Here is a 57,671-nt window from a genome sequence, read left to right on the forward strand (position 1 = left end):
CGTCATAGAAATACGTCGCGAGACCTGAGCTTTTTCCGTAACCCGCGCCACTGTGAATGAATGTTAATTTAACTTGCTCGGCCAGCCGCATTCTTTTAATGAAGGAAGCCCTGCGCATATATGTCACTGAGGGCATTGGTGGCATGAGTTTGGATTGAATAACGGGTTTCACTTGCATCTGTTCATCACCTCCACTTGGTTGTTTATGTCTAGTTTACCATAGGAAGGTTCTGAATTGGATGACATTACACCGTTTATTAGAATCGTTTTGAAGAGAGTACAGTACACAACGTGAATGCAGATTCTGGAAAAATGAAAAAAACCATTGCAAGATCGCAATGGAAGTCGAAGTCTCTCTTATGAATGGCTTTAAGTAATCTCAGTTAGCAATTGCTTTTTTCAACACTTTCACATCAAGCGTCAGCTCGTCCATACGCGTTGTCATAGCCGTCATCTGTGGAATGTACTCACTTTTCATGACCTTTTGTTTTTCAATTTCCACAAGCCGTTCCGTATTGCTTGCTACTTGTTCAGAAATCGATGTTAGTTTGGCATCTACTTCTGCGAATTTCGTTTCCATAAATGACTCAAGTCTATCGAATCGAGTTTCATGTTTATCAAACCTGCCTTCAAGATTGTCGAAATTTCCTTCAAGTTTATCAAATCTTCCTTCGAGTTTATCGAATCTCGCTTCAATCTTATCGAATCGCTCATAAAGTGGTTGAATTGCTTCCTGTATAACAGATTGCAGCATTTCTTTTAATTCATTGTTCATCGTTGTCCTCCTTTCCTTTCTTTGTTAGTCCGTACAATGCTCTTAGTTAATAGGATACCACTTTTCGACATCTTTTTCCTTAAGCAAATTTTGGTTCATGCTTAGCTATCCGACAGAAATATATGTTCTGTATTAAAATGAACTATCCGAGTACTGACTTGTCAATTTATTCGGTCAACTGTCAACATCAAACTGTAGAAGTAACAATGAGGTGATTAACTTGCTAGATGTCATTAAATACATGAAATTAATTTATTATTCTAAAAACCAAAGAAAACATGCTTCCTGGAAAATTCTCAAAATACCCCTTGACCTTGAAACGTTTCTGAATTATGATAAATCTAACTTTCAGAAAGCAGGTGATTACTATGGCAAACTTCAACTTGACAATTGCAACTTGGATCGGACCCATACTTTCACCTGCCATGCCTTAAGTACAGGCATGTTTCTTCTGGTATGCGCGTGAAAGCATGGTGTCCGATCATACACACGGACCCATGCTTTTTTTATATGCCCATATTTAGGAGGAATTAAATTGAATACACTACAGAACTATGGTTGGAATGAAACTTTTCAAACACATTGGGATGAACAACATCACATCCTCAAATCAAACGATTGTAAGATTGGACGCGTGACATTAGAACACAAGCATATGTACCGGGTAATAACAGAACAAGGCGAGTGGCTAGCGGTCTGTTCCGGCTCTTTGCTTCATCATGCAATCGATCGGCGAGATTACCCTGCTGTCGGCGACTGGGTAGCGATTGAGCGAATGCCGGGCGAGGAAAGAGGCATTATTCACGCCATTCTCCCGAGAAGTTCTGTTTTCTCTCGTAAAACCGCTGGGGGTTCCATGACTGAACAACTGATTGCTGTTAACGTCGACATCGTATTTCTCGTCACTTCCATGAACGATGATTTTAACATCCGTAGATTGGAAAGGTACTTGGTCGCCGCCTATGACTCTGGTGCAGTTCCAGTGATTGTGCTGACCAAAGCTGATCTCTGCGATTCTCCGGAAGATTTTATTGACCAAGCACGCGATATCGCTTTCGGAACGGAAGTACTCGCTGTTAGCAGTAAAACTGGCACAGGGATCGACCAAATCTGCTCGTTGTTGAATGATGGTAAAACTGCTGCACTATTAGGTTCGTCAGGTGTCGGCAAGTCTTCTTTAATCAATGCGATCTGCGGAGATTCTACTATGACTGTACAAACGATCCGCGAAGACGATGCGAAAGGTCGTCATACAACGACCCATCGCGAACTGATCTCTTTGCCTGATGGCGGTGTACTAATTGACACACCAGGGATGCGTGAATTTCAGCTTTGGAACGATAGTGATAGTGTTGAAGGCGGGTTTTCAGATATTGAGATACTTTCTGAATCATGCAAGTTCAATGATTGTAGCCATAAATCTGAGCCGGGCTGCGCCATTCAACAAGCGTTAGAAAACGGTGAACTTGCTGAAGACCGTTTCGCGAGCTATGTCAAATTGCAACGGGAAATTGCATACTTGGATCGTAAGACGAACACACAATCACAAATCGCTGAACGGAAACGCTGGAAAGCAATCACAAAATCGCAGCGAAAATGAAGTAATAAAAAAGTTGATTTCAACTATTATTGGAGGTACGAGATGCTTACAGCTAAACAACTCGAAGGAATACGACATTTACAAAACCAATGCGAACAAAATGATAAGATTAAACTGAAATTGAATTGGGAAATGCTACGTGAACGACAAGATGAATCACTGGATTTCTTTGTTTGGGAAGATGATGAACTGATCGCCTATTTAGCACTTTACGGATTCGGTTCCACAGTCGAAGTATGCGGCATGGTGAAACCCGGCGAACGAAGAAAAGGACACTTCACGACTCTTTGGAAGCAGGCGCAACAAGCGATTCAGAGTAAGAGATTCAATAAAGTGCTATTCAACGCTCCAGGAACTTCGGAGTCCGCAAAGGGATGGTTGGCAGTTCGGCCATGCACTTATTCATTTTCAGAATTCCATATGCATTGGAAGCAGAAAGAACTTGCTGAAATAGTAGAAGTCAAGCTACGTGAGGCTACTCTACAAGACAAAGAGTTTGAAACTACATTGGATGCAGAAGCCTTTTCCCTTTCGATAGAAGATGCTGTATCATACTACGACGAAAGATTGTCCCGCGAAAGAGAATATAGGTACATTATTGAAATCGATGAAACGCCAGTCGGTAAAATCCGAGTGATGCGAAATCAGGACGAATCCTATCTCTCCGGCTTTGCAGTGCTAGCTGAATGCAGAGGTAAGGGTTATGGCAATCAAGCATTACAGTGGATTGTTAAACAAGAACTGCCTACAGGGAACATTATTAAGTTAGATGTAGAAACAAAGAATGATCAAGCCTTGAAATTGTATGAACGGATTGGATTTGTGCAGCAGGAGCGGCAGGACTATTATGAGGTCCCACTAGCTCAGACTTGATTAAGTAATATAAAATTTGACCGTAGCTAGGTGGATTTAAACAAGAAAACGTCAGCGCGACTAAAAGCTTACGCTGACGTTTTTATTGTTATTGAACATTTTCATCCTGCTCAGAAGAAAAAACCATCTTCTGTTTATGCAACACATGCTTCTCTCCCCACTCATGCATCGATTCGAGAATCGGGGCAAGTGTCCTGCCGTAATCCGTCATGGAATATTCCACTTTTGGCGGAACTTGCGGATAGATGACGCGCTGGATAATATCCTCATCCTCCAGTTCACGCAGCTGCTTCGTCAACATTTTCTGTGTAATGCCCGGCATACTTCTTTTCAACTCGCTGAACCGTTTCGTTCCTTCATGCAAGAGATGCAACAGAATGACCGGCTTCCACTTTCCTACGACAATCTCCAAAGCCTCTTCCACTTTACATTGCGACACTTCAACAGACATCACGATTCCTCCTTAGTATCCTTTTGTATACTATAGCACTTAAAAGTGCGTACTTACATAATGAATCTTTACCATCTATACTAACAGAGAAGCATCTACACTGCTTGACAAATTTAAATTTGGAGGTTTTATTCATGACGAAAACATTTTTGGATTCCGTACAAAGTCGCCGCTCGATTTATGCAATCAGCTCTGAGCAAGTTATTTCAGATGAGCGTATTGAAGAAATTGTGAGCCACGCTGTTAAACATACCCCTTCCGCGTTTAATTCCCAGACGGGCCGCGTCGTCGTCCTATTAGGTGAGCAAAGCGACAGACTGTGGAAGATAACAGAAGACACATTGCGTAAAATCGTGCCTGCTGAAAACTTCCACAGTACAGAAGAACGTATGGCCACTTTCGGTGGAGGATATGGAACAATTCTATTCTTTGAAGATATGGCGATTGTCGAGTCAATGATGGAGCAGTTCGTAGAGTACAAAGATAACTTCCCTGTCTGGTCACTACAATCGGCAGGCATGCTACAATTCGTCATTTGGACAGCACTTGAAGATGAAGGATTCGGCGCAAGTCTTCAGCACTACAATCCATTGATTGACGAAGATGTGAAAAAAGAATGGGAGCTTCCTGCATCGTGGAAATTGCTTGCTCAAATGCCATTCGGTAAACCGTTGATGGAAGCTGGCGAGAAGGAATTCATGCCTGTGGAAGATCGGATGAAAGTGATTAAATAAGTCATTTTATGAGAAAGGTATTGCTCTTGAGCAATGCCTTTTCTTCATGGATTTCCACACTAAAAAGAACCTGCAATAGATGCAGGCTCCCATTTTTATTATTTTATTAGAATGATTCATTTTTATTGTTCGAACGCATCGTCGGTTCATTCAACTGATTACCTTCCACATCGACATCACCTGTTTTATTAAACCGCGCTTCTTCATGTCTCACCGTTTCATCTACTCGCTCGGTATCCTGAACAGTTCGCTTACCTACAACAATCTCTTCCGCGACATATGGTATTTTCGTTACTTCAACCCGTTCTTCCATGACCGGCACACGGATTGTTTCATCGTCTTCTTGCATCCTGAAGTCATCAGTTTCCGTTTCGTTTACTGGGCGCCGTTCGATATATACTTCTTCTCGTGAAACTGGGACATCGAAAGACTGTTGTTCAGAGACGACATCTTTGTGAAGCGAGACTTCACCTTGCTCGACTTGTTGTTTGTCAACACGAAGCCGTTCTTCACGAAGTTGCATACTCTCTTCTTCTGTATGATCAGTGAAGCGGTTTGTTTCTGTGTTTCGGCTATTTGGAGGCGTTCTGTAGCTCATATCGTCACGAAGCGCCTCTCCGCCTACTCTCCCGAAGCTTTCATTCCTACCTTCATGGATAGGCGTATCCTGATAAGCACCTGTTGTGCCCATATGAGGCTGACCCACTTCTCCAGTCAAACCGCCTTCATCGTATTCTGAAACTGCATTCGCTCCAAGATTAGGATCTGTCGCCATCGTATTCGAAGTGAAACGGTTACGGTCAGTAGCATGTAATCTGCTTACTTCACCTTCGTCCACATACAGCAGCTTACCGCCATTACGGATTTCCGTATGGTAACGTTCCAAATCCGACTTTGGAACTCCCGCTTGATGTAACGTTCCGTGCACGTGATCCTCACCAGTTATGAAATCCATGAAACGGTCCAGCCATGATTCGGAATGCCTGTCATTCTCTGCATAAGCCTTTCCTTTGAACATCGAAACGTCTGATTCGTGCTGTGTGACAACATACATATTATCATCATCGATTCCTTGTCTTTTCAAATCATCAATCTTCGTCATTAACTGCGCGTCGTTATTATACATTCCTACAAAACGTTTTTCATTCATCATTATAATTTCCTCCTCATAATTTGAAAGTCTGTTCGTCGTGCTCTACTTCTTAGTTACCCGGGATGAAAGATTTACAATCTTACAGTTGTGTTACAGAGGAGGAAAGTGAGGATTCATGGAGTGTCAACGGGAAATTAGTTTGTGTGTGTGCCAGTCACTCACACAACTCACACACAATTATAAAAAGTTGAGTAATGCACACTAAAATCCAAACCTTTTGCACGTGAGCTTCGTTTAGTATGTAAATGAGGAGGTGGGATATTGTTTAACCTTGCCAACTTGGAAAACTTGATCGATGACAATACGGATGATTTGTTGCGCTTGGCTTTTTATTATGTGAAAGATCTTCAAGCGGCTGAAGATATAGTGCAAGATGTGTTCATCAAATTTTATGAAACGCAAAATCTATATAAAGAACAAGGGAAGTTGAAGGCGTATTTAAAGAAGTTGACGGTGAATAGAAGTCTAGACTATTTAAGAAGCTGGAATTACCGAAAAGTGTTTTTGCAAAATAAATTGGTTTCACTTACAAAAGGAAAGCGGTCGGATTATCTTGTCAAAAAAGATGAGCAGACTTTAATTGGTGACGCCATTTTGGAATTACCTCTTAAGCAACGGGAGGTTTTAGTCTATTTTTATTTTGAGGAATGGACGATTGCTGAAATTGCAGCGTTTTTAGCCATCCCGCAAAGCACGGTGAAAACAAGGCTTCGGCGTGGTAAAGAACTGCTTCGTCCCAAACTTGAGGGCATTGAATGGGAGGTGCTTATGCATGAGTAAATATGAACCGCAAGAACTGAAACACATGGATGAGAGTAAGCGACGAATTAAACAGAATGTCCTCCAACATTTTGAAAAACCGGAGAAAAAGCCGAAATTCAATTGGACAGTTGGCTTTGTTACGGTCATTTTACTGGGATTAAGCGTGTTTTTCACGATTACTATGCTAACGGGGCAATATACGCAAACGGGATTGACGCCAGGCAAAGAAATGCCGACTCCGAAACCACCTGTAAACGAGCCCGTCCCTTTGGTGAAAGACGAAGGCAGTGAGTTTCCTGAAGTGATCGAGAAGGAAAATCGATTCTATGTAAATGGCATTACAATCGGAATGTCACAAGAGGAAGTGCAGGCAATTTTAGGCGATGCCTTTGAACTGACAGAACCGCCGGAAGACGCGTGGCGTGAAGATTTCGACATGCAATATGGCAATATAAAAGTCTCAATTTACATGGACAAAGTTGCATTCATCGTCATAAATGACGTCAACCAACCTCATTTCGATGCACTCTTTGAATCCTATCATGGCGAAAGATATATAGGCTGGACCGATAGTCGTAAACAACATATTGCTGTACGATTGTTCTATATTCCTGAAACCGCCCATGAATTAGTAGCAAATGTCGAGGAGAATAAGGGGCTGACAGTGCGTTTGGATGTTACCCATGGGGATTTCTATACCGACATTGAAACAGCTGGGATTGAGCGGGTACAGGACGAGTGACAATATGAAATTGTATCGGGACGCCAGGTCTACTAAAACAAAAGTCGATGAACATATATGATTTAAACAGATAGAAGGAAATGCATTGTCGTATATAAAACAATGCATTTCCTTCTTTTCATTTTGTTTAGTTTTGTTAACTAATATAAGAAAATCGGTTGTCACTTCACTTCACATATTTCCAATAAATAACTTTGGTTAAATAGGACCGGCACCGTTCAAGTTCGAGCCAATCAACAACTTTCCATTTTCAAGGATGGTTTGAACTGGGCAAACGACTGTAACGCATCACTTAGTGTTTATTATAACGGGATCATCTCAAGTAGTAATCTCACCTGTAATCGACCCCTTGATAAAGCTTTCCAAAGAGGATGCGACCCATGTTCTGCTGTCATCCTCGTGGTTCCATACATAAATATCATCTGTCTGAATACAACCATTCAATATTCTATATCCAAACAAATCACCACATCCGTTATCAGAGAAAAATAGCAAGTGATCAAACGGCATATACATCTCCTTATAGTCATCAAAATTCCTGAAGAATAGATTGTCCTCTACGATTCGTTCGGTTGGCCATATTAAATGGCACTCGAAAATATCATATACACCATTTGTTTCATTATATAATTCTAGCAATTTTCTTGGCAGCTCGACATTTAGTTTCTCAGTAATTTGTGCAATTTCAACTGTGGATGCTGGTTGTTTGAATGAATAATCTTTTGAAATTGTACTTATGTAATCCTTCCACATCTGTATAGCACATCCTTATTAGTATTTATAGTTTAATAATTAATAACGCGGAAGTACTTTTAATTCAAGAAATATATCACACCTAGTCAACTTGGATTTCCTTGATACACTTTATTAAAACATCCGGTCTATCTAAGTAAATTAAGTGACCAGAGTTTTTAGCGTAAAATAATTTGGATTGGCTTGTTAGACATACTTGCTCAGAAATAAGTTCTTCCCATTTGTCTTCATACAACCGTAGTTCCCATTCGGGCAAACCTTCATCTACACCAATCCTGATACAATATTCTTTATCTCTTCCAATAACAATTAAAGGTACGTCAGGAAAGCTTTCTAATTCCTTTATTAGTTCAGCATCCCTTTTCCAATGAGTTATTTCTGACCCCATTGCCTTGTAAAGTGTTGAATTCACTTGAAATTCCATTAGTCTCTGCTGAATGTGAGACGGGAATTGTTTTTGCTTCTCCGATAATGATGGATTGATAACACTTCGCAAATCCTCTGTAGTCATTGAAGAATATAGCTTACATTTTTTAATCCAATTCTCATCTGTATTATCATCATCTAAAACAGGTAGCTTTAATGTATTAAGAATGGCGAAGTCAACAGAAGTCGAATCTACTAAAATGATTCCTCTTATAAGCTTTGGATATACTTTTGCAAAATGCTGCGCGCACAAACCACCATAGGAATGTCCGACAAGAATAATGGGCTCGTGAATGGCTAACTGTCGCAACACCTCCTTCAATTCTTGAGCAGAAGCTTGAGTTGTCCTACTCTCATCCCCTATCTCACTCATCCCTAGACCAGGTCTATGGAACATTATAATTCTATTATCTATGCTCAGTTCTTCAGTAATTTCATGCCAGTCATCAAAAGAGCAACCTAGTCCTGTTAAAATAATAATAGGAGTTCCATGACTTCCTTTTTGCTGAACTTCTAGTATTTTGTTATTGATAAATATTTTTTGATTAATTTTACTCATCCTTTTCTTGAGTTGTTTATAATTCATACTCTACGCAATAGTTGGCGGAATCTATGTATTTTCATTAAAGACCATTCATCTAATTAAAATTTCTTCCAATCCAACTTTTTCCCCTTTATTAGTTCATCAAAGTAAGTGTCTAAAATTTATTAAATCCTAAAACTTATCAATCAATCCTTCTTTTAAACTATCGTCACTTATAAACTTTCCTGCTATACTAGTCAATGCAATTCCAATAAAACCCCAAGCATCTAGCAACTAGGAGGATACAAGTTTGAAAGTACTACTGAAAGGTCTCTCTATACTCATATTACTAGGTTTGATTATTAAATTCCCTCTTTTCTTCATTGGCATCGCAATCGCCATCTGGGGTGTCTACCTGTTGAAGAAGCAAAAGAGACAAAACCATAAAACGAAATTGGCTCCCGCGATGCTGATGATCGGCCTTGTCCTGGCATTGACAGGGTGTGTCGATGGAATGGATGAGGAGAATACACAGCAGGAAGCACCTGCTACGGTAAAAGAAGTGACGCAGAAGGAAGATGATCAAACGCAAAAAGAAGTTCAGAAAGAAGATAAAGAAGAAGCTTCCAACACAGAACCAGCACAAGAAGCGGAAAAGAAAAAACAGGCAACTGTAACACCGACCGTCACTTCATCAGAACAAAAGAAACCAGCCGCAACAACAAAGCCAGCGCCAAGCAAGAAGGTCGATACATCTGGCACTACGGCACAAGTGCCGGTCAAACTCGTGAAAACAATAGACGGCGATACTATAAAAGTCCTTTACAACGGACAAGAGATCAATGTCCGTTACTTGCTCATTGACACACCGGAAACAAACCATCCCCGCCTCGGCAAGCAGCCGTTCGGCGAAGAGGCGAAAGAATTGAACCGACAGCTCGTCAACAGCGGGAAACTAACAGTGGAATTTGATATCGGTGAACGCTACGACAAATACGACCGGCTTCTCGCCTATGTGTACGTGGACGGCAAAAGCGTGCAGAAATCATTGCTCGCGGCAGGTCTTGCCCGCGTCGCCTATGTTTACCCGCCGAACACCCGCCATTTGACGCCATTCGAGGAGTCGCAGGAAGTGGCGAAAAAGAAAGGGATCGGCATCTGGTCCGTTGAAAACTACGCGACTGATTCAGGATTTGTCAGCAGCGCAGTGCCAGCGAAGAAACCGGCTGCGCCTCCCGCTGTGAGCAAACCCGCACCAACACCTCCGGCGAATACGAAAAATCCGGTGGCCAGCACTGGTGGCAGTGAATGGTTCCAAAACTGCACGGAGTTGCGCAAAAAGTATCCGAGCGGCGTGCCACAGGGGCATCCAGCATATCAGTCGAAGATGGATAGGGATAAGGATGGATATGCGTGTGAGCGATGATAGAGATTGAAAGAAGGAAATGCATTGTCCAAAAAAGACAGTGCATTTCCTTTTTGCTATTAATTGTGTGCCAGTCACTCACACAATTCCACTGCAAGTAATGGATAAGAAGGTCTTCATCAATTTCCAAGTACTTCTCTCACGATGGATTTCTCCTTTATCCTTAATCGACACAAACCAGATCAACAAAGAATGGTTTAGATTCTTACAAGTTTAATAAGTAGTCAGCACACCGCCATTTTATCCGCGCATCAGTTCCGACAGTAACCGAAAAGCCATAATGACCGCCACAAAAATTGCTCCTGTGGCTAAGGTTTTCCTGTCCAAACGCTTTTCGTCCCTCTTCAGCGCAATGATCCGTGCCATGAAAAGAACCGTAGCAGTCATGAGCGGCAACAGCACAATTATTTTGATATGCCTAGAAAAAACAGGAACCGTAATACCAGAATCACGTGTATAGATGAATAAACCGAAAAATACTAAGGTCATCACTGCGCACAGAAGCGTAGTCCAATTTGCTGCCTTGAAACTCATTTCTCTCTCCTCCGATGACTATTCTAGCTTGGTATCAGCAAGTTCATGTTTCTGTCATGCTAGTTACCTACTATCTTTAGCATGGAACTCATCCATTGTCAAAATAGTTTTAGAAGAATGTGAAATTTGACTGAATGAAATAAATCACCAATCAAAACGCCTTCCGTTCATAGACTACAGCTGAAACCGCCCATGACAAACCGGAAAGCAGCAGGGCGACGACTATGAATACCGAAAAAGTCTTTTTCATCCACGCAGCAACGCCCGCCACTCACGCTCCGCCATGAAATCTTCCGCCAGCGTATTCGCCCGCTCCGTCATGTCGGATGGGTAAGCTAACAGTTCAAGAAGTTTTATGGCATTCCTTGAGTTTGAAGGACCACTATGAATCGTATAATCGAAATGGATATCGCCATCTTCGAATGTCTCCGTGAAATGGTAATTGTCATAAGTGCCTTTCATGATTTCGGTCAATTCGAAATCATGCGTGGCGGTAATGTTCATGCCATTCCCTGTTGACAGCCACTCCATCATGGCAGCGGAGGCGGCGATCCGTTCAACAGTATTTGTCCCTTTCAACAGTTCATCGATGAACGACAGACACGGTTTGTCCTCCTCCAACATTCGAATGATCCGTTTCAGTGATTTGATTTCTGCGATGAAGTAACTGTCTCCTGCCAGCACGTTATCCTGCACAGCCATGGATGTCGCGACGTAACTCGGCGGCATGGACCACTTTTCGGCTAGTGTCGTATGAATCGTCTGAGCGAGAATTGCGTTGATGGCGACGGCTTTGATGAACGTCGACTTACCGGAGGCATTGGAGCCCGTTATCAAAGTGTTGCTACTTAAATTCGCAGAGTTCCTTACGGGCTCGTCAATTAAAGGATGAGCCATATTCAAGAATGAAATCTTTTTCGCTTCCGTAAAAGTGAAAGTAGGCGTGCAATAAACGGGGAGCGTATGACGGTAAAAAGCCACCGCGATCGCTGCATCGATTCGCCCGAGAACCTCCCACACGACCCGATAGTTTTCTTTATGCTTCGTCACCGTCCCGATGATTTGATTGTAGGTAACGAAGTCGAGAAGGAACAGGATGCGGATATATTCAAAGATGGCATCAAAATCACCGCCGCCTTTCGTTCCCATCGAGACGAAATTATTGAGGAATAAAATCTTCTTAAGCGGTTTCAAATTGGTTTTCAAACGGTCCGTCTCTGCCAAAAGCGAAGACTCATTGACAGCAGCTGCCTTATTCGCCGTATGAATGATACCCGCAACATAACCGACGGAATGCAAACCGTACTCCAGCAATTTCTTATGACGATAATACATGACGCCATTAATAATGAATGCAGTAAACAGGCAAAGCAGTCCCACTTGCAACTGAAAGAACATTAGGACAATCGAAGCGACCGGTAGTAAAGAAAGCACACAGAAGACGGACGGATTTTTCAATCCCTTCGTATGTTCCCCATAGAAAAATGCAGAGGAATCTGTGTAATCACCTTTTCCAAGCTTGGATAAGATGAGCAGAAGTCTTTCGCGAAGCTCGTCATTGTTCTCCATTTCACGGTATAGCTTTTCATCTTCTTCAAGCCTGTCCTGCGTCAGTTGGATATCTCTCAATTGATTCAACAGATACTCTGACCCTACCGACGTCTGCGTATAATTCATTTTTTTGAAAACTTCATCCATCGACAGATCAGCCCATGTCAATGCATCGACACCATCGTAGACAGTGCCCCTTTTCTTATTCTCCCAATAAGAAACGACAGAACTGGTCGCTTCCTCTGGTCTGCTGAATGTCGCTGTTTTCCATTCTTTCCGAAATTGCTTTCGTTTCTTTCGATCTTTCGTCAGAAGATGATAAACGGCTATCAATAGGATTGCCGCTAGAATAATCGGTACTATGTATGTCATCGGTTCCACTCCATTCACTCGCTGCCTTTATGTACGTTGGAAAACCGGTTAAGTTTCAAATTTGTATGTGCCAGGCACTCACACAATTCAGAAATTCCAATCCAATACTTCACTTCCCAGCAACAGTTATCCCCTTCGAAAAATCAGTTCCCCATCCGAGTCATACTCATCAATAAACGAGAATCCAAGTTCTTCATAAAGTTGAATCGCGCCACTATTCTCCTCAAACACACTTAAATAGATGGGCTGTTTTCCGTACTCAGTCATCATGCGCTCAATGAGTAGCTTCGTGAAAAGCCGACCATATCCTTGGCGTTGAAACGGTACGTCAATTAACAATCGATCCATCCATATATTACGGCCACCATCACTATCGAGCAACGCCCCATACATTGCAAAACCGACTAATCTTTCATCCGTGTATAACCCGACAGGTCGAAATTCAGGATAGTCTTCTGCATCTTTCAGACACTCTGCAGGTGTCTCGATAAAACCTTTCTGCTCATCGGACATACGGAGTTTCAAGATTGCTTCTCTATTTGACTCATCCACTTTGATAATGTTGTATTTCATGCTGATTCCATCTCCCTGTAAACTGATAAACAATAGCAGATCAGCCAACGCAATTATGTACAGTTCCATCTAAAAAGGCATCCTATGGACGAGTCAACGTCTCACAGGATGACTTTATAAATCAATTCAAATTTTTACGAGTATACTCTGAGTCAATCGTCTTACCTAACTCAGTTTCCAATCGTTCAAAAATCGGTAAGATCCCTTGTTTTATTACCTTCGCAATCTCATTATTCTTCTTCTTTTCCACCGCTTTTCCTAGTTTGGATAGCTCAGAATGCAAATTGCCTGTAAAATCCTTATAAACTTTCCAGTTAGAAGGACGCTCTTTACTGTTACTCACGATTTTCAACATGTCAGACAGCCACTCAGTTCCGCCCAGCAGCATGTCAAAATGCTCCCAAGTGTCACTAGTCGGAACACTTTGGAATTCTTTAGCTAATGCAGTCACTTCAGGATTCGCACGCTGTAAATACTCCTCTGCTGAAAGAAGAACATCATTCATGAACTCCTTCTCGGATTTGATGACCACTTCTAGTTGTTCAGTTGAAGCTAGATTCTCTTCCAAGTACTCTTCATGCTCGTCATATACTTCTACTCCGTCTGCGATGAAATGGCTGAAGTGGAATCCTTCAGTCACCTGCTCATTAATGTGCTCGATTACTTCTTCTGCTGTAGGTGTTGCCGCGTAGTCTGTATGTTGTTCACCGATGATTAATTTCAAAATGGTTTCCTCCGTTGGTTTGTAGTGAGTTATAGTTGTTATATCGGTTAAAAGAGGGAATTTTATACGTTTCGACGATGAATTTCTAAATACTGTTCGCAAGGATGTATAAAACGACTTTTTCACTGCTCAATTAATGCATAAATGATCTGAGATTAGTAGAATAGGAATATACGTTCCGGAGGTGGCATTGAGATGGCTTTTACGAATTTCATCTGTGGTAAATTGCTAGGGGATGGCTGTATTACGAAGCAGGAAGGGAGGAAGCCGCGTTTTCAATTTATGCACAGAATCGAAGACGTTGGATGGGCGCAGCATTGCTATGAGCAATTGAGGTATGATATCCCTGTGAATGCCCCTGCCTATCGGAAAGTACTAGACCCACGATTGAAGAAAGGCTTTGCAGAGAGCTATGTCGTCCAATCAAAGACGCATGAAATCATAACAGCATTATATGAAATTTGGTATCCGAGCGGAAAGAAGAACTTGCCGATGGATTGGATTCAACAATATATGAATGAGCGCTCACTCGCTTGGTGGTATCAAGATGATGGTCATCTGAAAATCGTCAAAGGGGTTGCAAGCAAAATCATTCTTTCTACGGATAGCTTTACGAGAGAAGAGAATGAATTCCTTACGCAGTTGCTATGGCAAAAGTGGCAATTACAATTCAGAATCGACGGGCAAAACCGCTTACTCCTTTACGATAAATTTCAAATCCACTATTTCCTGCACCTAGTATCCCCATGGTTGCACGAATCAATGAACAGGAAGGCATTGCCCATTCAGCCACTTAGACCAATCGCCAAAAGAACAACCATCTATCTACCTGCAACGTATCAAATTAAAAAACCAACTGCGGAGATAAACGAGAAGCTCTCTTCCCTGCTATCACTCTTTATCGACCCAACAACAAACACAGTTTGCAACAACCACATTTTCTGCACGTTTCAGCCATTACGGCTACAACAAATAGAAATAAGAAATTATCAGATTATTCTAAAATAGGAGCATAGGGTGAATCTAGCCAGAATCCGGCAACAGACTGGATTGACGATTAGTCAGTTAGCGGAGTATTGTTTTGTGATAAAATGAAAACGGCAATCAACACAATGCTTCGTCATTGTTTATAGGCAGCTGTTACTAGTGCAGAACCACCGATAGAGGTTATACGTCGCTATAATAATATATTAAAAGATTCTATTATAAAAATCCGAAAAATTTATTTATAATTTTTACCAACCAATTTGTAGGGTTTAGTTTTTCAATAACTTGATTTTTATCCAACTCTTTTATAAAAGTCAGAAAGTCATGAGTATTAATATATTTTTCTGCTATCTCAGGTACAAACGGCCCCATATCTTTAAAATGATTAAGAATATCTTCTTCCTCAAATGTCCATTCAACACAGTACTTTAAAGAGATTCTTTTCTTGAAAGGAATATTATGATATTTAATCCAGGGGCTCGGTACATCTTCACCTAACTCAAAAATAGCTGATGGAGACAAGATAACTCCTATCCAATTTGTGGATTCGTGCCAACTAGCCGATTCATCAATGGCTGGCCCGATCATAATATTTTCTTGTTTTGAATAATTTCCAAAAGCAGTGGCCCCCCTTAAAGGAATAGACCTTCTGATAGATTCAGGTATGAGATATTTACATAATTGACCATGAATTTTTAAAGCAATATTTGGATCACCTGGTGTGAAAATAGCTATTGTGTCTGAAATACTTATTACTTCAGTATTCATACCACGGAAAGCAGGATTTAACTCGGTTGCATTTAGTGTGAACTCTTTAGCTTTGTCTTCTGCGTCAATAATTAATCTTAAAAGAGAGTTGATAGCATTAGGGTTTTCTTTCCAAATACCTTTCCATCCTAGTACGTCTAAAAAAGTCACTGCTCCTCTTTGATTCATTTCGGAATCCACATCATTTATTATCATTATTTAAACCCCTTAAAAATGCCTTTGGGACTACTTTTTTCACAAGAATTTATCCACTTAGCTATATCGTCTAATGAACTTTGAACTTCCTCCTTGGTGAGTCCTTTCTCCTTGGCAGAATCCCATAACCACCCCATATAATTAGGTAGCTCTGCCGGATAATTTATTAAATCATTATCTAATATTTCGTAGAAAACAGGATACCCTTTTTTGTCACATGAACCTGACCTAGAAAGCAAAGATACATTCCATCCCTCTTCAATTCTAATAAATCGGTAAGTGTCAGTATGTCCCCATCGACGAGAGTAAATTTGCATTTTAAACGTTATGTCTATAGTTAAGTCAAACGGATCATCATTTGAATTTTCATCATCTATGAAAGCTAACAAATCCTCAACCGGGTGAATATGCTTATAGAAGTCTCTATGGTCTGGACTAAGCCCTCTATTTTTTATCATATATTTATGATGTCGGGGTTCTCTAGCTTCATCTTTTAATGAAATGTGAAGTTGATGTGCAATATCTGCCATATCCGAAATTTTTTTTTGCCTTTGTGCGGACGAAAAATTATGTTCATAAGTATCTTCTTTCAAATCGTTCAGTAATTTCTCGAGCATTTTTCTTAATTTTCGTTGGTTCTCATTCAATATAATTTCCGTCATAATAATCTCCTCCTTATATTATTTTTAAGTGTTAAGACATTATATCTGCATTAGCATACATTAACAAGCTTAGATAAGATTCACTATTTCAAAAAACACGATCCGATAACTCGGACCGTGTTTTATTAACCATATTAACGTAGCAATTGAAGAACGCCCTGAGGCTGTTGATTTGCTTGCGATGCGTCCAATATATTTCTATAAAGGTCAGACTATATCTTCACCCTTCAAGTTGCCTTAAAGGGGCTGGGCACTTCGAATCCCTTGTTGAATGGACCCTACGGATTTCATCGTCATAGCGGATGCCTTAGACGGTATATCCTAGTCGTTGAACGTTCCCCACGGTTTCCCGACAGGGGCTTCGCTGCTGATTGTCCAATCTCTTCTTTTTCAAACCATGACGTTTACCGTTTCCAGTTCCGCTGTGGTAGAAGAGCTCTCAGGAGGTTCCAGCAATTCACCCAGTGATGATCTTATCCGTTGCCAGATAAGACGCCCGTACAACATTATCGAAGAAGTTGTAAAACTCCTTGCGATGACTGTTGTGCTTGAGCCAACATTGCTTGTGCTGCTTGAGTTAAGATGTTGTTCTTCGTGAAGTCCATCATCTCTTTCGCCATCGTGCGAACATTAGCTTTCACTAATGACTAGACTATATCTTCACCCTCCACACTGGGTAGGGGCCGGGCACTTCGGATCGGCAAGATACTCACACTTGCGTTTCCTACGGATTTCATCATCATTGCTTGCGCTTTAGATGGTCTATCCTAGTCGTTGAACCTTCTCCACTCTTTCGAGACAGGAGCTTGGCTGCTGATTGCCCAATCTGTTCTTTTTTCGAGCATTCACGCTTACCGTTTCCAGTTACGTTGTAGCAAGAACAGTTTCAGGGGTTTCCAGCAATTCACCCGGTCGTACTCTCTGACCGTTACCAGTCAGGACGACTGTGTTTGTCTCAGTTGCTTATGCAGCTGATAAAACATAATCCACGTCGCGGATACGTGATTCCGCAGCTGTTAGGTTTTCGGAAGAAGTTCCGAGGTTGTTGATTGTGTGTTCTAGACGGTTTTGTGTAGCACCTAGTTTTGAACGTTCTCCTGATACGATATCAATTGCAGTTTGAATTTTTGTTACTGCTGATGCCGCTTTATCATGTGTAGAAACATCTAGGGCTTGTTCTGTAACAATACTGTTCGTACCATCAGTAACGCCTAAAGAACCTCCTGCTGTACCTGCCGTTGTAATACCAAGAGCAGATGCACGCATATCAGTAATATCAAGTTTCATTCCTTGATTTTCATTAGCTCCAATTTGGAAATTCAGTGCCTTAGTATCAGTAGATGCACCTTCAGTAATTGTTACTGCACTGGCAGCAACTCCAGTTGCACTTGTAATGCTTGCTGTCATTCCTACTGATGATGCATTTGTGTCAGTAACAATTGATACAGTTGAACCGGTAAACGAAGCAGTGAATCTTTCACCTAAAGATGTATCACCGTTAATGGCAGCAACAATAGCCGCACCAGTATCAGCAATATTAGTATCAAAGTCAATTTGCTTACCCATAACCGTTATAGAACCACCTGACATACCAGTTAAATCTACCGCCATGGATGATGTACCCGTATACTCTAAAGATTTATCCCCATTTATCAATTTCTGAGTATTAAATTCAGTAGTGTTCCCGATACGGTTAATTTCAGAAGTTAATGAATTAATCTCCTTTTGAATCTCTCCACGGTCAGATGATGTATTTGTATCATTAGCTGCTTGTGTAGCAAGTTCACGCATACGTTGAAGAATATCATGTGTTTCATTCAAAGCACCTTCAGCAGTTTGAATTAACGAAATACCATCTTGTGAGTTTTTTGCTGCCATATCCAAACCACGAATTTGACCGCGCATTTTTTCAGAAATTGCAAGTCCAGCTGCATCGTCTCCGGCACGGTTGATTTGTAATCCAGAAGACAATTTCTCCAAGTTTTTAGAAGCCTGTGCATTGTTTGAGCCCAATTGACGGTGTGTGTTAAGTGCTGCGATATTGTGATTGATAATCATGTTATTTTCCTCCTTGAGTGTATGTTAGGTTCACGTCCATGTGACCCTGTTTTTGGGCGGTGTTTAGAGCCGGCCGAACTCTTTTTCCGCTCACGATACTAATATCGGATAGAATATTCAAGTATTTAATGTTTCTTAAATTAAAATTAAAATATTTTATAAATATGACTTGATAAACATTAATACCCAGCTATTAATGTTTACTTCTAAACTTAATCTGTCATTTGTTAAATGCTAATAATTTCAAAAATAAAAAACGATCCGATTTCTCGGATCGCGATTAATTAACCATATTAACGTAGAAGTTGTAGTACGCCCTGTGGCTGCTGATTTGCTTGAGCTAGCATTGCTTGTGCTGCTTGAGTTAAGATGTTGTTCTTCGTGAAGTCCATCATCTCTTTCGCCATCGTGCGAACATTAGCTTTCACTAATGACTAGACTATATCTTCACCCTCCACACTGGGTAGGGGCCGGGCACTTCGGATCGGCAAGATACTCACACTTGCGTTTCCTACGGATTTCATCATCATTGCTTGCGCTTTAGATGGTCTATCCTAGTCGTTGAACCTTCTCCACTCTTTCGAGACAGGAGCTTGGCTGCTGATTGCCCAATCTGTTCTTTTTTCGAGCATTCACGCTTACCGTTTCCAGTTACGTTGTAGCAAGAACAGTTTCAGGGGTTTCCAGCAATTCACCCGGTCGTACTCTCTGACCGTTACCAGTCAGGACGACTGTGTTTGTCTCAGTTGCTTATGCAGCTGATAAAACATAATCCACGTCGCGGATACGTGATTCCGCAGCTGTTAGGTTTTCGGAAGAAGTTCCGAGGTTGTTGATTGTGTGTTCTAGACGGTTTTGTGTAGCACCTAGTTTTGAACGCTCTCCTGATACTTGATCAATCGCAGCTTGAATTTTTGTTACTGCCGATGCAGCATCAGTATGAGTTGAAACATCAAGCGCTTGCTCTGTAACAGTACTATTTGTACCGTTAGTAACGCCTAATGCGCCACCAACACCATCCGTTGAAATTCCAAGTGCTTTAGAACGCATGTCAGAAATATCAAGCTTCATACCTTGATTTTCATTAGCCCCTATTTGGAAGTTCAATGCTTTAGTGTCATCAAAATTACCTTCAGTAATTGTTGCACCAGCAGGAGTACCACCGGTAGCGACTGACATATTAGCTGTCATTCCTTCGGAAGATCCAAATTCTTTAGTTGTAATAGTAATTGAAGTTGCAGTTTTTGTTACATCGTATTTTGCCGCTAATTCTGTATTACCATTAATAGCTGTTTCTAAAGCCGTGATTGAAGTTGCAAGATCTGTGCCCCATGCAACTGTTTCACCCATTACTGAAAGCGAACCTCCAGTAACTCCTGTAAAATCAACTACCATTTCAGAATTCGATGTATATTCTGCAGCTTTGTCACCATTGAGTAATTTCTGAGTATTAAATTCTGTGGTATTGCCAATTCTATTTATCTCAGAAGTTAATGAGTTAATTTCTTTTTGAATTTCACCACGGTCTGAAGATGTATTTGTATCGTTAGCTGCTTGAGTTGCCAATTCACGCATACGTTGAAGAATATCATGGGTTTCGTTCAATGCACCTTCAGCTGTCTGAATTAAAGAAATTCCATCTTGAGAGTTTTTAGCCGCCATATCAAGACCACGAATCTGGCCACGCATTTTCTCAGAGATTGCTAGCCCTGCTGCGTCATCTCCTGCACGGTTAATTTGAAGTCCTGAAGATAGTTTCTCCAAGTTCTTAGAAGCTTGTGCATTATTTGAACCTAATTGACGGTGCGTGTTAAGTGCTGCAATATTGTGATTGATAATCATGTTATTTTCCTCCTTGAGTGTTTGTTGGGTTCACGTCCATGTGACCCTTATTTTGAGCGGTGACCAGAGCCGGCCGAACTCTCTCTGCCGCTTACAATACTAATATCGGACAAGCCTATTGAGTGTTTAGTATTTTATAAAAGTTTTTTATTATTTTCTACTCTTTTTTCGTAAGCTTTGTGAATAGGTCCATATCTACTGTCATTGCTTCGATATTTGTTTCTGATATTGACTGAACAAGCTCACCTCTAAGTATGTCAATCGATTTTGGAGCTTCGATGCCGATTCGAGCTGTGTCACCTTTTACTTCTAGTATACGTAGTTCGATGTTATCTCCAATTTTTATAGTTTCATTCGTTTTTCGAGATAGGACGAGCATGTCAGTTTCCTCCTTTGCTGATTGGATGTCTGACCTCGAAACGGTTGTCGTTAAGGATCATTTGTTTCGCTTTTCGGTTATGAAGTTGGAAGATCAGTGGTGCCTGTAAGTTGATTGTCGATTGTTCGAATGGTTGTTTCATCGATAGAATTCCTAGTGCCATGATGTCTTCGGGTTTAGTGATCTCTAACAAATCGATTGTCGGTTCATCGATTTCGAATGAGTAGTCTTCTATTATTGTATATGGATTCGCGACAATGAATGCAGTGATTGGTTGTTTCGTTGACTGAAGAACTTGGAAAGCGTTATTGCCTTCGATTGGTAGTAGCGTGAATTCAGTTTCGTCTTCGAAACCGGGTAGCCCTTTGGGAAAGTGCCAGCTTTCCGATGGTTCGATTTCTATAGTGCCATGGAATTTTGTTTGGATTTGCATGTTGGTAACACTCCTTATTAGTAATTTTTCATGTGCCTAGCATAGCATTAAATGAAGTTTTCCGTAAAAAAACGGGTGCCTGGTACAGCCACAATTCGCAAAGGTTATGCGAATTGTGTCCATACCAGGCACCCTGAACTGGACTAGGCTTTCCAATCTATTTCAATAGAATTGTATTTTTCTAATACGCCTGTTACTTTGCCTTGTGTGTAGTTGTGGATTGGTTTGTTGATTTGGACGTTGTGAACAGGTTTTTGAGGTGTGACATTTATGTTGAGGGAGCCTTGCGAGAAGCTCATTTGTATTTTAGTTCGATCCCCTACGAAACGGATGCCTAGTTCCGTTTGTGGACGGCCGGTGTTTTGTTTGGCAATGTCTGCGATAGAGGCACCGTTTTCGATTTTCATGAGTTGCTGTCCTTCTGACGCTCGTCGGGCGGTACCTTCAGAAACTTGTTGTATGCCATACTGTGCGTTTTCCTTGTTGCGGCGAATAATACTTTTTAAATCTAGATCAGCACGGTTTTCTGTAGTGTCGAGCGAGAGTTGCGGTCTCATTGTCGATATTTCAAGAATTGCAGCTGGTTGTTCGATTTGTTGGTCTGCTTTTGGTTGTTCGATTTGTTGGTTGGGTTTGTCGATTTGTAGTGCTAGCTTAGCGGGTGTTGTTTGGATTTGGAGTTTGGGTATGTTCATGGAATTCTCCTTTCAAAAACGGGTGCCAGGTATAGCCACAATTCGCGAAGTTCATGTGAATGGTGTCCATACCAGGCACCCTGGGTATGTCTATTATCTAAGGAAGTCTACTAGTGATGGTTGGATGATTCTTGCGCCTACTGATAGGGCTGCGCGATGGACTGTTTCAGCTGTGATTAGATTGGTGATTGCGACTTCTAGATCGACGTCTTCGTTTTCTGAACGCTGTTTCTTTGCTGCGCCTTCTTGCATTTCGAGACGGTCTTTCATTAGTTCGGCGCGGTTAGATCTGGCGCCTATTTCTGCTCGTTTGGAGAGCATAGTTTCAAAGTGCTCGTCGAATTTTCCAATAGCCGCACCGAAGTCATAGCTATCATCGGTATTGGTCTTGATATCTTCAAATAGTTTGTCCATATCTTTGAACATCTTTGCTACATCTGAGTTTACTTGAAGATTGACTCCATCAAAGACTTGTATTTGAACATCTTTTTCAAAACTAGTCTTATCAGGAGGAGTTAACACTGGGTAGCCTTTCACATTTCCGTCATCATCCAACGTTTTATCGTAGAGAGCTTTATCAGTTGAAGTTCCACTAAAAATATATTTATCGCCGACTTTAGTGTTAGCCAAGTCGCGTAGCTGTTCTTGCATTTCTTTCAGTTCCACTTTGATTTTCTCACGATCCTGCGGCGTCATAGCTCCAGTATTGGCTGCACTTCGGACGAGTTCCTGAGCGCGGTGCAAGACTGAACCTACACCATCAAGCGCATCGTCTGAGCTATCCAGCCAGTTATTAACTTCGCCAAGATTCTTTTGGAATTGACCAACTTTATCAACAGTCATGCCATAGCCAAGACTTTTCATGACGGTGACGGGATCGTCGGATGGACGATTTACTTTTTTGCCTGTATTGACTTGCTCTTGAAGTTTGCCCATATTATTGAAGCTATTTGATAAATTTCGAAGCATATTATTTGATAACATAGACTGTGTTACGCGCATTGCTGTTCGTCCTCCTTATTATCTGCCGACGACACCCATGCCGTTTATAATTTTGTCTAGGGTTTCGTCCATTACTGTAATCATCCGTGCAGATGCGTTGTATGCTTGTTGGAAACGAATCATGTCTGTCATCTCTTCGTCTAATGAGACGGAGCTGATTGAATCGCGACGGTTTGAGACTGCACCTAATAGGGTTGCTGAGTTCTTTGTCATGTTGATGGCTTGTTGACCTTTGACGCCCAGGGTACCGATGATATCACCTGAATAATATCCTTGGACACTTTTATTGCCTAAACCATCCAATGGTATGAATTGTATTTCACCAAGCTTTTGAGCGTTTTTACCATTCCCAACTTCTTTACCTTCCGAATCAGATGCAGCAACTTTATTGGGGTCATCCGCTATAGTTTGGTTGATAGAAATATTTTGTGCAGTTATAGGGTCACCTGTTTTCGAAACAAAGAATGCTTCTCCAGGATCTCCATTTAGGTCCGTAGCATAGACAGGAGGATTACCAGTCGGATCGCCTTGATGTGCAGCGTTAAACGCTTTCGCAAACTCTTGTGCCATTTGGTCAAGTTTTTTTAAGTTTTCAGGGTACAACCCTTTACCATCGTCTGTACCGTAAGAGTTGATTAACGACTTAAAACGGCCAGCATCCAATAGCTGACTATGTGAATAAGTAGCGGCTTCTTTCTCTGCATCAGTTGCACTATTAGGCACAACATTCATATCTTTATCATATTGAACAGTGAGGTTTCCGTCTTTATCCAACTTACCAAATTTCACATTGCTGAATGGGGGTGTATCACCGGTACCCTCATAAAAACCTTTCATTTCAGCAAATTCTTTTCCTTTAACGACAGTAACAAATTCCCCGTCCATCTGGATCTGCACTGTCGCAATCCCCTGTGCAATCTTCAGCGCATTCCCACCGGACTCGTCATATGTGACCTTGATTGGGAAATACTCAGCTAGTTCATCCAATAAACGATCACGTTCATCATACAAGTCGTTCGGCATGTAGCCGTTCGGTTCGACTTCGCCGATTTGTTTGTTCAGATCTCCAATTTGTTTGAGGACTGAGTTGATTTGTTTGGCACCGACATCAATTTCGTTTTTCAGGTTACCTTGAATTTCTTTTAAGGAATTATAAATATAATTGAATGAATCAGCGACTGATTTCCCTCGTTCCACGACGACTGCGCGAGCACCTCCGTTTTCCGGATTGGAAGCCAATCCTTCTAATGACTGCCAGAACTGGCTGAGTGCACCTTGTAATCCGTATGCCGAAGGTTCAGCGAGAACGTCTTCCAATTGCCCGATCGCTTTTGTCTGGGATTCCCAGTAACCAAGCTTGTTCGATTCACTTCTGAATTGGTGATCCACAAACCCATCACGAATCCGCTGAATCGATCCTGCTTCAACACCTGTTCCAAGGAAACCAGGCATTGTCGGTGTGTTGAGTCCTACACCTGGGAATCCTGAAGTTGCCTGCATGTTGACTCGTTGGCGGGAGTAGCCTAGTGTGTTAGCGTTACTGATGTTGTGTCCTGTCGTATATAAGGCGGATTGCTGTGTGTAGATTCCGCGTTTACTTGTTTCAAGTCCCATAAATGTGGAGCGCATGGTGTGTGTTCCTCCTTAGGCTTGGGAGTCGAAGGTTGGTATGTCCTTCGTCTCTTTTTTGCCGGTGATTTCAGTTTTTGTGTATGTGGCCGATTCCGGACGTGGGCGGACCATGTCCAGCGACAGATTCACGAATTGAAGGGATTGGTAGGTCATTTTTTGGTTCAGGTCGTTTTGCCATTTCAATTCTTGAATCGCATGCAGGAGACGGTCCTTCGCCTCCACGAGTTGCTTGTTGTCCGGTTCGGGTGTGATCTCAATTAGGTTGGAGATTGTCGGGTTCATCGGTACAGGACGTCCTTGTCCTTTCATGTAGGCGATGACTGCTTTTTGCCGATCTTGATCCATTTGGACGATGGCTGCGAGATGCGCTTGTTCGTCTTTCAGGAGTTGATCAATGCCTGCGATATCACCGGTCTTGATGAGTGCCGTTTTTTCATTTGCGATTCTGAGCAGGCTCTTATGCAGTTTTTCGAGATTGTCGAGTATGGCTAGGATTGTTTCGATAGACATAGAGTACCCCTGCTTTCTTCTTGGTTTATTTACGGAAGTAGTTAATCAGGTTGGAAGCGAGTTTTTCTGAATCGACTTCGTATGTGCCCGATTCAATTTGCGCTTTTAATTGTTGTACTTTCTCATTGCGCTGGATTGTAAGCGGTGACACTTCGGATAGCTGTTTCGCCTCAGAACTGATTTCAAGTTTGTCTGTTTTCATTTTTGCCTGTTCTTTCAGTTGCTCCGCCTTCACCTGGTTTGCACGGTATGGATTGACGGGTGGAATATTGATTTTGTTAATTTTCATGTTGCTCGCTCCTTTCGGTTTGATGTTTGCCTCTTATCTTCTATTTCGGTTGAATTGTGACAACGTTTAGGGTCTTTCGTACGAAAAGCTGATTTATGCGTTTTGTAATGAATAGTCCTTCATCAGTATTTCCTTTGTCAGGGTGTTGTAAACGTCAACTATCTTATGAAGAAAACGGACCGAATGATCAGTCCGTTTTCGAATAGATGTTTATTTTCGTTTATCGGCTAAGTACGTACCCGTCTCTCTTTTATTGACCGCTTCCCGGAATTCTTGCGCTGCTTCAAATTGACGAAGCTCAGTGTTTAATTCATTTGTACAGCCTTCGCACAGCTTGCCTTTTGCCGTAAGTTTTCCACAGTTGTCACATGGATAGCCGAGATTCGGGAATAGTGCAGGTTGCAATCGGCCTTTACGCACCCATTTATGGAGCATCGTTTCGGTCGCGCCCGTTGCTTCGACAATCCGTTCGATTGTTGCGGCACGATTTTCTCTCCTTCTAAGGAAACGATATACTTCTTCATACAATTTTTCTTCGCTTTGTGCGCAATTCGCACATACATCGCGGATGCCTGTATAGTTGAAAAAGGCTCCGCAGCTTGGGCAATCTTTCAGTTCTGCCATGGTGTATTCCTCCTTGTCATTGCTCCGATGCTGCACGTATTAACGTGACTGCGTGGACTGTTTTAGCGCCCGCTTCCTTCAATGTCAGCGCGGCGTGTTGCATTGTTGTACCTGTTGTATAGATGTCATCGACAAGTATGTATGTTGTACTTTCGATTTCTACTTGAGGTTTAATTTGGAATAATCGGCTCATGGACAGCCGCTCTTCTCTCGTCTTTTCTCCCATTACTTCTTGGTTTGTCTTAATGAGCAAATCTTCAAAGGATACATCTGCAGCCTTTAATAGCTCATCTACTTGTGCGAAAGTGCGTTCAATCTTCTTAGTCGGATGCATTGGAATCGGTACGATAATCGCTTTCTTTTTTGAAAGTGCTTGCTTAAGTTCATTCGAAAAAACTCCTGCCAACGCGATATCTTGCAAGAACTTGTATTGATGAAGATAATTGCGCATCGCTTCGTTGTACGTGAAGATGGAGGTAATTGAATCGATGTTGTCCCCTACTTCTATTATGTCGACACGTTTGAATTGATTTGAACAGTCCTCACAAATTAAAGTTGACTTTTCGATGGCGATTAACGATTGCCAACTTGGACTGGATTGTTTTGGCTGTTCACATAAAAGGCAATTCATCTGGGTTAGTCCCTCCTCCCTTATTGAGTTTCAGGATTTCGCTTTTCGCTTCATCCATCGCGTATGTAATGCCGTTATGGAACAACGTGAAATCACCTGTCGGAAAGGCTGAAGAGCGACCGACTCGCCCGCCGATTTGTATAAGTGCCGCCTTATCGAATATGCGCTGTTCTGCACCTATGACTGCGACTTGAACATTTTGAATTGTAATTCCCCGTTCGAGAATAGTTGTCGTAAGTAAACCTGGAATTGCTTTATCACGTAATGCTTGGACGTACGTTTTTCGGTCTGGATGAGCGGCATGAACGGAATGGATGCCTGGATGGATCAGTTGAAACAGCGGCTCGGCTTTTTCCATGAAACCGATATGATGGAAGAAGATGAGGAACGGCTCGCTTTTCTTAATTCTTTCATTCGTCCAATCTGTGAGTTTCTTTGGAAGTCTTCCTTTTTGAATGTGATGCTCGTATTTCCAGAGTGAAATATAGGCGGGAGTTGGCAAATCGTGTCCATGATAGCGACGATTGATGATCGATATGCCGCCTGTCGATTTCGCTTCAACAAGCAGCTTATCAGAAGGCGTAGCTGTAACGAAGTGAATGGGCTTAGTAGGCTTGACCGCTTTACGGACTGCTTTTTGCAATGTTTCATCCGCTTTATATGGAAAGGCATCCGCCTCATCGACGAAGATTGCGTCGAATGCATGTTGAAAACGATATAGTTGGTGGGTTGTCGCGAGTACTAGCTGAGAGGCTTTCATCGTTGGTTTCGCGCCGCCATATAACGATTCGATTTCTGTTTGTGGAAATGCAACACGTAGTCTCGGTTCAAGTTCAAGAATGACATCAACGCGCGGTGCAGCAATACAAACGCGCTTGCCTTGTTTGAGTAGATGAAAGATGGGCGGGAACAGAATTTCAGTTTTGCCAGATCCGCAAACTGCATAAATGAGATGGGAGCGATTTATTTCCTGGCTTCGTGTGAGGTCATCAGATGCTTGTTGCTGTCGAGGTGTAAGCGTACCTTCCCATGCGAGGGTGTGTGATGTAGGATAAATCGGTTGTTCGCCTTTCCATACGATAAGTTCAGTACAAGACGCGACACGTCCCATCTTAATGCAGTTCCTGCAGTATGCACATGATGCTTCGCATTTGGCACAGTTGAAAATGGTGAACTTTGATTGGTCCGTATTTTCACAGCGGTTGCAAGTATAGCTTTTCCGGTTCATGAATACCAATTTCGATTCGATGCCTTGAATGATTTCTATGTGGCCTGCTTCGATTTGCTGATTAATGTCTTCTATTGTGAATGGCGTGTGCAGACGTAGCCAAATACGGCCGTCGAGGAAATCTCTTATTGCTGGATTGATTGATTTAGGCATCTTCATCCTCCGATTTGATTTTTTATGAGCTTTTATTTCGATTTATGAGGTTTTACAAGCAGATATGAGCTTTTTTGGGGAAATTATGAGCTTTTATAGTGTGATATGAGCTTTTTGTCGGATTTATGAGCTTTTGTAGACGAGCATGGACTTTTGTGGACAGTTATGGACTTTTCGTAGATGTGCTGTTGCTGTGGGTGGATTCATGTAGGATGAAATACAGGTCGCGCTAAATGGTTTTGACAAAATAGGGATTAAATGTTTTCAGTCTTTATTTCTAATAGAGTACTAGATGATTGTAGTGCAGGGCGGCGACTCCTAGGGGATAAGCGTGCAGTTGAGACCCCGCAGAGGAGCGAAGCGACCGAGGAGGCTCAACGCACGCCCCCAGGAAAGCGTCCGCCCGGAACGCAAATCATCGTAATATTAGTATTTCTAGTCTAATCTTTCCTTTGCACCCATCCAAGCCCCATCGATCCCTCACCAAGATGAGTACCAATAACAGGACCAAAATGACTAATCGTGAACTTCACCTCAGGTAGACGCGCCGCCAACTCCGCTTTCCACGCTGCCGCTTCTTCCGGCTGGTTCGCATGGATAATCGCTACTTCAAGCGGCATCTTCTCTGCATCTACCGCAAGCAGATCCGCAATTCGCTTCATCGCTTTCTTACGCGTACGGATCTTCTCAAACGGCACAATCACTTTATCGTTAAAATGCAAAATCGGCTTCACTTGCAGCAATCCGCCGATAAGCGCCTGTGCGCTTGATAACCTGCCGCCACGTTGCAAATGCGTTAAATCATCTACCATGAAATAAGCACGCATCGTATCTTTCATGTTATCTAGTTCAACCAGTATCTCTTCAACGGTATCGCCTTCTTTCGCCATTTCAGCTGCACGGATGACGTAGAAACCTTGCATATAACAAGAAATCTCCGAATCGAATGCATGCACATCGATGCCATCGACCAGTTCTCCCGCTTGAATTGCGCCTGCATATGTACCGCTTATACCGCTTGACAGATGGATGGAAATTACAGAATCATATCCATCTCCCTTAAGCGTTTCAAACACTTTAACAAAGTTGCCGATTGGTGGTTGTGATGTCTTTGGCAGCGGACCGTCACCGCGCACTTTATCATAAAACTGTGCTGACGTTAGGTCGACTTCTTCTTCATATGCTTGTCCATCGATAGTCACCGACAAAGGGATGACGTGGATGGATAAGTCTTGCACGATATCTATCGGCAAATAGGCCGTACTATCTGTAACGATTGCAATTTTCACTCGTTAATCAACTCCTTTGTTCATTCTACTAAAAATGTGGATGAATTGGAATGATTAATGGGTGGATCGCAAATTAGCAATTTTATCTCTTCTTAGTCCAGTTTCTGAGACCAGACGACTGCTTCGTATGAAAAAGCGCTCAGTTCGGCTTCTGAAACGCCAAGCCTTTTGCCGATTTTACGAATTTTTTGCCAATCGAACCGTTCCACGGCGATAGCCAGTTCGAGATATGGGGACATGTCTGTCTTTCCACCTTTTAAAGTGTCGGCAACTTCATCTGAAAAAGGAATAAGTGGTAAAATATCGTCCCAGCTTCGTTTCATAATGGCGTCGATTAGGGAGAACATACCGATAAAAAAGTATTCATCACTGTTCTCTTTCCCCGTACGTTTAGCGACGAGTTCGCATAAACGTGCACGGATGAGAGAAAACGAAACGAGTGCTTTCACTCTTCCTGATTTGGAGTTATTTCCGAACGAGTGGAGCATTAAGACTCTGAGCCACTTTTTCAATTCCAATGTACCAATGAGAATGATTGCCTGTTTGACGGATGTCACTTTTTTTGGGACTCCGAAATTCATTGTGTTAATGACGCGCAACAGTTTATAGGTCAGCGATATATCTCGGAGAACGAGATCTGCAATTTCATTAATATCTACGTTGTCTTCATTTAGTTTATTAATAATTAACAGATGGTGATTGAGGTCTGGGCTCAAATCAACGCCTTTAATGATTTCGGGTTTCGCAAAGAAGTATCCTTGGAATAAATCGTACCCAATTTTTTTCGCTTCTTCGTATTGATCTTCCGTCTCGATTTTCTCTGCTACCATGCGAATGTGCGGATATTCTTTAATGAATGTCTCGATCCGTCTTCTTTCAATCTCATCTGATTGAATATAATCCACTTTTACAAAGTCAACGAGTTTGAAAAGCTCATCATATGTAAGATATTGTTCCTGGAGAATGAAGTCGTCAAGAGCAAGTAGAAATCCTTTTTGTTTGATTTCACGGATTCTTGATATGAGAATCGGTGTAATCTCGACGTCTTCTAATATTTCTACAATCACTTGCTTTGGGTTTAATCTTGAAAAGATGTCTTTTGCAAGCAGTTCGCCCGAGAAATTTATAAATGACATTGCTCGCCCTGATACTTTGTCAATGCCAATTGAAAGAAATGAATTGACGATTAACTGCAGTGTTGCACTCTCTGAATCTATTTTTGGAAATCGATTGATTTCACTGTTCCGATAGAGCAATTCATATCCATATATGCTCCCTTGTCTGTCCAAAATAGGTTGTCTGCCTACGAAAACATTCATTTCCAAGTTCTCACCTCATTTTTTAGAGTATATCAAAAATAGTCTCATCTGACTATTACTATTTACACTGTTTCGTTTTCTGATTCCATAGTTTAAATAGGATAGGTTTTTCATAGCGGCAATTCGGTAAAAATGATATGTTGACAGTAAGACAATTTAAAATTGGGGGTTTCATGAATGGAAGTAGTGAAGTTGGAACAAAAAGGGCATGTCGCCTTCGTCACATTGAACAGACCGGACGCGATGAATGCGTTCAATTATGATATGTTGGCGGAACTTGGACAAGTGGTCGAATCGATTCGCATTAATCCTGATGTGCGAGTCGTCATTTTTACTGGTGCAGGAAACCGGGCATTTAGTGTCGGGGCTGATTTGAAGGAACGGAAGACGCTGTCTGAAGCTCGGGTGAAACGGAATATTTATAAAATCGGCGAAGTGTTTACGATGATTGAAAACTTGCCCCAACCGACGATTGCTGTGCTGAACGGATATGCTTTCGGTGGCGGTATGGAGCTTGCGCTTGCGTGTGATTTCCGCTTTGCGGTCGATACTGCAGTAATGGGCTTGACGGAAACGGGACTTGCGATTATTCCTGGCGCAGGTGGCACGCAGCGATTGCCACGTCTTATAGGGGAAACAAGAGCGTTGGAACTTATATTGACTGCACGCAGATTGGATGCGGCGACGGCGCTTGAGTATGGCATGCTGACGAATGTTGCGTCACTTGACGAGTTGCCAAAAGTTGTTGACCAGTTCATCGAAGCATTGTTGTCTAATGGTCCGATTGCGTTGCAACAGGCGAAGTTTGCAATTAAACACGGTATGAATACGGATTTGCAGACGGGGCTTGCGATAGAACGCAAAGCGTATGAAATGACGATTCCGACAGAAGACCGTCTTGAGGCGCTTGAGGCATTTGCGGAAAAGCGGAAGCCGTCGTTCAAAGGGAAATAAAGGATGCTGCTCGCGGGAATTTCTGTTTCTAGAGTTGGTTTGTCGTGAAAGTCCTGCGGCGCGTTACTTGTTTTGACACTTGCCATGACGCGATTAGCTGAACGGTGATGTCCGCAATGTGCGGCAGCAGGTCAGGTTGTTTTGTCAGTTGGGTTTTGACGAGGCATTGGTTCATGTGGATGTAGAGTGTCATGAGCCGTACGCTATGATCGGTTTCTTGGTCGGTTGTTGTCATGATTTCGAATAGGATGTCTTGGGCTTTTCTGATGGTACGGTCGCGTTCTATAATGTCTTCTTGCGCAAATGCTTTTTCGCATTGCTCGATGTTTTTGTGCAGTTCGTTAAGCAGGAGTATGATATATTCCATCATGGATAATGTGGATGTGCTTGCTTCTTTGTAGATTTGGATGGCTTTTTCGATATCCACGGTTGTCATTTGGGTTCACTCCTCTCAGCTTTTCTTTTTCTATCGGTCAGTTTCAGTTCATTTCCACTTTTATTTACCGATAAAGGAAAGGAGAAGTTTTAATTAATGGAGTTGGGGTGAGGATATGCGTCTAAGTCAGGAGCACATTTCTTTTTCGACGAATCGTTCTCAGCGGAATGCGAGTCAGATTGAGAAGAGTCTTGTGAAGCTTGGATCGGGTGTGAAGATTGCTAAGGGGAGCGATAATGCTTCGGGACTGTCGATTTCCGAGACGATGCGTGCACAGATTCGCGGGATTTCCCGTGCACAAAGTAATATGCAGGATGGTTTGTCGGTGCTTGAGGCTTCGAATGAAGGCTTGAATAATGTGAACGGCCTGTTGCAACGTGCGCGTGAGCTTGCGGTGATGAGTTCGAATGATACGATGACGGTGAATGATCGTCATGCGAGTCAGGTGGAGTTGGATCAGTTGCTTGAAGCTGTAGATGATACGGCGCAGAAGTTGGAGTTCAATACGAAAAGGATTCTTGGGCAGGATACGGAGTTGACATTGCAAGTCGGTGCGAATGCAGGTCAGCAAATGCAGATTAAACTTTTTGATGTGAGTGCGGCTACGCTTGGACTCGGCGGGGCTAAGCTTGAGCAACGTGTGCAGGCTGAGGCGCTGATTACGACGATTGACAATGCAATTCAAACCGTATCGAGTCATTTGACGAAAGTCGGTTCGGATATGGAAGCGATTGAGCATCATTTGACGAATGCGCATGTGTTTGAGAATAATTTGGCGAAGTCGCTTTCGTTGCTTGAGGATACGGATATGGCGAAGGAAATGATGAATTTCGTCAGTATGGATATTCGCCAGCAAGGGGATCATTTGCTTGTCGATAAGGTGAATCAGAATATGCAAAGTGTGATGAATTTATTTTCCAGATAAAAGAGTGTGCAGACAGGGGATTTTTCTGTCGGCGCACTCTTTTTTATGTTGTTTTATTGTGATTGTCACAACGCGGTGAATCGGCTACGATTCGTGCCGCTTTTATGACGGTGGATAGGATATTCGTAGCGCCTTGACGGTCGGCTACATGTGCAGCGCGTATGTATGGCGTGTGTTTTTCGTTGACGATGTATTGCGGTTTCACTTGGTTGAGTGCGATTGCCATGATGTCATCTTTGCATCTTTCGCATTCACAGCTGAGTTTGAGTTCTTTTTTGTATTGGTGAAGGACGTCATAGATTACTTCTTCCATGACATTGTAAACGGGCATTTTGGGAACCTCCTATGTGTGATATGAAGATTTGGTTTTCGAGATGTAAACGGTTACTTTTATATGATGGTTTGAGTATAACATCTATTGGAAAAATTGTGAAATGGAGATTATGAGGATTTTTGGTGAGATATGAGCTTTTTTATTGAGATATGAGCATTTTTGATGAGATATGAGCTTTTCAGGTGAGATATGAGCTTTTGCTGGTGGTTATGGAGTTTTAGCCCGGGTTATGGACTTATGCGGGCGGATATGGAGTTTTAGTTGCAGTTATGAGGGGTTTATTGAATGCAGAAAGGATGGCTGAGCCGGGGTACCGGGGGCCATCCTTTTGGTTTAGTTCGTTTGTTGTTCCCACTCTTCTCGTAAAATCCCCATTCGGATGGAGTCGTAATAGACGCCTTCCCAGTAGCGGACTTTGCGGATGCGGGCTTCCATTGTCATGCCGAGTTTTTCGGCGACGCGTATCATGCGTGTGTTGCCCGACCAAGTTGTAAGGCCGACGCGGACGAGCGGCATTTTGTTGAATAGATGATCTATCCACATTGTGAGTGCTTTTGTGCCGTAGCCGCCGCTCCAATAGGTCGGCTCGTAGATGAGGATGCCCATTTCGAGCCAAAGCGACGGTTCGTGTTCCCAGTAATAGCTCACCATACCGATTAGTTTGCCGTCTGTTTCGATTGCCCAGTAATCGTCTTTATTGACGATGTTACTTTTGCGCTCCATGAACTTTTCGAGCGGTATGGGATTATGTGGATAGTACGGGGCATCCCATTTCTTCCACTCGGGATTTGCCTCTTTGAATGTCAGTTCCCACATGCGGTTCAAGTCTTCTTCTTGAATTGGTCGTATTGTGACGTTGTCTGTTGTATAAGTCAATGTAGTGCCTCCATTTTTTGGTGTAGGGGGAGGCAGATTACAGGTGTTTAGTAAACCAGCCCGTGATTTCGTGCAAGCGTGCGACACGAAGATTCGGTTTTCCTGTACGTGATAAGTTGTGATCTGCCTCCGGGAAGCGGACGAATTCCGTTTCCTTTCCCATACTTTTCAGTGTGATATATAGTTGTTCTGCTTGTTCGATTGAGCAGCGGAAATCTCTTTCCGAGTGGAGAATTAGTAGCGGTGTCTCCACGTTTTCTGCGTATTTCAAAGGCGAGATATCCCATAATTTTTCGGCATCTTTCATGTTAAGTCCGTGCTGCCAGTCGTTGAAGAAGTAGCCGATGTCGGATACGCCGAAGAAGCTGATCCAGTTCGAGATGGACCGTTGTGTGACCGCCGCTTTAAAACGGTTTGTGTGACCGACGATCCAGTTTGTCATGAAGCCGCCGTAGCTCCCGCCTGTTACACCGAGACGATCAACGTCGATCCAGTCGTTTTCGGCAAGAACTGCGTCGACCCCTGCCATAATATCCGCATAGTCGCCTTCACCGTATTTTGTTCGGACACCATCCGCAAATAGTTGGCTGTAACTGTGGCTGCCACGTGGATTGACGTATAAGACGCCCCACCCTTGTGCCGCGAGCAACTGCATTTCATGGAAAAACGTGTTGCCATACATTGTGTGCGGTCCGCCATGGATGTTGAGAATAAGCGGGTATTTTTCTCCTTCTTTGAAGTCCGCTGGTTTCATGAGCCAGCCGTGGACATCCCAATCATCTGCACCTTTGTATGTGATTGCTTCAGGTTCAACGAGTTTCACTTCCTCCAAATACTGTTTGTTGAATGAAGTGAGCGCTTCTCTTTCACCTGTAGTAATTGTTTGGATATAAAGTTCGCCAGGGTTCGTTGCGCTGCTTGCTGCGACGATTGCTGTAACGCCATCTTGCGAAATGTCATAGCCGTATACTTGTTCATTTTCAGGCGTCGCTGGATATAATTCGCCTTCAAGTGTCGCGAAATAGAGACGTACATCGCCCATCGTGGAAACTGGGAAATAGAGATGGTCATCTTTCGTCCATGCAAGGCTCGGCATATTAGCGCCTTGCTGGTGGTCGGCAACCATATGATCGCCAACAGGAGCGTCGAGCGCTTCTGTTACATTGATCGTATTGCCACGCTTCACATCATAGACGTATACATTTCCGTGTGTCGCAATGAAGAAACTTCTGTCTGATCCGACAAATGCGATATATGAATCGTCGAATGAAAAGCGGACGCCGCCGTAATAACCTTCTTCATCGATAATGAGTGTTTCTTCTTTTGTTTCGATATCGACGAGGAATAATGGCTGACGGAATTCATAGTCAAGATTTTCTTTACGGTTAACGCCTATGACGAGTTGTTTACCATCGTGTGAAATGGCTTGTAAGGAATGTTGATGATTTCCTTCTGTAAACTGCTCCACCTTTTCCGTTTCCAAATTAATAACACCAATTTGTTTGAATGTGTCTTGCGGCAACAACCCGATGTTGTCCGTCTTGTAGTTTAACTTTGTGACGCGGACTGGTTCAGGGTGTTTTTTGTCGTCCTTTTCTTCTTTGTCCGTAAACGTCTTGCCTTCTTTGACAGTAGCACTGAACCAGATTTTCTTTCCGCACGGTGACCAGTTGAAACTGGATACGCCTCGTTCGAAAGTGGTAAGTTGTTTTGCTTCGCCTCCGCGGACGGATAGGACGTATAACTGATTTTTATCGTCGCGATTCGACAAAAAAGCGATTTGCTTGCCGTCCGCCGACCATTTTGGCGATGTGACGCGGTGTTTGCCGTACGTCCATTGTGTCGTTTCTTTCGTTTTCAGGTCGATGTGGAACAGGTTGGCGATATAGTTGTTCGCTTCTTCGTCGATGTGCGTTTTGATGAATACGGCTTCGTTGCCGTCCGGTGAGAGGTTCGGGTCCGTTACGGATTGTAGTTTGAATAGGTCATTCACTTCTAATTTTCTAGTTGTCATGGTGCATTCCCCCTTATTGTTCATAGGTATATATTTCGACACTCGTAGAATTTTTTCCTTCTTTGGAATAAAAAAACCTCTCGCACGGAGAGAGGTTTAGGATTTGGTGCCTATATAGATGGATTGCGGGCGGAATATTGTGTTGTCATTTTGTTGTTCGATAGCATGTGCCGTCCAACCTACGATTCTAGCGACACTGAACGTCGGGGTAAATAGTTCGGGCGGCATGTCTATGGAACGCATGATGGCCGCGGCGTAATATTCGACATTTGTATAAAGTTTACGGCCTGGTTTATAGGTTTCAAGCAATGCGATAATTTCTTTTTCTGCAGCTGTCGCAAGGTCCAGCCATTTGTCTTCACCCGCCATGCTTATGCATTTATCCCTTAACAGGATGGAGCGAGGATCTTCTGTTTTGTAAATTCGATGACCGAATCCCATTATTCTTTCGCCACTCGCGAGTTTCTGTTCGATGACTTTGCTAATATTCGTTTCGTCGCCAATTTCATTGAGCAAGTCAATTACGCCTGCAGGTGCCCCGCCATGAAGAGGGCCTTTCATCGCACCGAGTGCCGATGTGACGGCAGCAGTCAAATCCGATTCGGTTGAAATCGTGACGCGACCTGCGAATGTGGATGCGTTCATGCCGTGCTCCATCGTTAGTGTTAGGTACGTTTCAAGTGCTTCGATGTGTACTGGATTCGGAACGGTGCCCGTTAGCATCCATAAATAATTGGCCGTATGGGAAAGTTCCGGATTCGGTTCGATGATTGGTAACGCTTTATTGTTACGATAATGATGAGCAGTAATAACGGGCAATGCTGCGATTAGATGGATAGCTTGTTCCTCGATCAATTGATTTTTGAAAGTGCGGTTACAGAAGGCGGATATCACTGTTCTCATCGCATCCATCAAAGAGATTTCTTGCGGAAGCGCATTGATGATTTCCTTTATATATTTGGGCAACTTTCTGCCTTCAACCATTTGTTGTTGTAATGAAGCCAATTCTTTTTCATTCGGAAAGTGGCCGTACAATAGAAAATACATCATTTCCTCGAATGAGTGTTCAGGGACCAATTCACCAATTAACTTCCCTCTATAACGCAATTCTCCTTTATCCCCATCTACATCGGCAATATGTGTATGCACTGCAACGATATCTTTTAACCCTTTTTGGAACATGACCATTCCTCCTTTTCTTTAGTATAGACGTCGACTATAATTAGTTAAATTGAATGTTTTGTATTAAAATGATTAAATTTATTAATTAATCGAGGTGTTTGTATTGGACTATCAATGGCTTCGAACGTTTATCATCGCCGCGGAGACGTTAAATTTCAGGAAAGCTTCGGAAAAATTACGAGTGTCTCAGCCAAGTGTTACAGTCCATATCCGACTTCTGGAAGAGCATTTAGGGATTACACTTTTTGACCGGATTAATAACCGGGTGTCGTTGACGGATGCAGGAAGACTGTTTTACGGGGAAGCGGTGAAGCTTATTGAGTCTTTGGATAAAACGGTTCATCATATGCAGTCTTTTGCGCAAGGCTATCGTACGAATTGGACAATCGCCATTTCTCCACTCATGGCTGAAACGATTTTGCCGTATTATTTGCGCACTTTTATGGACGGCCATCCTGATGTCGAGTTAACGATACGGGTTGAGGAATCAGAGAGAATTGAAAAGCTTGTTGACGATGGAGAAGTTCATTTAGGGATTTCAGCATTAAATGCGACGCTTCGGAATGTGGAGTCAATACGAATTTATAATGACCCAATCGTATTTGTCATGCCTGTTGACAGTTACGATGAAGAAAGCGGCCCGCCGATTGATGTGCGCGATGCATTGATGGACAATTATTTACTGACACACCATCATCCTGTTTTCTGGGATGATTTACTCGTCGTGTTGAAAAAGCATGTGCCGGGGATCCGTACGATGAAAGTGACGCAAGCGCATGTAGCGAAACGGTTCATCCAGGAAGGTTTAGGCAATTCGTTTTTACCCCATTCTGTTGTGCGCCGCGAGTTGACGGAAGGCAGATTGATGCGTCCGCATTTTAATTTGTTTGAATTGCCCGTTGTGTCGACGTTTATTATTGTGAGGAAGATGGGACGATTGGAAGAGGAGTTTATTGAGGGAATTTCGAAGTTTTACTTTGGGTGAGTTTGTTGGTTGATTGTGTTGCGAGGTGTGTTGATTGTGTTGCGAGGCGAATTGATTGCGTTGCAACGCGCGTTGATTGTGTTACGCGCTCGATTGATTGTGTTGCGACGAATTGATTGCGTTGCGAAGCGCATTGATTGCGTTACGCGCCGCGTTGGTTGTGTTACGCACCCCGTTGATTGCGTTACGCTCACATAAAAAAACAGGCAACCCCACTCACCGCGGGATTACCTGTCTTCTACATCACTTCAACTTAAACTTCGATACCATTGTTTGCAAAGTGTCGGCCATTCCGCTTAGGACTGTGGAGGAGGCGGAGATTTCTTGCATTGTGGCGCTTTGTTCTTCGGATGCGGCAACGATGTTTTGGACGTTGTCATCTGTGCGGCCGGACATGTTTGCTACTTCGTCAACGAGTTGTTTTACTTGCTCGATACTTGTGTTGATCGCTTCGCTGATTGTGGACACTTCCCGTACTTGGGTCGAAACTTGTTCTACATAATAGGAGATTTCTTTGAAGCCTTCTCCCGTTTGCTGAACGATTGTTAGTCCTTCGTCGACGAATTCTTTGGACGTTTGCATCGCTTCGATTGCGCTGCCGACTTCGTGTTGGACTTCTTCGATAAGTTTTCGGATATGCGCAGCTGCGTTCCCGGAGTCTTGAGCTAGTTTACCGACTTCAGATGCGACGACAGCGAAGCCTTTTCCATGCTCGCCCGCACGTGCCGCTTCGATGGAAGCATTTAATGCAAGTAAATTTGTTTGACCGGCAATGTTCGTAATGAGTGAAACGATATTGCCGATTTCAGATGATTTCTTGTGAAGCGACTGGACGACTGTCGCTGTATGTTCGGTCGATTGCTCGATATCCGTCATTTTCTGGACGGCGGTAGCCATACGCTTTGTTCCGTCACTTGTCAGGTCTGCCGTCGTGACAGACAGTTCGGTCACTTGATGAATCGCCAAAGCCGTATCGCCGAGTTGATCTGTAATCGTGTCAACTAGCTCGCTACTCCTTCGTGCACTTTCAAGTTGTAAAGAAGCACTTTCAGATACATCGATGACGGAATTAGTGATCTGTTCAGATGCATGTGATGATTCATCGGCGCTAGCCGCAAACTCCATTGACGTGGAAGCAAGTGTATTGACGTTTTCACTCAACTCTTCCATGAGCCCTTTCAAGTTCGATTGCATCATATTGAAATCATGTCCAAGCTGTCCGATTTCATCATTCGTCTTCACGTTAATAGGTTCGATGGACAGGTCGCCTGTCGACATTTTCTTGAAACTGTCTGATAGGGAAACTATCGGTCTTTGGATCGTACGTAGCAAGTAACGAATGCCGATAATGGCAATAAGCAGGGCAATGAGCGTACTGACAGAGAGTATGATTAACACGGAATTATAAAGCAGTCCACCCTCTTCTTCTATTTGTACAAGTTCATCATTGTGCAAAGCATCCATGTTTTCCAGTTGTTCAGTTATGTCCGTTGCAATCAGCGTTGTATCATAGGATTCGATAATCGCTTCATCATCCCTATTCGATCCGCTAAGTGAGATGACATCTTGTACTTTATCCATGAATAGTTGCCAGTCCGCCTTTACTGATTCAAGTATGTCCCGCTCGTTTTGCATTGTTAACAAGCCGGTATACGAAACGAGAAGCTGTTCCACCTTTTCGTTTTCCTTAACAATGTCCTCTTCATATTTCAGTTCAAATTCTCTATCTTTCGATAAAATATGCCTCTGCATTTGATTGGTAATATTCTGCATCGATTTTTCCAGCTTTGTAATATGATCGATTTTAGGAACAATCTTGTCCGTCATCGTTTTTGTGTTTTCGTTTAAATTGAACGTGCTAACAATTCCTGCTGCACTCATTCCGATAATAAGAATAATCATTATTGAAAAAATACCTGTAAGCTTTTTCCCCACTGTCCAGCGCACTTTATTTCCCCCTTCGCCTAAGTAAATTGCTACTTTTTATTTATTATCGGCGAAATATGTCGAAACGTAAAGTAGGGGAAGCACTATTTTTTTCAGTTACTTCTAAAATGTGTCATATATCCATTTACTCACAAAAAAGCCTCTTCATCCAATCGGACGAGAGGCTTGTCTAATTATTGTTTCACATAATCCTTTAAAGATCTTCTTAAAATCTTTCCTGTTGTATTTTTCGGTAATTCATCCAAGAAATCAATCACTTTCGGCACTTTGTATTTCGCAAGACGCTTCTCGCAGAACTGTTGCAATTGGGCTTCAGTAACTTCTGCGCCTTCCTTTAATACAACAAATGCTTGGACTTCCTCACCGAAATCAGGATCGGGTACACCGACTACGGCCGCTTCGACAATAGCACGATGTGTAAATAAAACCTCTTCGACCTCACGTGGATAAACGTTATACCCACCAACAATAATCATATCTTTCTTGCGGTCTACAATATAGAAATAACCGTCTTCATCTTGTCGCGCTAAGTCGCCCGTATATAACCAGCCATCACGAATAGCGGCAGCTGTTTCTTCAGGCATTTTATAATACCCTTTCATGACGTTCGGTCCTTGGACGACAAGTTCTCCGACTTCATTGACACCCACTTCCTCACCGAATTCATCAACGACTTTGTTGACCACGTTAACAATGTTCGTTCCAATTGAGCCTGGAACGCGTTCACGATCAAGCGGGTTGAAGCATGTGACTGGTGATGCTTCCGATAAGCCGTATCCTTCAGAAACACGGACATTGAACTTCTCTTCGAAGTTATGCAATAGTGCTACGGGTAATGAAGAACCGCCTGAAATCGATAGTCTTACAGTATCGAAATCGGAAAGCTTCCCTTTAGGATACTGGTACATGAAATTGTACATCGTTGGAACGGCTGCAAACACGGTCGCCTTTTCTGTTCGGATCGTGTCAAATACTTCTGCTGGACTAAAGCGCGGCACGAGTAGAATCGTCGCGCCTTTTAGTAGTGGAGCATTGACGACGACGGTGAGTGCAAACACGTGGAACACAGGCAACGTTGCAACGACTTTATCATCTTCCGAGAAACCTAAATAGTCACTGACGTCACGCGCATTCGAGTAAATATTTTTATGCGTCAACATTGCGCCTTTTGGGTGGCCAGTCGTGCCGGACGTGTACAGAATGATAGCGGTTTCATTTTCATCAATATCAATCGGTGCGAAATCCGGTCTTCCTTTAGTGATCAACTGTGAAAACAGCTGTACTTTCGCTTTTGCTCTTTCTGGCAACACCGCGATTTTTTCTCTGACTTCAGCACTCATCTCACAAATGATATAATGCTCGATTGACGGAAACATTGCAGCTGCCTTTTCCACTAACGGAAGTAATGGATCGAGTGCAATGACTACTTTTGCATCACTGTTATGTAAAATGTATGAAATCTCGTCAGGTGAATAGATTGGATTGATCGGAATCGCTGTCGCTCCAATTCGCATTGTTGCATATAGTGAAATTAAAAAATGCGGCGTGTTACCGAGTAAAAATGCCACATGATCACCTTTCTCAACACCTGCCCCTTGTAAAGCTGTTGCAAACATCGAAACGGACTGATCGAATTCTGCGTATGATGTATCTTTCCCCATAAAATGATACGCCGCCTTATTCGGTTGCAACTTGGAAGTTTCATAAACCCGTGTTACCAAACTCATCGTTAACATCTCCCTTGTAATAATGAATGGTGATTCATTCCACATAACTATCATTATATAAGAAAAACGTAAAGTTCACAATACTTTTGGACAATATAGTGAAATTCCAATAGTTTGACGGCAAATGAAAAGCGCTTTTTATATTCTACTAAAACAAAAACACCGGTTAGCCCGGTGTTCGAATATGCGCAAGATAGCGCCAACGTATGAGATAGAAGTAGATGATTTGTAATATCGTGAACCCGGCGAGTACCATAATGAGCTCGCGCACAATGGATATTTCCGCAAGCGCATCCCAAATTACTTGCAACGAAAGGAATGCAAACGAACTATGGACAAGCGCGACCGTCCACGGAATGAAAAACTGCGGGATGAGCTGTCGGTTGACGACTTTCTTGAATTCCTTTTCCGTTATGCCCATGCGACGCAGGACATCAAATTGCTTGCGATCACTTTCAAGGGACGTATACAGTCGGAAATAGATGAAGCTGCCTGCTGCAAGTAAAAACACGCCTGCAAGTAACATTCCGATTAACAGCAAAAGTGTAAACGTCGTTCGCATAACTGAGTAATTCAAACCTGGATTATCAAAGAAAAATTTCGGCTTATTGTCATTACTCGAAATGATAGATTCGCTCATTGAATGGCTAATTCCAAGTCCGATTGTTTTCGTCTCCTGCCAATCGGGGATTTCAAATGCATGGTATACAAAAAGCGGTTCAGTCCGCATTGATTGGAGTGTATAGAAGTCTTTATCATTTAAAATGATCGCATTCGTTCCAATCGCGTGAGCCGGAAACAGCTGATTCGGATATGCACCTTTTATATTAACGACAAGGCCACTATCTTTTAGTACTGTTTTCACAGTTTGTTTATCGAGCTGAGTAAACGCAGAAGCTGTTGGTGACAGGAACAATGCCTGCCCTTCATCCAAATCGACTGCCTGCTTGCCGAATGCACGGGATAGTCTGTTCACATCCGCAAGCTTAATGATGTTGACATTGTTGCGTGTCATCGACGATTGCTGTTGCAACACAGAGAACCGCACGTATGTGTAATCGATACCCGCTTCCCTCAATTCCTTGCCTAACCTGCTCACATGGGCCTTTTCGAGTTCATTGCCTTGATAGCTTTCATACACAAGCCCGAGTGGATTTACTTCCCTATATTGTGACGCGAAAGACGTTAAAGACGCCAAAATACCGACCGACATGAACGCCACAGTTGAAACGATTGTCACAATGAAAAACATACGGGCATTTTCCTTCAGCCTGACAATCCCTTCGGAAATCGCAAGCAACCTGAAATGACGCCAGTAAAACTCTTTTCGTACTTTGAACAGATGGAGGATGAGCGGCAGTGAATCTGTGAAGAAATAATACGTTCCTAGTGTCACGAGAGGTGGCAATAAAAACAGCAGTCCGATGACGATGCTGTTCGTCGTGAAGGCAGCTAAAATATAGGAAATTCCGAGTAGTAGAATGCCAAGTATCCCTCGGAACTTTGAGTACCCATGCGTTTCCCTCTCAGCACTTTCACCACGCAATAAGTCATACACCGTCACATTCCGTATGAAGACCGGTGCAACGAGGGAGATTAGAATGAAAAGACTTAAGAATGCCCCTACTGTAAGTGCGAACGGTTTCCACGATAAATACAGCGGTAACGCTTGAAACATAACAATCCGTTTAACAATCATAAAAAAGAACTTCGAAAACATATAGCCTAGAAATGTACCAGCCCCAATTGAAGCGATTCCAATGAGCAATGTTTCCGTAAAAATGAGCTTATGCAACTGCCTTTTCTCCATACCGAGATGTAACAGGATGCCGAATTCTTTCGTCCGTGCTTGCAAAAACGCGCGCATCGAATAAAACAGGAAAAACACCGTAAATATGTACAACACTATATCAGCAGTGCCCATTCCAAGCATCGCAATGTCTCTTAAAGCACTCGCTTCAATCGTCGGATGGAAAAGTAACATGGAATTGAGGAAAAATACCATGACTGAAAAAACGCTCGCCATGAAAAAGGCAGCGTACACGCGACGGTTCCGTACTACATTTCGAAAAGCGAATTGACGAAATGTCATATCGCGTACCTCCTTTTCCTCATCGACCATTTACCTGAGCCGAAGATCATTTACATTACCACCGAGCAAACTGAGCACATTCAATATACGTTGGAAAAACGTCTGTCTTCTTTCATCTTTATGGATTTCATTGAAAAATTCCCCGTCTTTAATGAACAAAACACGGTCACAATAACTTGCTGCAATCGGATCATGCGTCACCATAATAATCGTCGTCCGATTTTTTTCATTTATTGTACTGAGCAATTCCAACACTTCTTTTGCTGAATTAGAGTCGAGGTTGCCCGTCGGTTCATCTGCTAAAATCAGTTTTGGCTGATGTATTAATGCACGGCAAATCGCCGTCCGTTGCGCCTGCCCGCCCGAAAGCTCATCTGGTCTACGGTCTAGTATCCCCTCAAGCCGCAACTGAAGGGCCAGACGCGCAATCCGTCTTTTCATCTCAGCAATCGGTAACCCGTCAAGTGTCAATGGCATGACGATATTTTCTTCGACCGTCAGCATCTGCAACAAATTGATATCTTGGAACACAAACCCTAAATGATGCCGCCTAAACAGCGCAAGCTCATTCGGATTTAACGCTTCCGGTTCCACGCCGTCAATAATGACGCGGCCATATGTCGGCATGTCAATCGTTGAAATGATATTCAGCAATGTCGTCTTGCCACTGCCTGAAGGCCCCATAATTGCGATGAATTCACCTTCTTCCGCCTCAAAATCGAGACGATTCAGCGCCCGGTGCATCACTTTGCTTTCATAGATTTTCGTCACTTGCTTCATGCTCACGATCGCCTTGTCCGGCATCCGATTCACCCGCCTCTCCATTTGCGAATAAAATTTTCACAGAAGTTCCTATACCGACTTCCGATTCAATTGTGAGCGGATGGCCAAGCTTCCCGCACACTTCATCGGCGATATAAAGCCCCATCCCTGTCGATTCACCTGTCAACCGTCCGTTCTCTCCCGTAAAGAACGCCTTCGTCACACGCTTCAAGTCAGATGCTGGAATGCCGACCCCTTCATCACGGATCGTCAGCTCGAACCCCTTATCCATCTGTTCCACAACGATATATACATGCTTCCCTTTATCAAACGTATATTTCACAGCATTTGTGATAAACTGCCCGATAACAATTTTCAGCCATTTCGGATCGGACGCGACAACAAGGTTTTCATCAATCGAAATAACCGGAAAGACGCCATTCGTAATGAACAGCCGCTTGTGATCCGTCACAATTTGCTGAATCAAGCTTTTTAATCCAACCTGTTCAATCTGCATATCTTCTTCAAACGTCTCAAGCCGCGCATTCACAAGAACCGCGTCAAGCCCTCGTTGCAACTTCTCCATCTCTTCCTGAATACTTCGCTTGTCGAGCTCGCCCTCTTCCTGCAACAACAATCCAATGACCGAAATCGGCGTCTTCATCTGATGCACCCACTGATTCATGAAATGCAATTGTCGATGCTGTGACGAATACAACGTCTGCACCTCATTCTGATACAACCCGTACAAACTTCGCATGAATGCAGCAGACTGCAACTGTTCAGGTGTCTGCACATGACGAACAAGCGCATCTTCCATCCGTTCAGGCTTTTTTGTAATCGCGTTATAGTACGCCCTTCTCGTTATGAACTTCGCACCAAGAATTCCAGCGGTCAAAAGCATGCTCATAATAATTGAGTAAACCGCTGTATTTACCCCGCGGAATCCATCCAACCAATAGAGCAACAAGATGAATGTGACGAGTACCATTTCAAAGATGATCCACGATAAATGCTCCTTCAAAAACAAGACAATTTGCTTCATGATTCTTCCTGTGCAGGCAACAGCCGATATCCTGAGCCGCGCACGGTTTCAACAACGGACTGCACACCATAATCGACAAGTTTTTTTCGCACACGTGTCATATTGACGTTCAACGTATTTTCATCAACAAAAGACTGGTCGTCCCATAATTCTTCAAGTAAAGTTTCCCGCGACACCACTTTCGGAGACGCTTCCATAAGCAACTCCATAATGACACATTCCTTTTTCTGAAGCGGAATAATTTCATCGCGCAAATGCAATTCCATCCGCTCAATAAACAATTCGAGTGCCCCGAGCTTCACAATCCGCTCCCCTTGACTCGGCGCGTATTCCCCATACGCCCGTCTCAAATGGCTCCGTATCTTCGCAAGGACGATTTCATAATGGAAAGGTTTCGTAATGAAATCATCCCCACCATTCTCAAGCGCAAACACCTGGTCCATATCCCCAGAGCGCGCCGAGATGAAAATAATCGGACACATCGTCTGTTGCCGAAGCTGTCTGCACCAATAATACCCGTCATACGATGGCAAATTGATATCCAGCAAAATCAGTTGTGGATCAAACTCCGTACATTCTTCCACAACATTTTCAAAATCCTCCACAATCGCTACATCATATTGATACTTCCTGAGCGTCTCCGCCAACAACTGCGCAATCTTCCGATCATCCTCCACGATGAAAATCCGGTCATTCCTCACCGCAAATCCCCCCTCACTAGTCCATCCATTATATCGCAAAAACGAAATCCCCGCAGTGACTATAAGTGACGTGCTTAACCAAGATTAATATGTCAAAGGCATTCAGCGCGAATCGGAAAGGAGTGGTAGATTGACTCGGCCGCGCTCGTAAACATCGTCGCCGCGCTCGTAAACACTGTCGACGCGCCCGTAAAGCACGGTCATGCGCTCGTAAAGCATGGCCACGCGCCCGTAAACATCGTCGTCGCGCCCGTAAAGCAGCCGGTACACATCGACTTCATTTGCCGTATACTAAGACAAAAGAAAAAACCGGTTTTCACCGGTCTTCCTTTTCATCAATAAATGACATTTATAAACTCTTCTTTCGTAATACCGCCAAGCAACGTCGGTATATCTAAAACGTCGATCGTCCTTGCAATCGCCTCGCGGTTGTATTGCACATCGACAAGACTATCTTCAATGACAGTCACTTCACCGACACCGAAAAAGTCGCCGTAAATCTGAACATTTTGTATAACGCCTTTATCCACTTGCAAGTGCACATCGATGCCCCCAACAGGGAAACGTTGCGAATGTTGAACGTTGGATTTCGGTGATTTCCCATAATTCCAGTCCCAGTTGCCATAACGCTCTGCTGACAACTCATGAATTTTTGTCCAATCGTCATCAGTCAACTCCATATATTGCACGTTTTCTTCGCCTTCAAAAATCGATTTCAGGATTTCCATCCGGAACTGTTCAATCGTCATATCGCCTTCGATGAATTCCGAAATATTTGCGACACGGCTACGGATCGACTTGATGCCTTTAGATTCAATCTTATCTTTTCGAACTTTCAATGCAGAAACGACTCGCTCGATTTCCGTATCAAACATAAGCGTACCATGTGTGAACATCCGTCCTTGTATCGCAAACTGCGCATTGCCAGACACTTTTCGTCCTTCAACTAATATGTCGTTACGTCCGAGTAATTCCGCTTTCACACCCATTTCACCTAGTGCTTTGATGACCGGCTCCGTAAACTTTTTAAAGTTTCGGAACGATTCGCCATCGTCTTTCGTAATGAAACTATAATTCAAGTTTCCAAGATCATGATAAACCGCTCCACCGCCTGATAGTCTGCGCACAATGTGAATCCCATTCGTATCCACATATTCCGTATTAATTTCCTCAACGGTATTTTGATTTTTACCTATGATAATGGAAGGTTCATTAATATAGAACAGCAAAAACGAATCTTTGTCCACGTCCATATTTCTGAGCACATACTCTTCAATTGCGAGATTGATGCGTGGATCAGTAATTCCTTTATTATCAATAAAATACAACTTAATCGCTCCTTATGTAAATGATATCTTCTCCATTTTATCTGAAAAGAGCAAATAAGTGTTGACATTTGTTCTTCTGTTATAATACACTGTTAATAACAAATTCAGTACTAGCACAAAAGGAGATGGAATAAATGGTTGAAAGCATTGTAGAATTTTTTAAAAACCTGCCACCTAAAGCTTGTACCACTTGCGGAACGGACATCGACGAACAGCATGAATGTTACAGTAATAAGTGTGACACGTGCAACATCCTCTAATTTTTTTAGTTTATCTGTACTATTACAAGAGTAATTAAACATAACAGTAATAGTACAAAACAATCTAAGCACTAGCTTATTATTTTTTTATCGCCGCTGTACTATGACAAGCGACCTGTTTCATATGCGTATTAGTACATACTAGAAAGGAGGAATCGTAATGCTTGAAAATGTTATCGAGTTTTTTAAGAACCTTCCCCCAAAAAACTGTGCAACATGCGGCGAAGAAATCGAAGAACAGCATGAGTGCTACAGCAATAAATGTGATAAGTGCAATGTACTATAAAGACAAAATCTTGCCCAATTAAAACAGCCGTGAAAGAGATTTTTCCTCCTCTTTCACGGCTGTTTTCTGTTCACTCTGTACCAGTGAGCAAATCGGGTTTATTCGTATGAATTCCGTTCACACCCATCGCCTGCAATTTCACGGCGTCTTCCCTGTCATCCACCGTGTACGCAAAAACGATTATATTTGCCTGGTGCATCGCACTTACGAACTCTGCATTCAACGCCTCGTAACTGACACCTACTCCAATCGCGTACGTTTGTAGCTTTGTCAATTCCTTAGAGGTCATCTTCGCCTCTTCTCCGTCGTCAAATGAAATCAACTGTAGCAACGGAATATCTTTATTCAATCGATGCACTTTCTGCAATGATTCTTCGTCAAACGAATGGATAACTGCTTTCGGATAGCCTTTTTTGTCTTTTTCAATCAGCCCATAATCATTCATCATCGAAACAAGTTTCTCTTCGATTCCATCATATTCATCGGGATCTTTCAGCTCGATGACAAATCTTGTCTCGTCTGTCATCTGTGCAAGCACTTCCTGTAAGGTAGGAATATCATATGCTTCTTTTTGTGCGCTAGCCGCTACTTTTCCGTCTTTATCTTCATCGGCAGTCAACTCTTTCAATTCAGCGAGTGTATGATTTTTAATCTTCCCTTTGGATTCCGTCGTACGCTTAACGTCTTTATCATGCATGATGACAAGTTTGTCATCTTTCGTCAAATGCACATCAAGTTCTATATAATCTGAACCAAGATTCTTTGCGAGTTCGAAAGAAGGAATCGTATTTTCAGGCTCGTAGGCGGACGCCCCGCGATGTCCGATTATCAGAAACTCATCATTCGGTATCGGATTATTCCATTTCGTCCCGATCGAGCAACCTGTCAACAAAATGAGTAGCCCTGCAAACAGCATGATTATCTTTTTCATAACTAATTTCCTCTCTATGTACAGTGTCCACTTACTAAATTGGATCCTCTTTCTAGTTCCCTTTTCATTGATTCATAAACCTTAACTCGCTAACTTGAATGAATGACTAGCATCCGCGCTCCCCATCCAAAACTCCATATCTGCATGTAAAAATCCATTTCTCACTGCAAAACTCCATAACCTTCCCAAAAACCTCATAAAAAAAGAAACCCGCAAAAACCGCGAGTTTCCCCATCCATCAATATATCAATCAAATCATTCACTCACCAAACAACTCAGCAAGCACTTCATCCGTCGCCGCCCTACCCTGATCAATACAATCCGGCAAGCCGACTCCTTCATAAGAAGCACCCGCCAACTTGACCATCGGGAATTCACGCTTCAACTCCGCTTTTGCAGCTACCACACGCTCGCGATGGCCGACTCGGTATTGCGGTCGGTCTTCTTTATAGCGAGTAACAATGGTAAAATCGGGTTTACCGTTAATCTCGATAATATTCCCTAAATCTTCAAGCACAATCCGTTCGATTTCATCATCGGGCAAATCGACGATCGCTTCTTCACCGATGCGTCCGACAAAAGCGCGCAACAACACTTTGCCATCTGGAGTTGTCGTCGGCCATTTTCGGTGCACCCACGTACATGCTGTAATTGAAAAATTACCGCTCCGTGAAACGAGGAATCCTGTGCCTTCTCGATCTTGGACAATCGCTTCTTTCGGAAATGCAAGCGCTACAGTCGCGACAGATGTCGTATGGATTTCTTTCAACCCTTGCAGTAATCCATATGATTCGAACAGTTGGCTTGCCGCCATATGGCCCGTCGTTAAGATGACCGCATCTGCCGTTACAGTTTGACCGCTGTTCAACTTCAACACGCTCTGTTCGCCTTGCTTAAGAACACTATCGATTTTAACGTTTTTCATAATCGATCCGGGTTCCATCTGTGCTTCAATTGCTTCTACAACAGACGAAAGGCCATTTCTGAATGAATGAAATGCCCCTTTTTTCGAAGCACCGTGTGAATCTTTCTGAGGCGCTTGTTTAGGACTTGTCTTCTTCATTCCAAGAATGAGGCTTCGATGTTTCTTTTCCACTTGATAAAACTGCGGATAAGTCGACTGTAAGCTCATTTGGTCGATATCGCCTGCATAAACGCCAGACAATAACGGCTCGATGAGGTTTTCGACGATTTCTGTACCAAATCGACGACGGAAAAAATGACCGAGTGACTGATCGCCATCAATACCTGAACGAGGCATAATGAAATCACCCGCTGCACGCAATTTTCCGCTCCATGAGAACAAATCTGATTTCAAGAACGGACCGACTTCAGTCGGAATGCCCATAATTGAACCACCCGGAATCGGTTGTAGCTTACCATTCACGAGGATAAACGCCTGTCCCGTTGCATTACGGACAAGTTCCCCCTCAATGCCAAGATCTTTCGCAAGTATATCCATACTTTTTTTTCGAATTAAAAAACTATCCGGTCCACGCTCAATGACGAATCCGTCTCGACGGACCGTCTGGATTTTCCCGCCAAGCCGATTTGTCGCTTCAATCAGTAACACTTCAAGCGGCAAATTTTGCTCACGAGCTGCTTTTTGCATATAAAATGCAGCAGAGAGTCCTGTAATTCCTCCACCGACGATGACGACTTTCTTCTTCTTTTCACTCATGTCCATCATCACTTCCCAGTTTCAGGCTTCTTTCAGTTTGTCGAGTACCGCATCAGCCATCGCATGGATGAACAACGGATCCGTATTCGGCATTTCCGGACGGTAATAAGCGGCGCCGATTTCATCACAGACAACTTTACATTCATAATCATTATCATATAGAACTTCCAAGTGATCCGATATGAAACCGACCGGTGTGTAGACAAATGCTTCATACCCTTTTTGCTCATACAGTTCACGTGTTAGATCCTGCACATCAGGCCCGAGCCACGGTTCGCCCGTCTGTCCTTCACTTTGCCAGCCGACTGCATACGTGTCGACGCCTGCAGCTTCTGCGACCATCTTCGCTGTTTCAGCCAACTGGTCGGGATATGGATCGCCTTTTTCCTTAATCTTTTCAGGCAATGAATGCGCTGAAACGACGAGGCATGCTTTCGCCCGTTGCTGTTCGTTCATGCTGTCAAACGTTGTGCGAATTTTATCAGACCAGAATTCGATGAATTTCGGTTGTTTGTACCAGCTTTGTACGGAGGTAATGGAAATGCCATGCTTCTCCGCCTCTTCTTTCGCACGGTCGTTATAAGACTGTACGGAGAATGAAGAATAATGCGGTGCAAGGACGATTGATACAGCTTCCTTGATGCCGTCCTTTTCCATTTGCTCAACTGCTTCTTCGACAAAAGGCGTAATATGTTTTAATCCGATGTACACCTTAAATTCGATGTCGCTCTGTATTTCATTCAGACAGTTGCCGAGTGCTTCCGCCTGATTATCTGTTATTTTCGCAAGCGGAGAAATTCCGCCGATCGCCTTGTACCGTTCTTGCAGATTCTCAAGCTGCTCAGGTGCCGGTGGACGGCCTCTGCGGATATGCGTGTAATACGGTTCAATGTCCTCTTCTTTGTACGGAGTTCCGTACGCCATAACTAATAGACCCATTTTTTTCTTTGACATAATTTGCACCTCGTTTTCGTAGGTTTACTTACGTAGTTGCGCGCTATATTCATGAACAAATGCAGTCAATTTCTGCAAAGTTGCCGGTTGTACTTCTGGGAATACGCCGTGACCGAGATTGAAAATGTGGCTGCCGTGTTCGACGCCTTGCTCAACAATCACTTTTGCGCGTTCTTCGATAATATTCCAGTCAGCAAGCAAAAGAGATGGATCCAAGTTACCTTGTAATGTCTTCGTCAATCCGCGCTCACCCGCTTCTTTAATTGACAAGCGCCAATCGAGTCCAACAACGTCTACAGGTAGATCATGCCATTCATTCGCCAAGTGGCTTGCACCAACCCCGAATGTGATCAAAGGTACATTCAACTCGCGAAGCTCATTGAAAATACGCGTCATAACAGGTTTGATGAAAATTCTATAATCCTGGACATTCAATGCGCCAACCCATGAATCAAACACTTGGATTGCCATCGCGCCAGCTTCTACTTGTGCTTTAATCGATGTAATGATTGTGTCGCCTAACTTATCCATTAATGCAAACCATGCTTCAGGTTCTGATACCATGAACGACTTCGTCAAATTATAGCTTTTCGAAGGTCCGCCTTCGATCATATAGCTTGCAAGCGTAAATGGTGCGCCTGCAAAACCGATTAACGGAACAGTCAATTGCTCTTTCAATATTTTAATCGTATCCAAAACGAACGGGATATCATCTTCTGGAGATAGTTCCCCTAGATTATGAACGTCTTGCACGGAGCGGATCGGATTGGAGATTACTGGACCAACGCCCGCTTTGATTTTCACATCCACGCCGATTCCAGGCAGTGGTGTAACGATATCTTTGTATAAAATCGCCGCATCTGTATTGTATTGGTCAACAGGAAGCTTTGTCACGTATGCACAAAGTTCCGGCTGGTGCGTAATTTCTTCAAGGGAGTATTTTTCTTTTATTTTACGGTATTCAGGTTGTGAACGGCCCGCCTGCCTCATGAACCAGACTGGTGTATGGTCAACTTTTTCGCCTTTTGCCGCTCGAAGAAGTGTATCGTTAAATGTTGTCATAAAATCGATTCCCACTTTCCATTAAGTATTCTCTAATTTGTTTATTCGATTTCAAATATATCGTTTCCTATTTGGAATGTATAGTGTTTGCCTTGTTTTGTCACGAATTTGTAGGTCTTTTACAAAGTTGTCGCCACCATTTCGACAATGTTTGTTTTAATTATCACATTAAGGGAAAATATGAGTAGTATCTACTTCACTAGGAGGTTTTGGGAATGTATATGTATATGACAACCGGAACAAGAGATTTTATGGAAAAGATTAAAGATAAGTATATGGATGAACAAATGTTGCTTATGCATGGCAGCGGCCAATCGCTCCTTGTGCATGAAACAGAAGCAAAATCCGTTTTTCAGACACCGAGACGTTATGAAGTGATCAGTTCTGCTGGACAATTAAGTGATGAAGGCTTTTTCGCTTTCAATAACGTTACCGTAACAGATGAAGGACGTCCCGTCTTTGAACACCGTTTTTCCATTATGGACGAAAAACTGACTGCACAATCAGGATTCATTGCTTTCCGTTTATTGCGTCCACTTAATTCAGACACGTACATTGTCCTGACAGAGTGGGAGCAATCGACCGATTACGACCGTTGGCACAATTCAGCCGCTTTTGCCGCTTCCAACCATTCAACGGACTTAAAGCAATTCTCTGACAGCACAACGCATATCTTCTCAAGCGCTCCATATGTTACGACCTATGTTGCTAAACCCGAAGAAGCCGTTTAAACAAAGACCTGTCACATTGCGACTCTCTCAGCGTATTGCTATAATTGTGAATGTACAAATAATACGTTTTGAGAGGGGTAATCGAATGAATGAACAATTATTCGAAAAGTTGGACTTGGCGTATGAAGAGATGGTCATCATCCGAAGACATCTCCATATGCATCCAGAATTATCATTCCAAGAAGTGAACACAGCGCAATTCATTCATGATTTCTATGCACAGCTTGGGATTGAAGTGAAAGCCGGTGTCGGTGGAAACGGAGTTGTTGCACGTGTAAAAGGCGCACGTCCCGGTAAAACGGTAGCATTGCGTGCTGATTTTGATGCTTTGCCGATACAGGATGAAAAGGATGTCCCTTACAAGTCGACAGTTCCAGGCGTCATGCACGCTTGTGGCCATGACGGTCACACCGCCACTCTTCTGCAATTGGCTAAAGCCATATTTGAAATTCGTGAACATTTGACTGGTGAGTATGTTTTCATCCATCAGCACGCAGAAGAATTTGCTCCAGGCGGCGCGGTTTCAATGATCGAAGATGGTTGTTTGGACGGTGTAGACGTCATTTTTGGTACACATCTATGGTCCCTTATCCCTTTCAACACGATCGAATATAGATCTGGCCCCATTATGGCAGCAGCTGATCGATTTGATATCGTCATTCAAGGAGCTGGAGGGCATGGAGCTGCACCCCATCAAACGAAAGATGCGATCGTCATTGGTGCCCAGCTCGTAACGAATCTACAACAACTAGTGGCAAGACGCGTCGATCCAATCGAATCTGCTGTATTGTCTGTCGGCTCATTCATTGCGGATAACGCATTCAATGTCATTGCCGATTCCGCAAAGATTGGTGGTACTGTTCGTTCATTCAGCCCGGATATACGCGATCTGATGGAACGTGAAATGGAAAGAGTCGTTAAAGGGACAGCAATCGCTAATGATTGTACAATCCAGTTCAATTATTTCCGTGGTTATCCTGCCGTAGTCAATCATCCAGCAGAGACGGAATTCCTTAAAGGAGTCGCCGAATCCATTCCGGGTATTCACGCAGTGGAGGAAAGTAAACCACAAATGGGCGGTGAGGATTTCGCCTATTATTTAGAACACGTTCCTGGCACATTCTTCTTTACCGGTGCACAGATTGCAGAACCATATCCTCACCATCATCCGAAATTCGACTTTGAAGAGAAGGCAATGTTGCTAGCTGCGAAAACGCTCGGTGCAGCTGCACTTGACTACCAAGCAACGTAATACCTATGCCAAATGGCTTGTTCAATAGTTTGCACTACTTTACAACGTAGAAGATGGATTGCCCTTATTCCTATGGCAATTCATCTTCTTTATCGTATTTGCACTTTTTTCATCTCTACGCAAATCCTATTAAACAAGCCTTTACAAGCGTAAAATTAACTAAATAACTTTAATAGTTCAAATTATTCATGAAAACGCTTGCATTTATCTAATAATGTCATATAATACAAATAAGGGATAGTAATACGGAGGAGGTGTAAATTGGAAATGGAAGAACAAAAAAACATTTACTTTATATCCTTTGACACCTTAGCATTGCATCCGTTGACGTCTGGCAACAAAATATTTACACGAGTAATTGAGCGGGATAAAACTTTTGTAGTCTCTCAAAAGCCACTACATATCGTGACTCGTTCTTGTAATTACTATGGCAGTAGTCTTGAACGCGCGACGCTTACCTCACACAATGTATTAGGCAAAATGCACAAAGTACCAATTATGATGGCGAACGCTTACGGTGTGCCATGTATTTTTATACCGATAATGTCACCTGCCTCCAATCAGAACGCCTGGATTTCGTACCATGCCGTGCAAAATTTCACAAAAGACGGAATGGATACTATCCTAACATTGGAGAACGGCGAAAAGCTTACGCTCAACGTCTCCATAGCAACTTTCTATCGACAATATTCATTGGCAAGATTGATAGAAATCGACTTTTTGAAGAAACAAAAACGAATGGACAGATCGACGTATTTGTTTCCATCAAAAAAATCGAAGGAGGTCCAGGAATCTCAAGACATCAATTATAAAAAGAATGTTGATCGTCAAGAAGATCCTGAAAATCCTGAAGAGCCCGACGCAGTTACTTAATTAGATGCGATTTGGTGGGAGTCACCTACGTTGGTAAAGTACAAGTGAAGAAGTTCTTCAGTGCGGTTTCGTAAGCGGACATTTAAGTAACGACGGTGGTCTTCAAAGCCACTATTAATAAAAATATAATCCGTAAACATACTATCCCTCGCTTTTCGAATTACTTTCATGTTGTTGCGTTTTAGGAAAAATGTTGTTTCTTGTAATTCTTTTTGTACTCTCAAGATTGCTGTATCGATGATTTTAAGATAAGGGCCCTTCAATTTGAAGGTGCCTTTTTCAATTTCTGCGCGGTCTAGTTCTAATACGGTTAACAGTAATGGCAAGTAAATCATGTTTTCAAAATGCGGCAGTGCCTTCACTGGGATTAAAGGCATGACGTACTCCCTCCTCATTAGGAACGTTTGTTCTTATTATACGCATTGACCAAAGAAAAGGCAATATGGTTTTAGAGGTAATTATAGGGAGTGTTGAATGTTGATTTACGCTTCAGGCGGATTTAAAAAGCAGCACATCCGCTTTCTTGGATGTGCTGCTTATATTACATTTTCACGCTATGGGGAATACTTTATAATTCTTGCTCAAAAAGCTTTGCTTTTTTCGCAAAAGCCGTTCTTCGTGACGGCTTTCATTACGACTTTTGATCTTCCATATAATAAACACTTGTAACTTTCCACTCACCGTTTTCTTTCGCGAATACTGTTACTTGGCGACCTGTACGTGCTGTTTCGAGGCCGGAAGATTTCTGTTTCAGTTTCGTATCCAAGTTGGAAAATACTTGCGCTTCGTCTTCCGCATATTTGACGATTGTAACATCTTTAGCTTCGCGGCTTATTTCATACTCACTAAATATCCCTTCGACATATGTCTTTTCTTCATCGATTGTGAAGCTTTTTGGCTCTTTAGAAAGTGTGCTCATATATTCATCAATGTCTTCGTTGTTAAAAGCATGGATATACGTGTCGAACGAGTCCATTAAAGCGATTTTCTCTTGTGCTGGGACGTTTGCAGCCTCTTCAATTTCTCCGCCATCCATATTGAAGCCGACCTTGTTCTCATCTACACCGTGATCGATAGAGCCGTATTCGTTGACGGCTTCACCGTCATTTACTGAACCTTGTCCTGCAGAGCTATCTTCTTTATCACTGCATGCGCCTAATACTAATGCAAACGCCATCGTTCCTGTAAGTATAATCTTTTTCATTGTTTTTCCTCCTATTTACAGTGAAAAGGGGCCTTCCTGTATTTCGAGGAGGCCCCTTCTTAAAATTCAAGCGCAGTTACTTCACTTCAACCCAACCGTTTTTAATTGCTGTAACAACAGCTTGTGTACGGTCGTTGACACCCATCTTCTGCAAGATGCTCGATACATGGTTTTTAACCGTTTTTTCGGAAATGAAGAGCGTTTCACCGATCGTCCGGTTACTTTGGCCATCTGTCAATAACTGCAGTACTTCACATTCGCGCTTCGTCAATAAATGCAACGGGCGACGAATATCATTTTGTTGGAAAGAACCTTTATGTTCTCGTTCGCTTAAGCGTCGGAATTCGGTTACAAGGTTATGTGTCACTTTCGGATGTAAGTAAGATCCGCCTGCAGCGACAACTTTGATTGCTTGTACAATCGCATCCGCATCCATCTCCTTCAACATATAACCGAGCGCA

The 57,671-nt window shown here is 42.8% G+C and carries 61 protein-coding genes and 1 pseudogene (2 of these 62 cut by a window edge); 15 read left to right on the top strand and 47 right to left on the bottom strand.

Translation table 11 applies throughout. The annotated features are described in order from the left end of the window. Nucleotides 1-178, bottom strand: partial view of a BTAD domain-containing putative transcriptional regulator gene (locus H9649_RS11225; RefSeq protein ID WP_191694981.1) — the start only. 3,014 nt of this gene lie to the left of the window's left edge; only the first 178 of its 3,192 coding nucleotides appear in the window; it begins with the start codon at nt 176-178; its stop codon lies beyond the left edge, outside the window. A gap of 201 nt (nt 179-379) precedes the next feature. Beyond that, nucleotides 380-775 carry a hypothetical protein gene (locus H9649_RS11230; RefSeq protein WP_191694982.1) on the bottom strand — a complete coding sequence of 132 codons (396 nt, stop codon included), beginning with the start codon at nt 773-775 and terminating at the stop codon, nt 380-382. A gap of 535 nt (nt 776-1,310) precedes the next feature. On the opposite strand from H9649_RS11230, the gene rsgA reads away from it, so the two are divergent. Together rsgA and H9649_RS11240 are read left to right on the top strand one after the other, a co-directional pair. After that, nucleotides 1,311-2,375, top strand: coding sequence for a ribosome small subunit-dependent GTPase A (gene rsgA / locus H9649_RS11235; RefSeq protein ID WP_191694983.1), 1,065 nt, complete (start codon nt 1,311-1,313; stop codon nt 2,373-2,375). Between the two features lie 42 nt (nt 2,376-2,417). After that, complete coding sequence (locus H9649_RS11240; protein ID WP_191694984.1) at nt 2,418-3,248, top strand: GNAT family N-acetyltransferase; 831 nt, start codon at nt 2,418-2,420, stop codon at nt 3,246-3,248. An 88-nt stretch (nt 3,249-3,336) separates the two neighbouring features. On the opposite strand, the gene H9649_RS11245 is transcribed toward H9649_RS11240, so the two are convergent. Beyond that, nucleotides 3,337-3,699, bottom strand: coding sequence for a winged helix-turn-helix transcriptional regulator (locus tag H9649_RS11245; RefSeq protein WP_191694985.1), 363 nt, complete (start codon nt 3,697-3,699; stop codon nt 3,337-3,339). A gap of 134 nt (nt 3,700-3,833) precedes the next feature. Here H9649_RS11245 and H9649_RS11250 point away from each other — a divergent pair, with 134 nt between their 5' ends. Next, the gene (locus H9649_RS11250; protein WP_191694986.1) at nt 3,834-4,433 is read left to right on the top strand and encodes a nitroreductase family protein; all 600 of its coding nucleotides are present in this window, start codon (nt 3,834-3,836) and stop codon (nt 4,431-4,433) included. A gap of 106 nt (nt 4,434-4,539) precedes the next feature. Here the strand turns inward: H9649_RS11250 and H9649_RS11255 are convergent, their stop codons facing one another. Next, a complete protein-coding gene (locus tag H9649_RS11255) occupies nt 4,540-5,586 on the bottom strand; it encodes a YsnF/AvaK domain-containing protein (protein WP_191694987.1) in 1,047 nt (348 codons plus the stop codon). Nucleotides 5,587-5,847: 261 nt separating this feature from the next. Between H9649_RS11255 and H9649_RS11260 the strand changes: the two genes are divergently transcribed. Further along, nucleotides 5,848-6,366 carry an RNA polymerase sigma factor gene (locus H9649_RS11260; protein ID WP_191694988.1) on the top strand — a complete coding sequence of 173 codons (519 nt, stop codon included), beginning with the start codon at nt 5,848-5,850 and terminating at the stop codon, nt 6,364-6,366. Then, on the top strand, nt 6,359-7,090 hold the full coding sequence (locus tag H9649_RS11265) for a hypothetical protein (protein ID WP_191694989.1): 732 nt from the start codon (nt 6,359-6,361) through the stop codon (nt 7,088-7,090). Before H9649_RS11260 ends, H9649_RS11265 begins: the two co-directional genes overlap by 8 nt. Nucleotides 7,091-7,408: 318 nt before the next feature. Here H9649_RS11265 and H9649_RS11270 read toward each other — a convergent pair whose 3' ends face one another. Both H9649_RS11270 and H9649_RS11275 read right to left on the bottom strand, forming a co-directional pair. Next, nucleotides 7,409-7,843 (bottom strand): SMI1/KNR4 family protein, encoded by a 435-nt coding sequence (locus tag H9649_RS11270; protein ID WP_191694990.1) that lies wholly within the window; start codon nt 7,841-7,843, stop codon nt 7,409-7,411. An 82-nt stretch (nt 7,844-7,925) separates the two neighbouring features. Next, complete coding sequence (locus H9649_RS11275; protein WP_191694991.1) at nt 7,926-8,855, bottom strand: alpha/beta hydrolase; 930 nt, start codon at nt 8,853-8,855, stop codon at nt 7,926-7,928. 247 nt (nt 8,856-9,102) lie between these two features. Here H9649_RS11275 and H9649_RS11280 point away from each other — a divergent pair, with 247 nt between their 5' ends. Further along, on the top strand, nt 9,103-10,218 hold the full coding sequence (locus H9649_RS11280; RefSeq protein WP_225229827.1) for a thermonuclease family protein: 1,116 nt from the start codon (nt 9,103-9,105) through the stop codon (nt 10,216-10,218). A 240-nt stretch (nt 10,219-10,458) separates the two neighbouring features. Here H9649_RS11280 and H9649_RS11285 read toward each other — a convergent pair whose 3' ends face one another. The 4 genes from H9649_RS11285 to H9649_RS11300 all read right to left on the bottom strand — a co-directional run bounded on the left by H9649_RS11285 (nt 10,459) and on the right by H9649_RS11300 (nt 13,972). Continuing rightward, complete coding sequence (locus tag H9649_RS11285) at nt 10,459-10,752, bottom strand: hypothetical protein (RefSeq protein WP_191694992.1); 294 nt, start codon at nt 10,750-10,752, stop codon at nt 10,459-10,461. 246 nt (nt 10,753-10,998) lie between these two features. Next, nucleotides 10,999-12,675, bottom strand: a complete 1,677-nt coding sequence (locus H9649_RS11290) for a MutS-related protein (RefSeq protein WP_191694993.1) — start codon at nt 12,673-12,675, stop codon at nt 10,999-11,001. Between the two features lie 126 nt (nt 12,676-12,801). Further along, entirely contained in the window at nt 12,802-13,317 is a 516-nt protein-coding gene (locus H9649_RS11295; RefSeq protein ID WP_191694994.1) for a GNAT family N-acetyltransferase, read from the bottom strand. Nucleotides 13,318-13,369: 52 nt separating this feature from the next. Beyond that, nucleotides 13,370-13,972 (bottom strand): hypothetical protein, encoded by a 603-nt coding sequence (locus H9649_RS11300; RefSeq protein WP_191694995.1) that lies wholly within the window; start codon nt 13,970-13,972, stop codon nt 13,370-13,372. A gap of 195 nt (nt 13,973-14,167) precedes the next feature. Here H9649_RS11300 and H9649_RS11305 point away from each other — a divergent pair, with 195 nt between their 5' ends. Continuing rightward, nucleotides 14,168-14,980: an endonuclease gene (locus tag H9649_RS11305; protein WP_191694996.1), complete on the top strand. Its 813-nt coding sequence runs from the start codon at nt 14,168-14,170 to the stop codon at nt 14,978-14,980. A gap of 195 nt (nt 14,981-15,175) precedes the next feature. On the opposite strand, the gene H9649_RS11310 is transcribed toward H9649_RS11305, so the two are convergent. From H9649_RS11310 to H9649_RS11395, 18 genes and pseudogenes are all read right to left on the bottom strand, one after another. After that, a complete protein-coding gene (locus H9649_RS11310) occupies nt 15,176-15,922 on the bottom strand; it encodes a hypothetical protein (RefSeq protein WP_191694997.1) in 747 nt (248 codons plus the stop codon). Further along, nucleotides 15,922-16,584, bottom strand: a complete 663-nt coding sequence (locus H9649_RS11315) for a hypothetical protein (RefSeq protein WP_191694998.1) — start codon at nt 16,582-16,584, stop codon at nt 15,922-15,924. Before H9649_RS11315 ends, H9649_RS11310 begins: the two co-directional genes overlap by 1 nt. 506 nt (nt 16,585-17,090) lie before the next feature. Beyond that, nucleotides 17,091-17,204: pseudogene (locus H9649_RS11320) on the bottom strand (flagellin); the annotation flags it as partial. Between the two features lie 343 nt (nt 17,205-17,547). Continuing rightward, complete coding sequence (locus H9649_RS11325) at nt 17,548-18,642, bottom strand: flagellin N-terminal helical domain-containing protein (RefSeq protein WP_191694999.1); 1,095 nt, start codon at nt 18,640-18,642, stop codon at nt 17,548-17,550. A gap of 293 nt (nt 18,643-18,935) precedes the next feature. Next, nucleotides 18,936-19,049 carry a flagellin gene (locus H9649_RS11330; RefSeq protein WP_404828741.1) on the bottom strand — a complete coding sequence of 38 codons (114 nt, stop codon included), beginning with the start codon at nt 19,047-19,049 and terminating at the stop codon, nt 18,936-18,938. Nucleotides 19,050-19,392: 343 nt separating this feature from the next. Beyond that, nucleotides 19,393-20,484 carry a flagellin N-terminal helical domain-containing protein gene (locus H9649_RS11335; protein WP_191695000.1) on the bottom strand — a complete coding sequence of 364 codons (1,092 nt, stop codon included), beginning with the start codon at nt 20,482-20,484 and terminating at the stop codon, nt 19,393-19,395. Between the two features lie 157 nt (nt 20,485-20,641). Beyond that, on the bottom strand, nt 20,642-20,863 hold the full coding sequence (gene csrA / locus H9649_RS11340; RefSeq protein ID WP_191695001.1) for a carbon storage regulator CsrA: 222 nt from the start codon (nt 20,861-20,863) through the stop codon (nt 20,642-20,644). Nucleotide 20,864: 1 nt separating this feature from the next. Further along, nucleotides 20,865-21,296 carry a flagellar assembly protein FliW gene (gene fliW / locus H9649_RS11345; protein ID WP_191695002.1) on the bottom strand — a complete coding sequence of 144 codons (432 nt, stop codon included), beginning with the start codon at nt 21,294-21,296 and terminating at the stop codon, nt 20,865-20,867. 143 nt (nt 21,297-21,439) lie between these two features. Beyond that, complete coding sequence (locus H9649_RS11350) at nt 21,440-21,991, bottom strand: DUF6470 family protein (RefSeq protein ID WP_191695003.1); 552 nt, start codon at nt 21,989-21,991, stop codon at nt 21,440-21,442. 93 nt (nt 21,992-22,084) lie between these two features. Then, nucleotides 22,085-22,993, bottom strand: a complete 909-nt coding sequence (gene flgL, locus H9649_RS11355) for a flagellar hook-associated protein FlgL (RefSeq protein WP_191695004.1) — start codon at nt 22,991-22,993, stop codon at nt 22,085-22,087. Between the two features lie 18 nt (nt 22,994-23,011). Then, nucleotides 23,012-24,622 carry a flagellar hook-associated protein FlgK gene (gene flgK, locus H9649_RS11360; protein WP_191695005.1) on the bottom strand — a complete coding sequence of 537 codons (1,611 nt, stop codon included), beginning with the start codon at nt 24,620-24,622 and terminating at the stop codon, nt 23,012-23,014. A 15-nt stretch (nt 24,623-24,637) separates the two neighbouring features. Then, nucleotides 24,638-25,135, bottom strand: a complete 498-nt coding sequence (locus H9649_RS11365; protein WP_191695006.1) for a flagellar protein FlgN — start codon at nt 25,133-25,135, stop codon at nt 24,638-24,640. Nucleotides 25,136-25,160: 25 nt separating this feature from the next. Beyond that, a complete protein-coding gene (gene flgM / locus H9649_RS11370; protein WP_191695007.1) occupies nt 25,161-25,424 on the bottom strand; it encodes a flagellar biosynthesis anti-sigma factor FlgM in 264 nt (87 codons plus the stop codon). A gap of 210 nt (nt 25,425-25,634) precedes the next feature. Beyond that, entirely contained in the window at nt 25,635-26,048 is a 414-nt protein-coding gene (locus H9649_RS11375) for a TIGR03826 family flagellar region protein (RefSeq protein WP_191695008.1), read from the bottom strand. A gap of 16 nt (nt 26,049-26,064) precedes the next feature. After that, entirely contained in the window at nt 26,065-26,679 is a 615-nt protein-coding gene (locus tag H9649_RS11380) for a ComF family protein (protein WP_191695009.1), read from the bottom strand. After that, nucleotides 26,660-28,060: a DEAD/DEAH box helicase gene (locus H9649_RS11385; protein ID WP_225229828.1), complete on the bottom strand. Its 1,401-nt coding sequence runs from the start codon at nt 28,058-28,060 to the stop codon at nt 26,660-26,662. Before H9649_RS11385 ends, H9649_RS11380 begins: the two co-directional genes overlap by 20 nt. 440 nt (nt 28,061-28,500) lie before the next feature. Continuing rightward, nucleotides 28,501-29,349, bottom strand: coding sequence for a DegV family protein (locus H9649_RS11390; RefSeq protein WP_191695011.1), 849 nt, complete (start codon nt 29,347-29,349; stop codon nt 28,501-28,503). A 92-nt stretch (nt 29,350-29,441) separates the two neighbouring features. Beyond that, nucleotides 29,442-30,668 carry an EAL and HDOD domain-containing protein gene (locus H9649_RS11395; RefSeq protein WP_225229837.1) on the bottom strand — a complete coding sequence of 409 codons (1,227 nt, stop codon included), beginning with the start codon at nt 30,666-30,668 and terminating at the stop codon, nt 29,442-29,444. 177 nt (nt 30,669-30,845) lie between these two features. On the opposite strand from H9649_RS11395, the gene H9649_RS11400 reads away from it, so the two are divergent. Beyond that, nucleotides 30,846-31,622 (top strand): enoyl-CoA hydratase-related protein, encoded by a 777-nt coding sequence (locus H9649_RS11400; protein WP_191695013.1) that lies wholly within the window; start codon nt 30,846-30,848, stop codon nt 31,620-31,622. 28 nt (nt 31,623-31,650) lie between these two features. Here H9649_RS11400 and H9649_RS11405 read toward each other — a convergent pair whose 3' ends face one another. Beyond that, on the bottom strand, nt 31,651-32,058 hold the full coding sequence (locus H9649_RS11405) for a flagellar export chaperone FliS (protein ID WP_191695014.1): 408 nt from the start codon (nt 32,056-32,058) through the stop codon (nt 31,651-31,653). Nucleotides 32,059-32,173: 115 nt separating this feature from the next. Between H9649_RS11405 and H9649_RS11410 the strand changes: the two genes are divergently transcribed. After that, complete coding sequence (locus tag H9649_RS11410) at nt 32,174-32,983, top strand: flagellin (protein WP_191695015.1); 810 nt, start codon at nt 32,174-32,176, stop codon at nt 32,981-32,983. 43 nt (nt 32,984-33,026) lie between these two features. Here the strand turns inward: H9649_RS11410 and H9649_RS11415 are convergent, their stop codons facing one another. The 4 genes from H9649_RS11415 to H9649_RS11430 all read right to left on the bottom strand — a co-directional run bounded on the left by H9649_RS11415 (nt 33,027) and on the right by H9649_RS11430 (nt 37,389). Continuing rightward, nucleotides 33,027-33,314: a late competence development ComFB family protein gene (locus H9649_RS11415; RefSeq protein ID WP_191695016.1), complete on the bottom strand. Its 288-nt coding sequence runs from the start codon at nt 33,312-33,314 to the stop codon at nt 33,027-33,029. Between the two features lie 336 nt (nt 33,315-33,650). Then, nucleotides 33,651-34,193 (bottom strand): GNAT family N-acetyltransferase, encoded by a 543-nt coding sequence (locus H9649_RS11420; protein ID WP_191695017.1) that lies wholly within the window; start codon nt 34,191-34,193, stop codon nt 33,651-33,653. Nucleotides 34,194-34,230: 37 nt separating this feature from the next. Further along, nucleotides 34,231-36,207: a S9 family peptidase gene (locus H9649_RS11425; RefSeq protein ID WP_191695018.1), complete on the bottom strand. Its 1,977-nt coding sequence runs from the start codon at nt 36,205-36,207 to the stop codon at nt 34,231-34,233. Nucleotides 36,208-36,303: 96 nt separating this feature from the next. Next, complete coding sequence (locus H9649_RS11430; protein WP_191695019.1) at nt 36,304-37,389, bottom strand: citrate synthase/methylcitrate synthase; 1,086 nt, start codon at nt 37,387-37,389, stop codon at nt 36,304-36,306. Nucleotides 37,390-37,483: 94 nt separating this feature from the next. Between H9649_RS11430 and H9649_RS11435 the strand changes: the two genes are divergently transcribed. Next, nucleotides 37,484-38,374 carry a LysR family transcriptional regulator gene (locus H9649_RS11435; protein WP_318241683.1) on the top strand — a complete coding sequence of 297 codons (891 nt, stop codon included), beginning with the start codon at nt 37,484-37,486 and terminating at the stop codon, nt 38,372-38,374. 243 nt (nt 38,375-38,617) lie between these two features. On the opposite strand, the gene H9649_RS11440 is transcribed toward H9649_RS11435, so the two are convergent. The 7 genes from H9649_RS11440 to H9649_RS11470 all read right to left on the bottom strand — a co-directional run bounded on the left by H9649_RS11440 (nt 38,618) and on the right by H9649_RS11470 (nt 47,976). Then, nucleotides 38,618-40,321, bottom strand: a complete 1,704-nt coding sequence (locus tag H9649_RS11440; protein WP_191695021.1) for a methyl-accepting chemotaxis protein — start codon at nt 40,319-40,321, stop codon at nt 38,618-38,620. A 173-nt stretch (nt 40,322-40,494) separates the two neighbouring features. Beyond that, nucleotides 40,495-42,048, bottom strand: coding sequence for a fatty acid--CoA ligase family protein (locus H9649_RS11445; protein WP_191695022.1), 1,554 nt, complete (start codon nt 42,046-42,048; stop codon nt 40,495-40,497). A 166-nt stretch (nt 42,049-42,214) separates the two neighbouring features. Further along, a complete protein-coding gene (locus H9649_RS11450; RefSeq protein WP_191695023.1) occupies nt 42,215-44,140 on the bottom strand; it encodes an FtsX-like permease family protein in 1,926 nt (641 codons plus the stop codon). 30 nt (nt 44,141-44,170) lie between these two features. Continuing rightward, nucleotides 44,171-44,920, bottom strand: coding sequence for an ABC transporter ATP-binding protein (locus H9649_RS11455; protein WP_404828742.1), 750 nt, complete (start codon nt 44,918-44,920; stop codon nt 44,171-44,173). Then, nucleotides 44,895-45,947, bottom strand: coding sequence for a sensor histidine kinase (locus H9649_RS11460; RefSeq protein WP_191695024.1), 1,053 nt, complete (start codon nt 45,945-45,947; stop codon nt 44,895-44,897). Before H9649_RS11460 ends, H9649_RS11455 begins: the two co-directional genes overlap by 26 nt. After that, the gene (locus H9649_RS11465) at nt 45,944-46,648 is read right to left on the bottom strand and encodes a response regulator transcription factor (protein WP_191695025.1); all 705 of its coding nucleotides are present in this window, start codon (nt 46,646-46,648) and stop codon (nt 45,944-45,946) included. The genes H9649_RS11460 and H9649_RS11465 overlap by 4 nt, the downstream gene beginning before the upstream one ends. A gap of 335 nt (nt 46,649-46,983) precedes the next feature. Beyond that, nucleotides 46,984-47,976, bottom strand: a complete 993-nt coding sequence (locus tag H9649_RS11470) for a lipoate--protein ligase (protein ID WP_191695026.1) — start codon at nt 47,974-47,976, stop codon at nt 46,984-46,986. A gap of 134 nt (nt 47,977-48,110) precedes the next feature. Between H9649_RS11470 and yhfH (H9649_RS11475) the strand changes: the two genes are divergently transcribed. After that, a complete protein-coding gene (gene yhfH / locus H9649_RS11475) occupies nt 48,111-48,236 on the top strand; it encodes a protein YhfH (RefSeq protein WP_191695027.1) in 126 nt (41 codons plus the stop codon). A 160-nt stretch (nt 48,237-48,396) separates the two neighbouring features. Beyond that, nucleotides 48,397-48,522, top strand: a complete 126-nt coding sequence (gene yhfH, locus H9649_RS11480; RefSeq protein ID WP_191695028.1) for a protein YhfH — start codon at nt 48,397-48,399, stop codon at nt 48,520-48,522. Nucleotides 48,523-48,592: 70 nt separating this feature from the next. Here the strand turns inward: yhfH (H9649_RS11480) and H9649_RS11485 are convergent, their stop codons facing one another. From H9649_RS11485 to hemE, 4 genes are all read right to left on the bottom strand, one after another. After that, nucleotides 48,593-49,453, bottom strand: coding sequence for a glycerophosphodiester phosphodiesterase (locus H9649_RS11485; protein ID WP_191695029.1), 861 nt, complete (start codon nt 49,451-49,453; stop codon nt 48,593-48,595). 259 nt (nt 49,454-49,712) lie between these two features. Further along, nucleotides 49,713-51,134 carry a protoporphyrinogen oxidase gene (hemY, locus tag H9649_RS11490; RefSeq protein WP_191695030.1) on the bottom strand — a complete coding sequence of 474 codons (1,422 nt, stop codon included), beginning with the start codon at nt 51,132-51,134 and terminating at the stop codon, nt 49,713-49,715. 21 nt (nt 51,135-51,155) lie between these two features. Next, nucleotides 51,156-52,088: a ferrochelatase gene (gene hemH, locus H9649_RS11495; RefSeq protein ID WP_191695031.1), complete on the bottom strand. Its 933-nt coding sequence runs from the start codon at nt 52,086-52,088 to the stop codon at nt 51,156-51,158. Between the two features lie 24 nt (nt 52,089-52,112). Further along, the gene (gene hemE / locus H9649_RS11500; protein ID WP_191695032.1) at nt 52,113-53,150 is read right to left on the bottom strand and encodes a uroporphyrinogen decarboxylase; all 1,038 of its coding nucleotides are present in this window, start codon (nt 53,148-53,150) and stop codon (nt 52,113-52,115) included. Between the two features lie 215 nt (nt 53,151-53,365). On the opposite strand from hemE, the gene H9649_RS11505 reads away from it, so the two are divergent. The 3 genes from H9649_RS11505 (at nt 53,366) to H9649_RS11515 (ending at nt 56,006) form a co-directional block, all read left to right on the top strand. Beyond that, nucleotides 53,366-53,881: an antibiotic biosynthesis monooxygenase family protein gene (locus H9649_RS11505; RefSeq protein ID WP_191695033.1), complete on the top strand. Its 516-nt coding sequence runs from the start codon at nt 53,366-53,368 to the stop codon at nt 53,879-53,881. 85 nt (nt 53,882-53,966) lie between these two features. Next, on the top strand, nt 53,967-55,133 hold the full coding sequence (locus H9649_RS11510) for a M20 family metallopeptidase (RefSeq protein ID WP_191695034.1): 1,167 nt from the start codon (nt 53,967-53,969) through the stop codon (nt 55,131-55,133). 267 nt (nt 55,134-55,400) lie between these two features. Next, on the top strand, nt 55,401-56,006 hold the full coding sequence (locus tag H9649_RS11515) for a competence protein ComK (protein ID WP_225229839.1): 606 nt from the start codon (nt 55,401-55,403) through the stop codon (nt 56,004-56,006). Here the strand turns inward: H9649_RS11515 and H9649_RS11520 are convergent. The 3 genes from H9649_RS11520 to H9649_RS11530 form a co-directional block, all read right to left on the bottom strand. Continuing rightward, nucleotides 56,003-56,383: a hypothetical protein gene (locus H9649_RS11520; RefSeq protein ID WP_191695036.1), complete on the bottom strand. Its 381-nt coding sequence runs from the start codon at nt 56,381-56,383 to the stop codon at nt 56,003-56,005. The genes H9649_RS11515 and H9649_RS11520 overlap by 4 nt on opposite strands. A 254-nt stretch (nt 56,384-56,637) precedes the next feature. Then, nucleotides 56,638-57,210, bottom strand: a complete 573-nt coding sequence (locus tag H9649_RS11525) for a nuclear transport factor 2 family protein (RefSeq protein WP_191695037.1) — start codon at nt 57,208-57,210, stop codon at nt 56,638-56,640. A gap of 76 nt (nt 57,211-57,286) precedes the next feature. Continuing rightward, a protein-coding gene (locus H9649_RS11530; RefSeq protein WP_191695038.1) for a response regulator crosses the window boundary here: on the bottom strand, nt 57,287-57,671 show its 3' portion. 290 nt of this gene lie beyond the right edge of the window; only the last 385 of its 675 coding nucleotides appear in the window; its start codon lies off the right edge, out of view; it ends in the stop codon at nt 57,287-57,289.

The organism is Sporosarcina quadrami, assembly GCF_014836615.1.
Lineage (GTDB): Bacteria > Bacillota > Bacilli > Bacillales_A > Planococcaceae > Sporosarcina > Sporosarcina quadrami.

Excerpts from the sequence above, each read along its gene's own strand:
- H9649_RS11310 (WP_191694997.1), bottom strand. The coding sequence starts at position 15,922 with ATGATAATAAATGATGTGGATTCCGAAATGAATCAAAGAGGAGCAGTG.
- hemH (WP_191695031.1), bottom strand. The coding sequence starts at position 52,088 with ATGTCAAAGAAAAAAATGGGTCTATTAGTTATGGCGTACGGAACTCCG.
- H9649_RS11230 (WP_191694982.1), bottom strand. The coding sequence starts at position 775 with ATGAACAATGAATTAAAAGAAATGCTGCAATCTGTTATACAGGAAGCA.
- H9649_RS11380 (WP_191695009.1), bottom strand. The coding sequence starts at position 26,679 with ATGAATTGCCTTTTATGTGAACAGCCAAAACAATCCAGTCCAAGTTGG.
- H9649_RS11430 (WP_191695019.1), bottom strand. The coding sequence starts at position 37,389 with ATGTTCCAAAAAGGGTTAAAAGATATCGTTGCAGTGCATACACATATT.
- H9649_RS11410 (WP_191695015.1), top strand. The coding sequence starts at position 32,174 with ATGCGTCTAAGTCAGGAGCACATTTCTTTTTCGACGAATCGTTCTCAG.
- H9649_RS11525 (WP_191695037.1), bottom strand. The coding sequence starts at position 57,210 with ATGAAAAAGATTATACTTACAGGAACGATGGCGTTTGCATTAGTATTA.
- hemY (WP_191695030.1), bottom strand. The coding sequence starts at position 51,134 with ATGAGTGAAAAGAAGAAGAAAGTCGTCATCGTCGGTGGAGGAATTACA.
- H9649_RS11275 (WP_191694991.1), bottom strand. The coding sequence starts at position 8,855 with ATGAATTATAAACAACTCAAGAAAAGGATGAGTAAAATTAATCAAAAA.
- H9649_RS11305 (WP_191694996.1), top strand. The coding sequence starts at position 14,168 with ATGGCTTTTACGAATTTCATCTGTGGTAAATTGCTAGGGGATGGCTGT.
- H9649_RS11415 (WP_191695016.1), bottom strand. The coding sequence starts at position 33,314 with ATGCCCGTTTACAATGTCATGGAAGAAGTAATCTATGACGTCCTTCAC.
- csrA (WP_191695001.1), bottom strand. The coding sequence starts at position 20,863 with ATGCTCGTCCTATCTCGAAAAACGAATGAAACTATAAAAATTGGAGAT.
- H9649_RS11375 (WP_191695008.1), bottom strand. The coding sequence starts at position 26,048 with ATGGCAGAACTGAAAGATTGCCCAAGCTGCGGAGCCTTTTTCAACTAT.
- H9649_RS11510 (WP_191695034.1), top strand. The coding sequence starts at position 53,967 with ATGAATGAACAATTATTCGAAAAGTTGGACTTGGCGTATGAAGAGATG.
- yhfH (WP_191695028.1), top strand. The coding sequence starts at position 48,397 with ATGCTTGAAAATGTTATCGAGTTTTTTAAGAACCTTCCCCCAAAAAAC.
- H9649_RS11505 (WP_191695033.1), top strand. The coding sequence starts at position 53,366 with ATGTATATGTATATGACAACCGGAACAAGAGATTTTATGGAAAAGATT.
- H9649_RS11350 (WP_191695003.1), bottom strand. The coding sequence starts at position 21,991 with ATGAACATACCCAAACTCCAAATCCAAACAACACCCGCTAAGCTAGCA.
- H9649_RS11330 (WP_404828741.1), bottom strand. The coding sequence starts at position 19,049 with ATGGCGAAAGAGATGATGGACTTCACGAAGAACAACATCTTAACTCAA.
- flgM (WP_191695007.1), bottom strand. The coding sequence starts at position 25,424 with ATGAAAATTAACAAAATCAATATTCCACCCGTCAATCCATACCGTGCA.
- H9649_RS11270 (WP_191694990.1), bottom strand. The coding sequence starts at position 7,843 with ATGTGGAAGGATTACATAAGTACAATTTCAAAAGATTATTCATTCAAA.
- H9649_RS11285 (WP_191694992.1), bottom strand. The coding sequence starts at position 10,752 with ATGAGTTTCAAGGCAGCAAATTGGACTACGCTTCTGTGCGCAGTGATG.
- H9649_RS11445 (WP_191695022.1), bottom strand. The coding sequence starts at position 42,048 with ATGAGTTTGGTAACACGGGTTTATGAAACTTCCAAGTTGCAACCGAAT.
- H9649_RS11460 (WP_191695024.1), bottom strand. The coding sequence starts at position 45,947 with ATGAAGCAAATTGTCTTGTTTTTGAAGGAGCATTTATCGTGGATCATC.
- H9649_RS11245 (WP_191694985.1), bottom strand. The coding sequence starts at position 3,699 with ATGTCTGTTGAAGTGTCGCAATGTAAAGTGGAAGAGGCTTTGGAGATT.
- H9649_RS11455 (WP_404828742.1), bottom strand. The coding sequence starts at position 44,920 with ATGAAGCAAGTGACGAAAATCTATGAAAGCAAAGTGATGCACCGGGCG.
- H9649_RS11315 (WP_191694998.1), bottom strand. The coding sequence starts at position 16,584 with ATGACGGAAATTATATTGAATGAGAACCAACGAAAATTAAGAAAAATG.
- H9649_RS11240 (WP_191694984.1), top strand. The coding sequence starts at position 2,418 with ATGCTTACAGCTAAACAACTCGAAGGAATACGACATTTACAAAACCAA.
- H9649_RS11335 (WP_191695000.1), bottom strand. The coding sequence starts at position 20,484 with ATGATTATCAATCACAATATTGCAGCACTTAACACGCACCGTCAATTA.
- fliW (WP_191695002.1), bottom strand. The coding sequence starts at position 21,296 with ATGCAAATCCAAACAAAATTCCATGGCACTATAGAAATCGAACCATCG.
- flgL (WP_191695004.1), bottom strand. The coding sequence starts at position 22,993 with ATGCGCGTAACACAGTCTATGTTATCAAATAATATGCTTCGAAATTTA.
- H9649_RS11520 (WP_191695036.1), bottom strand. The coding sequence starts at position 56,383 with ATGCCTTTAATCCCAGTGAAGGCACTGCCGCATTTTGAAAACATGATT.
- hemE (WP_191695032.1), bottom strand. The coding sequence starts at position 53,150 with ATGACAACATTTAACGATACACTTCTTCGAGCGGCAAAAGGCGAAAAA.
- flgK (WP_191695005.1), bottom strand. The coding sequence starts at position 24,622 with ATGCGCTCCACATTTATGGGACTTGAAACAAGTAAACGCGGAATCTAC.
- H9649_RS11255 (WP_191694987.1), bottom strand. The coding sequence starts at position 5,586 with ATGATGAATGAAAAACGTTTTGTAGGAATGTATAATAACGACGCGCAG.
- H9649_RS11425 (WP_191695018.1), bottom strand. The coding sequence starts at position 36,207 with ATGACAACTAGAAAATTAGAAGTGAATGACCTATTCAAACTACAATCC.
- H9649_RS11395 (WP_225229837.1), bottom strand. The coding sequence starts at position 30,668 with ATGAATGTTTTCGTAGGCAGACAACCTATTTTGGACAGACAAGGGAGC.
- H9649_RS11450 (WP_191695023.1), bottom strand. The coding sequence starts at position 44,140 with ATGACATTTCGTCAATTCGCTTTTCGAAATGTAGTACGGAACCGTCGC.
- H9649_RS11365 (WP_191695006.1), bottom strand. The coding sequence starts at position 25,135 with ATGTCTATCGAAACAATCCTAGCCATACTCGACAATCTCGAAAAACTG.
- H9649_RS11265 (WP_191694989.1), top strand. The coding sequence starts at position 6,359 with ATGAGTAAATATGAACCGCAAGAACTGAAACACATGGATGAGAGTAAG.
- yhfH (WP_191695027.1), top strand. The coding sequence starts at position 48,111 with ATGGTTGAAAGCATTGTAGAATTTTTTAAAAACCTGCCACCTAAAGCT.
- H9649_RS11400 (WP_191695013.1), top strand. The coding sequence starts at position 30,846 with ATGGAAGTAGTGAAGTTGGAACAAAAAGGGCATGTCGCCTTCGTCACA.
- H9649_RS11405 (WP_191695014.1), bottom strand. The coding sequence starts at position 32,058 with ATGACAACCGTGGATATCGAAAAAGCCATCCAAATCTACAAAGAAGCA.
- H9649_RS11515 (WP_225229839.1), top strand. The coding sequence starts at position 55,401 with ATGGAAGAACAAAAAAACATTTACTTTATATCCTTTGACACCTTAGCA.
- H9649_RS11295 (WP_191694994.1), bottom strand. The coding sequence starts at position 13,317 with ATGGAACTGTACATAATTGCGTTGGCTGATCTGCTATTGTTTATCAGT.
- H9649_RS11385 (WP_225229828.1), bottom strand. The coding sequence starts at position 28,060 with ATGCCTAAATCAATCAATCCAGCAATAAGAGATTTCCTCGACGGCCGT.
- H9649_RS11325 (WP_191694999.1), bottom strand. The coding sequence starts at position 18,642 with ATGATTATCAATCACAATATCGCAGCACTTAACACACACCGTCAATTG.
- H9649_RS11250 (WP_191694986.1), top strand. The coding sequence starts at position 3,834 with ATGACGAAAACATTTTTGGATTCCGTACAAAGTCGCCGCTCGATTTAT.
- H9649_RS11290 (WP_191694993.1), bottom strand. The coding sequence starts at position 12,675 with ATGACATACATAGTACCGATTATTCTAGCGGCAATCCTATTGATAGCC.
- H9649_RS11485 (WP_191695029.1), bottom strand. The coding sequence starts at position 49,453 with ATGAAAAAGATAATCATGCTGTTTGCAGGGCTACTCATTTTGTTGACA.